Consider the following 57671-nt stretch of genomic DNA (forward strand, 5'->3'; position numbering starts at 1 on the left):
TCCCCACGATGTCACAGCCGGCTTCCGCCAGACCGATGGCCATACCCTGGCCCAGACCGGTGTCGCATCCGGTCACCACGGCGACTTTTCCCTTCAGTGAAAAATTATCCAGAATCATGATGTTTCCTTTTTCCATAAAACGGAGGCGAATGCGCTTTTCCGTCACACAAGAGTGAGTCGGGCAATGCCCGGCTACGAACTGATGGGGAGAAGTTTAGCGATAAAATTCGCGCAACTCAAGAAAATGAAACATCATTTCAATTTAGATGAACTTTGATGTCGTTTTTTGTTGGGTTGATCACGTCCTGATAGAATGCACAGTGCAAGGGCTCCGCCTGGAAAACGGAAATTATCCTACGTTAAGCGTTTTGAGCTTAACGGGTGAAACCGTTCCATTGAGCGCGCCCCGCTGACCGTAAGGGATGTAAGGAACGCTTTAACTGTCCGTTAAAGGTTTTGCTTACTTTCGTACAGGTTATCGGCATGGCGTACGCAATCGTTCGGTTTCGGACGCAGAAAGGACACAGCATCTTCAATTCAAGTAGTTGCTAAACACCGATGCTTAAAAAACAGCCCAAGCGTAGGATATTTTTTTCTTTTAAACGCGGCCCCCTGTAAAGTAGGTTCGCGAGGCAAGGGCTTCGAGGGCGTTAGAGGCGCCGTATGGATTATGGAGATATTTCAATGGATTTTTTGAAGATAGTACTGACTGCCGCTTTGTTTGTCGCAGCGCCCACATGGGCAGGAGATTTGACTGGGCCCCAAAATAATGCCGTTAGATCTGCGGAGCAGTATCTCAGTATGATGGGCTTCTCACGGAACGGACTTATTCATCAACTCTCATCGGATGCAGGGGATGGTTACGAGATTTCTGACGCTACGGTAGCAGTGGACAGCCTGAACATTGATTGGAACCAGGAGGCGGTGAAATCTGCGAAGCAGTATCTCAGTATGATGGGCTTCTCGTGCAAAGGCCTCATTAATCAACTTTCCTCAAGCGCCGGAGACAAATACACCGTTGACCAGGCAACCTACGGCGCAAAACAGGCAGGTGGCTGCTAAAAAACGATGTGGTTCAAACGATGGGAACTGGCTAATAAAAGGAATTAGCATGAGCAATTATGAGGGGATCGCCACACGCATTGCCGATATCACTATATCTCCTGACTCAGTATTAGGTTTTATTAACGGTGCGATTTCCGTACCTGTCGATCTGGGTTATATGGCGTATGGTGTATTTGACACTGATTCATATTACTCTCACAAAACTGAAACAGTCAGAATAATCCAGGCAATGAGAAATGGAATTCTTAATTACGACCGAATCCTAGATGCAATAGAGATTGTTTTATCCAAGTTTGATCAATATGTGTCAGTAAGCAAACAAAATTATGTTTGAACCGGCACTTAAACCCTTTGTGGATGCTCTGATCGTAAGACGACAACAGGGAATGCGCGCGTTTGACCACATACTGGAACGTGTTGAATCTAAAGTGAGTGGCGACTATGGGCATCATTAAGGGGACATTGGGTGCGCTGGTAGGCACCATTGCTGTCTGGTTGGGAATATATTTCTTTTTTCATTTCGAAACCTGGTCAATGAGACTGCTTTCTATTTTTACGCTTGCCGTCTGCGTCTATCTTCTGGGGAAATTATTAGATAAATTTTTCCCAATGTAGTTAATTGAAGTTACTCAATTTATAAGGATGCAAAATGTCTAATCCAGCATATTTATGGTAACTGATGAAAATGGATCACCTGTTACAGGCGGTTCTTTAGTTTCTGGTTGAGTCGGAGCCATAGAATTAAAGTCGTTGACTCATAATGTACAGGTCCCAACCGACTCAAATACGGGACGATTAACGGGAACGCGCGTACAGCTATGCTTACCTGGCTATTCAGGTGGGATACTAAAAAGCGGATAAACTTTACACTTATCCGCCCTGCTACTTTCACAATATTCGCTTAGCCAACAATCTGATCGCCTTGCACTTCAATATTGTTTGCCAGATTCCAGCGGTTTGGCGAGGTTGCGATCACTACCTGGTGAATACGCTCAAACTGTTCAACAGTACCATCGCCTTTCACGCTAATCGTGTAGTTAATTTTGTCATAACCCGGTTTCACTTCGCTATCAAGCCCCATAAAACCGCGCAAATCTAAATTACCCGTGGTTCTAATTTCCAGTTTTTCGAGTATTACGCCTTCTGCGGCGGCAGCGACGACATAGCCAACTGTCATACAGGCGTTCAGTGCGGCAAATAACAGTTCCTGCGGATTTGGAGCGCTTGCCACACCGCCAAGCGCGGAAGGTTCATCGGCCGCAATGATCATCGGTTTTTCCGCTATTGGCTGTGGCACACCTTGCATCGTCCATGGATTAACCGTTGCTTCGCTACGAGTGCCACCACACCAGGCGGTAGTGACATCAAAACCGACAATACCTTTCTCAGAATTTTCTGCGATATCATCACGTAATGCGCCAATAGCCTGGAGGTCGATACCGTTAATCAAGTTACTCATGATTATTCCTCAAATTTCTTTCACCGGCAGCCTGTTACCGCTACCCGCATCAATATTAGTTACGGCCAGCCATCACGCCGCCATCAATATCCCAAATCGCACCCGTCACCCAACTGGTTTTATCGGACAGCAGGAAAGCCACAGTTTCAGCAATATCACGCGGCGTGCCCACACGGTTAATTGGGTGGAAACTGTTGAAGCTGTCCATGACGCCGTGGACTTCTTCTTTCGGAATAAATCCTTCGTAAATCGGCGTCTGCACTACCGCTGGCGATACGGCATTCACGCGTATTCCGTTGCCGCCAAGCTCAATGGCCATGTTTTTGGTCAGTGCGTGCAGCCCGGCTTTCGCCATGGAATAAGCGGATGATGGTGTGGCACCAATTGCCTGTTGCGCCCACATTGAACCGATATTCACGATAGAACCTTTGATTCCCGAAGCCAGCATGTTTTTCACCACATCGCGGGTGATAAAAAACGTCGCGCGGTTGATGCTCATATACATGTCGTAATCCGCTTCTTCGTGCTCGGCAAAAGGTTTCGGGAAGAATACACCGGCAGCATTCACCAACAGGTCGATATCACGGTGTTCGGCATTGACGACGTCCATCACATGCTTCATACCATCGGTCGTCATCAAATCAGCGATGATGGTGGAAACCTGGCCCAGAGGTGCCAACGCTTCACGTGCTTCTTCCGCTTTCTCATGGCGATTACCTACCAACACCACGCTGCCACCTTGCTCCAGAACCACACGAGCTGTTTCCAGACCCATACCGCTTGTGCCGCCAACAACCAGAAGTTTTTTACCTGCGAATACGTTGCTCATGTTTATCTCCAGAATAAATTCTTTGTTAGTTGATACAGAGAAGAAGCTTGTCTCCCTGTCGATGAGCAAAGAATGCCAGTCCTGCTCGACTACCACGAACCATAAGAACTACACTTACGAGATAGAAAAACTATCTCGTTAACTTAAAGAGGCTCGATGCGTATCCTGAACAGACTGAAATGGTTGCAGGCTTTTGAGGCAACCTCCCGGCACGGCAGCTTTACGGGTGCTGCGAATGAACTTGGTGTGACGCCTGCGGCGGTAGGTCAACTCGTGCGGGCATTAGAGGAATGGGTTGGGCATCCACTTTTGACACGTATCCGCTCGGGCAATGAACGCCTGACGCTGATTACCGAAGCGCAGGATGCACTCGACGACATTACGGTTGGCCTGGATAAACTCGAAAGCGGGCTAAAAAAACTACGTGGTAGGAAAGCGCGATCGGTGTTGGTTGTCACTGCATCGCAAGTCTTGGTGATGAACTGGCTGATGCCGCGGCTTCATAGATTTTCAGAACATAATGAGTTAATAGACGTGCGCCTGGATGTGGCGGACCGGCTTATCGATCTCAGCCATGGCGAAGCCGATATTGGGATTCGCTGCGGAACGGGTCATTGGAAAGGCTTAGTGGCCGACTGGATGATGGATGAGGAAGTGGTGATGATTTGCAGCCCTTCCGCATTGCCCGCCAATGAACCTGCGAATGCGCAATGGTTATTTGAGCAAAAGCTGATTCAGGACGATACCCCACACCCCGGCGCTAACTTTCCGTCATGGGAAAGCGTGTTGCAAAAAGTGGGGCTCGAAAGCGAGCAGCAAACGCGTCTTCACATCAACTCCACCGCCACGGTGATTCAGGCAGCGCTAAGTGGTCGGGGAGTTGCGCTAGTGCGCAAAGCCCTGGTGCAGCAGGATCTGGATATTGGCCGCCTGGTGCAGTTGTTCCCGGAAAACCGCTGGCCCATAAGCTGGTCATATTATGTGGTGAGTTCGAGCTCGTCACTGAAGCGGCCGGAAGTGAAAGCGTTTCATGACTGGATGTTGAGTGATATACGAGTTAAATAGCTCTCCTTGCCCTCACACTATTCTGAACCTTCAACGAAATGGAGCATCATCACATCAGGTGTATAAAAACAGACTTCGCGTGGGATATTTTCCGTTTTCCAAGCGGACCCCTGCAAACGCATGGCCAGAAAACCGCGCAGGCTGGAAATTAAGCAGAAGAGTGTGCAAAGGCGTTTTAATGAAGGTGGAGCAAGGGGATAACGCAAAATCACTGCCCGGCGGGAGCCGGGCCAGCGGTACTGAAATCGGTAACGGGCGGCGAGCTTAGTGCATCGACCCCTGGCACTCGGTGGCCATTGTCAGACCGCGACGCCAGTCACCCGGAGTCTGTCCAAACTGACGTTTGAAACTGCGGGTAAAGGATTGCTGAGAATCAAAGCCCAGCGAGATCGCCACGCTGACGATAGGCTCACGGCTGCTTGCCAGCATATCGGCAGATTTCTTCAGCTTTTTCTCACGGATGAATTCACCCATCGGCAGGCCGGTATGTTCTTTAAACATGCGTTGCAGATACCAGCGCGAATACCCTGCCCGTTTTGCGACGGTCTTAATATCCAGTCGCTCTTCCAGATTGTGATCGATCCAGTCGATCAGGTCGTGAATGAAATCCTCGGTTCTCATGGGCTTTCTCCTGTCTCTTATTCAGTTTGTTGCCGCCCCCCGAGGGCGTCTTTTTCTAAACTGACGCACTTTGCGATTAAATGCAAGTTTTACTATTGCATTTAATGTGTCGGTACGGGATAGTCACGCTCCCTGAAGTAAACGTTCTGTAAAACAGCACAGAAAGTGTAACAGTATTTCTTGCACTTTAGTAGCAGCGTCCCTACAATCCCCTCGAATCAATTGTATCAGACATTGATACATAATTGTGCTGATGAACGGCACAAGTCCCAAAAAAGTCAGATCAGGCAAAGGACGTTACCCGGAGGACAGACCGGTTGTATTGCCTGACAGCACTTACTCACTGGAAATAAAAATAATGAAAAACCTGCAAAAACCGTTGGTTGTTGCACGCGACCGCTTGCGCGGTACGCCTTTGACTTTGCGCCTTTCAGGGGTTGCGTTCATGGTCGCCCTGCTCGCCGGGTGTGATAACAGCGTGGCACAAAACGCCGCGCCGCCAGCCCCGCAGGTCAGTGCGGCCGATGTGCTGATTAAACAAATCAGTCAGTGGGATGCATTTAACGGACGTGTGGAAGCGGTGCAAAGTGTTCAGCTTCGCCCGCGTGTGTCCGGCTATATCGATAAAGTGAATTATCAGGAAGGCCAGGAAGTGAAGAAAGGTCAGGTGCTGTTTACCATTGACGACCGCACCTACCGCGCGGCTCAGGAGCAGGCACAGGCTGAACTGGTGCGAGCCCGCAATCAGGCCAGTCTGACCCGCAGCGAGTCCTCCCGCACAGAAAAACTGATTGGCACGCAGGCCATTTCCACTGAAATCGCCGAGCAGCGTCGTTCGGCAGCATCTCAGGCACAGTCTGATGTGCTCGCCGCTCAGGCACAGCTGGACATGGCACAGCTGAATCTGGATTTCACCCGTGTGACCTCTCCGATTGATGGCCGCGCCAGCCGCGCGATGATCACCACCGGCAATCTGGTGACCGCAGGCGACACCGCCAGCGTACTGACCACGCTGGTGTCGCTGGACACGGTGTATGTCTATTTTGATGTCGACGAAGGTACTTTCCTGCGCTATCAGGCGATGGCGCGTGATGGCCAGCGCAATGACACCCCGCAGTCCCGTTTGCCGGTGCACGTCGGTCTGGTGGGTGAAGACGGCTATCCGCATCAGGGCGTGGTCGACTTTACGGATAATCAGCTCAACTCAGGTACCGGCACCATCCGTATGCGCGCCCTGCTGGATAACCGTGATCGTGCCTTTACGCCGGGCCTGTTCGCCCGCGTGCAGTTACCGGGCAGCGCGGAATTCAGCGCCGTGCTGGTGGACGATAAAGCCGTTCTGACCGATCAGGATCGTAAATTTGTTTACGTGGTTGATAAAGACGGTAAAGCACAGCGTCGCGATGTAGAAGTTGGCCGGATTTCCGGTGGTTTACGTATTGTGCAGAAAGGTCTGGAAGCGGGTGACCGCGTGATTATTGACGGCGTTCAGAAAGTCTTTATGCCGGGTATGCCCGTTAACGCCAAAACCGTCAGCATGGCGGCCAACAGCGTCACTCCTGCCGCCGCTAAATAAAAGAGAATTCTGACTCATGGACTTTTCCCGCTTTTTCATCGACCGGCCGATTTTCGCCGCCGTTTTGTCGATTCTGATTTTAGTCACCGGGGCGATTGCCATTCCCCTGCTGCCGGTCAGCGAATATCCGAACGTGGTCCCGCCGAGCGTACAGGTTCGTGCGGAATATCCGGGTGCCAACCCGAAAGTGATTGCAGAAACCGTGGCGACGCCGCTGGAAGAAGCCATCAACGGCGTTGAAAACATGGTGTACATGAAATCGGTCGCCGGTTCCGACGGCGTGCTGGTGACCACGGTGACGTTCCGTCCGGGTACCGATCCGGATCAGGCACAGGTTCAGGTGCAGAACCGCGTGGCGCAGGCCGAAGCGCGTCTGCCGGAAGATGTACGCCGTCAGGGGGTAACGACGCAGAAGCAATCACCGACCTTAACGCTGGTGGTGCATCTGGTGTCGCCTTCCGGTAAGTACGATTCGTTATATCTGAGCAACTACGCCACGCTGAAGGTGAAAGACGAACTGGCGCGTTTGCCGGGTGTCGGGCAGATTCAGATTTTTGGTGCAGGCGAATACGCAATGCGTGTCTGGCTCGATCCCAACAAAGTGGCGGCGCGTGGGCTGACAGCCAGTGACGTTGTCACGGCAATGCGTGAGCAAAACGTGCAGGTGTCTGCCGGTCAGCTCGGTGCAGAACCGCTGCCAAAAGACAGCGACTATCTGTTGTCGATCAACGCCCAGGGGCGGCTCAAGAACGAAGAAGAGTTCGGCAATATCATCCTGAAAAGCGGTGATAACGGCGAAATCGTTCGTTTGCGCGACGTTGCGCGTATTGAAATGGGCTCCGGAAGTTACGCCCTGCGCTCGCAGCTGAACAATAAAGATGCGGTCGGTATCGGTATCTTCCAGTCACCGGGCGCTAACGCGATTGATCTCTCTGATGCCGTTCGCGCCAAAATGGCCGAGCTGGCGACCCGCTTCCCGGAAGGCATGACCTGGCGGGCGCCGTATGACCCGACGGTGTTTGTGCGTGATTCGATCAGTGCTGTGGTGCATACGCTGCTGGAAGCCGTCGTGCTGGTTGTGCTGGTGGTGATCCTGTTCCTGCAAACCTGGCGCGCGTCGATCATCCCGTTACTGGCGGTACCGATTTCGGTTATCGGCACATTCAGCATTCTGTATTTGCTCGGTTTCTCGCTCAACACGCTCAGTCTTTTCGGGCTGGTGCTGGCGATAGGCATCGTGGTCGATGACGCCATTGTGGTGGTGGAAAACGTCGAGCGAAATATCGAGGAAGGTCTGGCACCAAGGGAGGCGGCGCATCAGGCAATGCGGGAAGTGTCCGGGCCAATCATTGCCATCGCGCTGGTGCTGTGTGCGGTCTTTGTGCCGATGGCGTTCCTTTCCGGCGTCACCGGTCAGTTCTACAAACAGTTTGCGGTCACCATTGCCATCTCCACCGTGATTTCGGCGATTAACTCCCTGACGCTCTCCCCTGCTCTGGCAGCCCTGTTGCTGAAGCCGCACGGCGCGCCAAAGGACATGCCATCAAGACTGATCGACCGTCTGTTCGGCTGGATTTTCCGTCCGTTTAACCGCTTCTTTAACGCCAGTTCACACGGTTATCAGAATGCGGTGTCAAAAACGCTCGGACGACGTGGTGCCGTCTTTGCGGTTTACGTTCTGCTGCTGTGCGGCGCTGCGCTGATGTTCAAAATGGTGCCGGGCGGCTTTATACCCACGCAGGATAAGTTGTACCTGATTGCCGGGGTGAAAATGCCGGAAGGGGCATCGCTGTCACGTACGGATGCCGTGATCCGCAAGATCAGTGCGCTGGGGCTCAGCACCGACGGCGTCAGTGATGCTGTGGCATTTCCGGGGCTGAACGCCTTGCAGTTCACCAATACGCCAAATACCGGCACGGTGTTCTTTGCGCTGAAACCGCTGGGCGAACGTACCCGTACGGCGGCGGAAATTAACGCCGAAATCAACGCCAAGATCTCGCAGATTCAGGAAGGTTTCGCCTTCTCTATTATGCCACCGCCAATTCTCGGATTAGGTCAGGGTTCCGGTTACTCGTTGTATATCCAGGATCGTGCAGGTCTGGGCTACGGCGCGTTGCAGACGGCGATCAACACGATGTCCGGCTCGATTATGCAAACGCCGGGGATGGGCTTCCCTATCTCCTCTTATCAGGCCAACGTGCCGCAGCTGGATGCGCATATTGACCGTGACAAAGCCAAGGCACAGGGCGTTTCTCTCGATGATTTGTTCAGTACCTTGCAGGTATATCTTGGTTCGTCATACATCAATGACTTCAACCGGTTCGGACGCACCTGGAAAGTGATGGCGCAGGCTGACGGCCAGTTCCGCGACAGCGTGGAAGATATCGCCAATCTGCGTACCCGAAATGACAAAGGTGAAATGGTGCCGATCGGCAGTATGCTGAACATCACCACCACTTACGGGCCTGATCCGGTTATCCGCTACAACGGTTATCCGGCGGCAGATTTGATTGGTGATGCTGATCCGCGCATTTTGTCTTCGACACAAGCCATGACCGAGTTGACAGAAATGTCGAAAAACCTCCTGCCAAATGGCATGAATATCGAATGGACAGATCTGAGCTATCAGCAATCTACACAGGGTAACGCCGCGCTGATTGTGTTCCCGATGTCGGTTCTGCTGGCGTTTCTGGTACTGGCTGCACTTTATGAGAGCTGGACGCTGCCGCTGGCGGTGATCCTGATTGTGCCGATGACCATGCTTTCAGCGCTGTTTGGCGTGTGGCTGACTGGGGGTGATAACAACGTCTTTGTTCAGGTCGGGCTGGTGGTGCTGATGGGGCTGGCATGTAAAAACGCCATCCTGATTGTCGAATTCGCCCGCGAGCTGGAGATGCAGGGCAAAGGGATTGTGGAATCGGCGCTCGAAGCCTGTCGCCTGCGTCTTCGCCCTATCGTCATGACGTCCATTGCCTTTATTGCCGGGACAATTCCGCTGATCCTCGGTCACGGAGCTGGTGCAGAAGTGCGCGGCGTCACGGGCATCACCGTTTTCTCCGGAATGCTGGGGGTGACGTTGTTCGGGTTGTTCCTGACGCCGGTATTTTATGTGGCACTGCGCAAGCTGGTGACGCGTAAGCATGCGGCGCAGGAGACGCAGACTGTCTGATTGGTAATGACAGAAAGCAAAAAGCCGGGAAATTATCCCGGCTTTTTTACGTCTGAATGTCGCGAAGTGAGTATCAGATGGCTGATGTTTATTTCGTGCAGAGCGACTTATCTGCGTATTCCGCAGCCAGGTCTTTGGTGCATTTGTACTTGCCGCCACGTTCAAACTCGGCCAGCGCATCGGCTACCGTATGACGACCCAGCACCTGCAACGACGCCTCTTCAGCCTCATTCACGATATTTTTAAAATAGGTACAGGCATTGGCGCTGACAACACAGCGGGCAGGCACATCGGGACGTGCGGCCCACAGGCGTTTGTCTTCAATCACGGCGCAGTAAATATCACGCAGCGTAATGTCTTCCGCCGGGCGACCAAGATGAATCGAGCCGGTACGGCCAAGCGTTGAGACGATAATGCCATGCTGAGTCAGTGGCACCATCAGTTTGCGGATGAAGCTGGAGTTGGCTTCCAGACCTGTAGCTAAGATCGCACTGGTGCAGCGCTGTTCAGCCTTTTGGGACTGAGCGATACAAAACACCATCTGCATGGCTGTCGGAAAGCGATAATCTAACATTTCATTGTCCTGAGAAACCAAGTCTTAGGTTAAGCACCGTATCACAGAGGAATAACCCTGTACGTGAGCTGGTCAATAATATAACAAAGACTGTTGCATTATTGAAGGCGGGGACGGCGTTAACGCACAGAAAGTCACGTTTTGGGCACAAAAAAACCCATCCGGAGATGGGTTTTCTTTAGGCTATTTCTAAGACTTTTGGTCAGAGAAATTAGAACTGATAGATCAAGCCAACGCCAACAACATCATCGGTAGAGATGCCGTTGTTTTCGTAGAAATCATCATCGTTGTCCAGCAGGTTGATTTTGTAATCAACGTAGGTGGACATATTTTTGTTGAAGTAATAGTTCGCACCAACAGAAACGTATTTAACCAGATCTTTGTCGTTGTCTTTTCCGCCATTGCCGTTGTTCAGGTCTTTACCTTTAGACTGCAGGTAAGAAACTTCCGGACGCAGACCGAAGTCGAATTGATATTGTGCAGTGACTTCAAAGTTCTGCGTTTTATTTGCAATGCCGTCATCACCGTACATGGTCATATTACGGGTTTCAGCATACATGGTTGCCAGGTAGACATTATTTGCGTCGTATTTCGCGCCAATTGTCCAGACGTCAGCTTTGTCACCACGGTTATCAGCAGTTTGATCATTAGTACGGTCAGAAGAGGCGTAAGCTGCACCTGCACTGATACCCATACCGAAATCATAGGTGGTGGACAAACCGTAGCCGTCACCGTTCTGATGACCGACATCGCGGTGATTGTTTGTGCCTTCAGTATCGTTGGTGCCATCGTTAGCACCCTGATATTGCAGTGCAAAGTTCAGGCCTTTCACTTCGCCGAAGAAGTCAGTGTTACGGTAAGTTGCAACGCCGTTGGTACGGCCAACCATGAAGTTATCGGTGGTAGTGTAGGTATCGCCACCGAACACTGGCAGCATATCGGTCCAGGCTTCAACGTCATACACCACGCCGTAGTTACGGCCATAATCGAAAGAACCGTAGTTATCGAATTTCAGACCTGCAAAGCCCAGACGGGTCGCATTGCCTGAATTGCTACCTTCAGTGTTGTTCGCCTGAACGTTGTATTCCCATTGGCCGTAACCGGTCAGTTGGTCAGAAATTTGGGTTTCACCTTTAAAGCCAACGCGGACGTAGGTTTCATCACCATCGTCACCCACGTTGTCAGAAAACTGATGACGGGCATCCACTTTACCGTACAGGTCAAGTTTGTTGCCGTCTTTATTATAAACTTCCGCGGAGTGTGCTGCGCCTGCAACTAATAAGGCTGGAACAATCAGGGCCAATGCTTTTAATTTCATGACGTCATTCCTTTATCATTTAATTGAATACTTAATTTTTTTATATATACTTTATTTATGAGTCAGAGCTCGCAGTAATACTAACCAACTAGTTCCCTTGTTATGTAGGGAAATTATCGCGTTTGTTTTTATTATTTATTGCTAAGTATTTCAATGCTATTGACATATATTCGGTGTGAATAAATTAAAATTAAACATATATAAATTGTATTTATTTTTAGCTTTTATCTTGTGGTAATTTACTTTCCGGATTGTGGCATCATCACTGCAATCCATTTTTACCCTTCCTTGGTTTTATTGTTTATATTTATCCGTCGCGATCCCCCTGTCCGCGACCGCAATGATTACCCCGCCTGACTGCGGGGTTTTTTTTTGCATAAAAAAACCCATAACCGGCGAAAGTTATGGGCTCTGCAAATGAGAGAGAACTAAGAAATACGACGAGGTCAGAGAAACGTTAAACGTCCACAACAACCTGCATATCTGATGCTGGGATTGCGCATCCGCAAGGCCAACACCCGCTATTCAGGCACAACGGCTACTCTCAGGAGAAGAGTTTGTTAAACGCACAGTTCGTTCCAGTAACTGATGCGCATTAAACGGGTATACCGGTCAGGAGCGGCGAAACCACGCCGGGTCACTGTTCCCCACATCAATGCCATAAAGACACCCGGTCGCCAGAAAACTTTCCAGCAAACGCGTTGTATCCTGCGTTTTATCTTCTGTGTGCGCGCTCACCTTGCGGCGAGTCAGGCGTTGCCAGAACGAGCGTGGCGCAGCAGCTGGTGCATTCGTTGACATACGGGCCTCCGGGTATTCACTGTAAGTTCATCACTGATCAGCGCAGACATTGTCTTTCGCTGGAATGACGTCAGTTAACCGTTTCTGCGCCCTGAACTGAACCAACCATTTTTGCTTTGCAAAGCGATAAATCGACTAAGCCGCGCCCGGCCAGATACCTTCACAGAATAATTTTGCACAGGCGACGCTGTGTTGGTGGCGTAACGCCGGATCGCCGCTGTTCTGTGCCAGCTGTACCAGCATGCCGGTAAAACACTGACCGAGCAGTGGCGCAGGGATATCGTCACGAAACAGACCGTGCTGCTGACTGTGTGCCAGATTTTCAGCGATAAGCTGTGACAGTAACGCCTGGGTCCCGGCGCTGTGCGGTGGCAGGAGAAAAGCGCGCTCCGTGAGGCTGGCATCTTCAGCCAGAAAATTAAGCAGTTTGCGAAAACTCAGTGCCATGCGATCCAATACCTGATTTTCAGCAACCTGCGGTGAAATTTGTAATGAGCGCGTCAGCGTGGTGAGACGCTCGTGAAACAGAGTGAGGCTGTTATCGGTCATGGTGTTGCCCTGTTTATTCCTGTTAATCCCCTATTCTACCCGAGTGCGGCCTTGTTTCGCGGCCAATCTGTACCTTCCTACTTATTCGAATCGATACAGTTAGTGACGGTGGTTAACAATTGCACATGCCGTCTCAGGGGCGTAAACCAGTAAGCAGCTCACGTAACGGTACGGAGACGGTATTTCCGTGCGTTGCGCGCAGCACCTGAAGAAGATACCGAATACATAGAGGATGGTTGTATGTCTAAAAATGGAAAAGTGGCTTTAGTGACAGGTGGCGGTCAGGGGATTGGCCGTGCCATTGCCCTGCGTCTTGCCAAAGATGGTTTTGCCGTGGCTGTTGTGGATTTTAATCATGAAACGGCGAAGAAAGTGGCTGAAGAAATCAATCATGCTGGCGGCAAGGCTATTGCCCAACTGGCCGATGTGTCAGACCGCGATCAGGTGTTTGCTGCGGTCGAAGCCGCCACCACGCAACTCGGTGGTTTTGATGTCATCGTCAATAACGCCGGTATTGCGCCAACCACGCTGATTGAAGACATCACCCCTGAGATTGTCGATAAAGTCTATAACATCAACGTAAAAGGCGTTATCTGGGGCATTCAGGCGGCGATCAAAGCTTTTAAATCGCAGGGACACGGCGGGAAAATTATTAATGCCTGTTCTCAGGCCGGGCATGTCGGTAACCCGGCGCTGGCGATTTACAGCTCGAGTAAATTCGCGGTCCGCGGCCTGACTCAGACGGCTGCACGCGATTTAGCGCCGCTGGGTATCACCGTGAACGCGTATTGCCCTGGGATTGTGAAAACACCTATGTGGGAAGAGATTGACCGACAGGTGTCTGCAGCAGCAGGCAAACCGGTTGGTTATGGTACCCAGGAGTTTGCGAAAAACATCACCCTGAAACGCCTCTCAGAACCGGAAGATGTCGCTGGCTGCGTCTCTTACCTTGCAGGCCCGGATTCTGATTATATGACCGGTCAGTCATTGTTAATCGACGGCGGCATGGTCTTTAACTGAGTGTGTGTGCGTCAATCAGGCCTCTCATCATGAGAGGCTTTTTTTATGCCTGACGGTTAACCGTCAGGCGTTCGCCAGCGGTATGTAATACTCGCAGGTCACCCCGTTAAGTGCAGATTCCCGTGAGTATTTCTCCAGATCGGGCTGCATGATAAATTCCAGGCCGAGGGTGGGCAAAAATACCGAGTACATGTAGAGAATGAAATCATTCAGGCGACTGAGATCGTAAGGGTAATTGATCTTCAGATAACGACTGGCAGGCACAAAAATGTCGTGACTGGCACCGATCCTGACTTCATGGGCAACGGTATATTCCATCTGTAACGCATTCGCCACTTCATCGTGAGTATCAGGGCGGCAATCAGACAGCCCCCACACCGGCGCGAGCAATGATTCCGGCGTGGCCAGATAACGCAGCAGTTCAGCCCGGTGAACGTGGTTTTTACTGTTGAAAAGTGCTTCGATCGGATAAGAATGCGTGGTGGTTTCGCCTTCAAACGCCATTTCCGGCAACTCAACAATTTCGTATTCCGGCTGTGGAAATTCGTCAACGGTCAATGGCGCGGTGATGCCATTCATGGTCCATGAGGCGTTGCGACGGTACATTCCCGGCGTTTCTGCAAAGTTCTTTTTGAATGAGCGGGTAAACGTCTGCTGCGAATCATAAGAATAATACAGTGAGATATCGAGGATCGGCATATTGGTCAGACGCAAAGCAATCGCCGCCATCGTCAAACGACGGTCACGGATGTATTTACCCAGCGCGTGGCCCGTTTTGCTTTTAAATAATCGCTGAAGATACCACGGAGAATAGCCGGTTTTTTTCGAGGCTTTTTCCATCGTCAGACGATCACTTAAGTTGACTTCGATCCAGTAGAGAAGCTCTTTGATCAAGTCGTCATGAAAATCAGGTTTTTGTTCGCTCTGCAAGATGGACTCCCGGTGCTGCTATAACGTCGCGCGCTTAGTGCGCAACAGATTTTGAAAACACGTTCACAACGATCACGCCGGCGATGATAAGTCCGAGGCCAATGACGGCGGGCGTATCCAGCTTTTGACCGTAACCAAACCACCCTATCGCTGAGACAAGAACGATACCGACACCGGACCAGATGGCGTATGCAATCCCGGTGGGTAGCGTTTTCAGCGTCAGCGACAGCAAAAATATCGCAATGGTGTAACCCAGCAACGTGACCACACTGGGCCATAAACGGGTAAACCCTTCCGAGCTCTTCAGGCTGCTGGTGGCAATGACTTCGGCCACAATGGCGAGTCCGAGGATCAGGTAGGTTTTAAACATCAGAAGTTTCCTTGCGGTAAAGCTCGTTTTGGATGGCGCGGTTAAGGTTGTATTCGGCGCACACGCTGGTCAGCCCGAGAGATTCAAGACGCGACATGGCATCCATGCTGCTGCTCAGGCCAATCAGGCGCCAGGCAATGTGCGCGGCGGACTCCCCTGAGATAAATTCGTGGGTATCCCTGCCGTATTCAATGGCCGATGAAACGAGCTGATGCCAGTCGGCAACAGACGCCGCAAAAGCGGATTTCATCAGCGGTTCCTGTTCAGTCAGCAGCATTGCCTCGTGCCACAACGGGATCGCCATCAGCGATTCCTGATCCTGCGGGCTTATCAGAAACAGTGTTAAGCGTTCACGTGCACTCAGGGACTGGGAATCATTATCCAGCTGTTCCTTGAGGATCTTCATTACCCGCGCATACGCCTGGGCACGTAATTCAGCTGCACTGGAAAAATGATGGTGAACCTGCCCGACCGCAACGCCGGCTACCTGAGCGACGCGCCGGACGGTGGTCGCCGCCAGACCCTCCTGACGTGCAATGCATGCGGCAGCTTCCAGAAGCGAGGCGCGACGTTCTTTTTTACACAGATAAGCCAACGAAGGATCCAAAATGAGGGACGGACAGCGGACGATAATGCCAAGACTTGAACGGATGTTCAAGTTTTTTGAGAACGTTCATTCACATAGGGATATATACAGTTAATAATACGAAAATAACTTGCAATCGAATTGAAAAAGGTACCCGCCAGACTTGACAGGCCGCTCGATTATTAAATCAAATTATTCACTTGCGCACACAAAACTGCTCGCCGCGTATGTGTCACCCTGACCTTTATACTTCGGAAACAACGGATAATCACAAAGCGGCATTTCTCGCCCGGCAGTGCCTTTATTGGTGTCGATCATGACTTGCTGACCGGGGTCAATTCCGTGATCTACCCATTTATCCAGCGTGCCCAGAGAATCCCAGCTGACACGAAACGCCCCGCTGCTGTGGGTGAATCCCGGCGCCAGATACAGGCGGGCAAACTGACGCACGGTTTTTTCACCAAACTGCGCCTGAAGTTTCTCGTAATACGCCACGGTATTTCCCGGCGGTACGGCCATATCAGCAGTGCCGTGCATCAGCAGGAGTTTGCCCCCGTGCTGCACAAACGCGCGGATATCCGCTTCATTGTTATCAACCTGCGAAGCCAGTTCCAGCAGACGCTGCTTATGGGCTGCCGGGTCGAAGGTCAGTGAATCGTATTGCGGCGAGCGCATCACTTCATAACGCACCGCCTGATCACCCATCATGTAGGGAAAGGAGATGATCAGATTTGAGGCTTCAGGTTTGGGTTTATCTGCACCAGAACCAAACACGCTGACAATGGACGGCGCATCAGCGCCCTGCAATATCGGCCACGGCGCAAAACTGTCGCCCGAAGGCAAACTGACCCCGAGTGACACCGGCTTACTCAGCCTATGTACCATCGCAATTTGGGTGTCGGACAGGCAACCCGCGCCCTCATCTTTACCGTCTTTGCAACGCAGATGCGCAAGTTTGAAGGTGGCATCGCAGGCTTTGATATTGGCAACCACGCCATCGGCCAGACCGTCAAGCTTGTCACACGCGCCATTGACCGCGTTGGCGATCAGGGCTGACTTCGCGGGAGATATCCACGCGCCCGGTGTGTTGTAAATGGCCTGACCAATGCGGATGCCCGCCATATGTAATTCGACCACGTTGTAAACCGGGTGGATGGCGATGGCACCATCGTAGTCAAGGGGAAAGCGCTGAATGGCGGCCAGCGCTTCATGACCGCCCTGCGAGTTGCCCTGAAAATACATCCGCGAAGGTTTACGTCCGTAAGCTTGCTGAATCAGCGCAACTGCCACATCGTGAGTTTTCTTTATTTGCGCACCGGCGAAGTTTTGCCAGGCTTCATCATTGAGAGTAAATGAGGCATCAGACACGCCGCCCTGATGTCCGGAATCACTTCCAAACGTTGCGTAGCCCTGCTTCAGCGCGCCGGGTGTGGCCGCCGGAGCCAGACGCGCTGTATCTGCGCCTTTTACAGAACCATCGAAACCGCCACCGCCAAGTTGCAATGCTTTACCATTCCACATGAGCGGTAAATACAGCTGAAATTCAATATCGGGGGATTTCAGATCTACAGGTTTAATCTGCCCTTCCAGCTTACAGTGCGGTTCATTCGGCTGCCCGGCCATCGCCACGGCGGTGATCACTGCACCGCGCGTAGGCAGCCCGATACTGGCAGCATCAATGCGGGCGGTTTTCAGGCCTACGCACTGTGCCTGAGTCAATTGCTTTTGCGGTGCTGCGAGTACAGCAGTGCTGATCACCAATAACAAACCCGTAAGGAGGGACGCTTTCATCAGGCTGTGTTCATTCCGTCAAATGAGTTGCCGCAGTGTGTCATTAAAAAGGGAACGAAAAAAGCGCTGCCTGACCGCTTTCGTGACCTTTTTGAATAAGTTTTGCTCGTTAATATATGTGTTTCCTATGTGTTTATAATTACCATATAAGTCATGAATATTTTAAAATGATATATATCTTAAATGATTTACTTAGTACAATTATTAATAAAAATAAAATTTAGAAATAATAACTTTTAATTTGTTTCCGTGCTGTATGTCAGAGTATATTGCTGCAGGCATTTGATAGCAGATGCCCATTAAGCTCTACTAACATGATATTTTAAAAGGATTTTTCATGAAAAACGTAATTAAATTTGTACTTCTTGGTGCGGTTATTTCCACCCTTTCAGGTTGCACCGGCAGCGTGTCTAACAAAGATAAAAACTGCAGCTATGATTATTTACTGACACCAAGCCTGTCTATTTCCAAATGGATTGGCGGTTGCGGCCCGACTGATAAATAAGTCAATAATCACGCCACTCGCGTGATTGTCCGGCATTCATCACACCGGATCTTTATACAGGGAGAGTGATCTCCCTTTTTAAAAAGCCATTTTTAGTTACAACATTCTAATGCTTTGACTCTAAAACCAACGGAGTAAAGCTTTGGCACTTGCGTCTTTTGAGTCTCTCAGGAAGGAAACGGGGTAAACTTTTTCTGCAGGTGACCAGATGTAAACAGAACGGGCATGTTTAACGCCTTCCATCTTAAAAGGCGCTGTAACATCTGTGTCAGGCATACGGGCCACCCGGACCGCATTGCCCGGAGAGTGGCTATCAGGATACTTTACAAAGTATTTTAGCCATCAGGTCCCTGAATGCGGGCACATCCCGGCTGAATGAGAAATCGGGATTGATTGCCTTGCGGGCTATCAGGCCGTCGATAAACGCAAACAATATGATGGTGACTTCTTCGGGATTAAGCTCACGCGGAAACTCGCCTGCCCCTATCCCCTTCTCAATAATCCCCGCGATACCTTCACGCATGATTTTGTCGCTGGAAACGAACGTTTTCTGCAAATGCGGGTTCCTGGCAGACTCGGCCATAATTTCAACCCAAAGACGATGTGTTACCGGGTAACCTACATCGCTGATACAGGAAGCCACCTGTATGCAAAGTCGATCGAAATGCGAACCGGTGTAGGGCTCATCATGCTTCATCAGGGCAGAATTCTGCTCTTCGAGAACAATAGCGCGTATGAGCTCATCCTTGCTTTTGAAATAGGTGTACATAGCCCCCTGACTAATACCGGCACACGTGGAGATTTCACGCACGCTGGTTGCGCTGAATCCTTTATTAGCAAAACAGGCGGCGGCAGCAGTAATGAGCTTATGGTAGGTTTCCGTATCCTTTAACATAGCGGCCTTCAATAGTGAGTTAAGAGCGGCACTTTAACGTGCTTTTATGCTACAGACCAGAGTCACTGCGGCTCAGGCCGCTATCCATGCCGATGGAAAAGTTTATTTCAAAAGGGGCAGCTCGCTAAGCAAATGCTTAAGGTTGACCATGTCCCAGGGCATGTGTTCCGCGATGGTGAGGCCGACAGCCTCTGCTTTTGAAGTGGCCTGATTAATTAATGTAATCACATCCTGAATGGTCAGTTTCCCTTCTGCAGCATCACCAAAATCATGCTCACCTCGGCCGGGTTTTGCGAACAGAACCGAGCGGAACAGCGCCGGATCCAGTACGTCAAGATCAAGGTGGATGGCCAGATATTCGATCTTCTCTTGTGCAATCCACTCCATAACCTCAGCAGCTCCGGTTTTGACCTGCTGCGGGCCGCAGGTTGCCACCTTACGGCTGGCAAGGTAATCACGCTCATAATCCAGCGGGTCATGAATGCCGGCAATCATAATTTTCGACGGGGACAATTTGTGCCGAACATGACTGACTAAATCTTTGTCTCCGGTGCCTGTCAATGCCCCCAAGACATGCGCATGCGCATTTGAATACTGTTCTGCCGTTTGCACGTCGGGATGAGCGTCAACCCAGAGCACGCCGAGTTTTTCACCGTATTTATTCAGCAAGTGCGCAAAAGGTGCGAGAGAAACCAGGCAGTCTCCGCCTAAAACGACAATGGCGTCAGGGTCATGCTTTTCAATCAGGGCCGCTGCATCGCCAAGCTGCCTGAGGAGCTGAGGTTTGGCAGTTATACCGTCCACCTCTTTCAGCGGTTCAGCACCCGGTAAAGCGACAGGAACTGTTTCGACCGGTCCTTTCGCTTCCGGCGAAAGAAAGGAAAGCAGAAGGGATCCGAGGTGATATGGGGGGTTGTTTCCGCCCTGCCACTGGGGGAAAGAGAGCCGTAAAGTCTTTTTCTTCATATCTCACCTGCTGTTAGTTTTCAGAAAATCTGCCGTTATAAAACGGTTCGGTCTTACTTACGAAAAGCACCCGTGCCATCGGCAAACTTCAAAATGAATGATCGTTCATTCATTTTGAATGACCTATGGCTCTGATGCAAGCGGAGAGTCTGATATGTCTGCCTGAAGGGACATAAGCGACTGGTAGAAAGTGCAGACGAAAAAAAACGGCCATCATGATAATGGCCGTTTGAAGAGTCAGTTCGCGATACGTTTAGCGTTTACGCCAAATCGTTAATTCTGCGACGGTATGCTGGAATTTTCGTGCGGTTTCGCGGATCACGAAGGGCACATCCTGCGGTCCCTGCACTTCCTCAAATTCACTGGCTAAAAGACGTCGCAATGCCTGATGCGTGGTCACTGCCTCACCGTTTTCGCGGAATCCACCCAACCAGTTTTGCTTCGGCGTGTATTCTTCCATCCAGGTGTAAGGTGATGACAGCATCAGTAACCCGCCGGAGCGGATCATCGGCGCAATATCTTTCAGGAAACTTGCCGGTTCACGCAGACGATCCAGAAGATTGGCGGCCAGCACCAAATCATACAATTCAGCCTGCGGTTTAAGATTACAGGCATCGCCCTGTACGAAACTCACCCGCTCCGTTTGTTCGGCACTGATTTCTGCCTCACTCAGTGCGGCCTGACAATAATCGACCAGTTCCCCCTCTTCCGGGATCACATACCGGCAGGCTTCTCCACGGGCCAGTGCCAAAGCCACATCGATAAAGCGCGCCGAATAATCCATCCCAACAACGGTATCGAAATGACGGGCCAGCTCGAAACTCGCACGTCCTGTCGCACAACCTATATCCAGCGCCCTGCTTCGCCCGGATACATGTTTTACGGCAATATCCACCAGTTGAGTGGCGTAATTTGGAACATCAAAATGACGCGGCCCGTACTGGAAATCCAGATATTGCGCGACCAGTCCGTCCGTCTCATACGGATTTACTGTCTGCACATCCTGATGACTGGACACCACATATCGGAAACCGGCATGCTGGAAAAAGTGACGGCGGAAGGCGTAACGTGCAGATTTCAGCGCTTCATTGCCCGTAGAAATCCAGCTGCCGCCTTTGATCATCGAATGCTTGCCATCAAAAGTTGGCGTCGAGAAATCATCATATAAAGGGTGCACGCGGAAACCGTTATAACCGCCGATTGGCGTGGATGACCATTGCCAGACATTGCCGATCACGTCGTAAAAATCACCCTGCGCGAAGTGATCCACCGGACAAGATGAGGCCCAGTATTCCAGATTGATATTACCCGGCGCCCTGTCCCAGTCGGGCTGATCGCCCTGCACCTGTTCACGTAAAATCATCCACTCGGCTTCGGTCGGCAACTGTACAGATTCACCGGTCTGCGCCGCCTTCCAGCGACAAAAAGCGGCCGCTTCAAGCTGGTTAACTTCCGCTGGCCAGTCCCACGGCATCGGAATTTCTTCTGTCATCAGGCGCAGTTTCAATTGTTCAGGTTCACGAGGCGAACCGACCCAAAACGTCGGCATTTCTGCCTGAGTAAAGTCACGCCAGCCGGCACCTTCGTCATCCCACCATTGGGTATCGCGATAACCACCGGCCAGCATAAAGGTATAAAACTCCGCGTTACTGACCAGCATCTTACTGGCGCTAAATGCCTGAATTTTATGCTCTGACGTGCCGTATTCATTATCCCAGCCGTAAGTATCATCTTGCTTACCCAGCGTGACAACGTCACCTTTGACGGCCACCATGTCATTTTCGGGGACGGTTTTACGATCCGTACGTGCTTCCTGACAGGAAGGCCAGTGTGGCTGTGGAGTCACCCATTCCACCGGTAACTGACGGATCAGCACGCTGGAGGTTTCAAGATGAATACGCTCATGCTCGATGCCCATCAGGATCACCCAGGCCGGGCTGTTCCAGTCCACAGGCAACGTCAGCGGCATTGTGTCGATGATGCCCAGCACTTCTTCACGTACGCGATGGCGGTATTCACGCAAGTTTGCGACGGAAGGCCAGTTGTAGTTTTGATCGTCGAGATCGTCCCAGCTCATCTCATCGACGCCGATTGCCAGCATCGATTCAATTTGCGAATCGATGCGCTGCGGGAGTTGCCCCGCCGCCATCAGCTTATTGATGAAAAACGTCGCGGTGTGACCGAAATAGAAAATCAGCGGATGACGCAGGGAAATCGCTTTGTTGTAATACGCTCGTTCATCCGACAGGCAGTCAAACAGGCTTTCATACAGTTCCCAGGTCTGAATAAAGTATTCACGAATTTCCTGACGTTTTTCCTCTGCAGTGCCCTGACTCAGCAGCAGAGTTTTTGTCGCTTCTGGCAGCCCGACAGCGCGCGAGTGTTGTGGATGCATCATTTATTCCTCAGTCTACTGGCATTGCCAAATCAATACACAAGTGTAGCAGCTCATTTCCGCTGCCTTTTCCCGACGCATCCCTGACGGGTTTATGGTTATAACCATCTGCAATAAATAAAAAACCTCAATGCGGCTAAAAGCGCTTAATTCTCCATATACAGCAGCGATATTTGCGGAATCTGCAAGAACTCGCCATCAAATTTGTGCCGCAATGATAAGTAATCCGGGGCATTAATAATGTCATGAATATTGTCAGAAAATGCGTCGAGCGCCTGCTTCATCTGGGGTAAATAATCATGCGTATCATAAACTCGGTCGATACCTTCCAGTGAGTGGTTCATGATTTTACGGGCGACGTCATTAGAAACATCCAGTGCCGATAATTTAGAACGTGCCGTTCGGCGCAAGTCTCGGGTGGTAAAAGGGGCAATTCCAAGCCCCCTTTCCGCACGCAGCATCCGGCGAATAACCTGTGTAATCGCGCCCCGCGACAGCGGTTTGCCTGGATCCTTCGGCGAAGGCACCAGCCACGGGCTGTTTTTCGGACTGGCGGCGATCAGCGCATTGATGCAAACAAGCATCAGTGGCGTCAGCGGCAGGCTGTGATCGCGTGCCGATTTATTACGCTTGCCCTGCCGCCAGACGCTGATGCGCAAATTGAATTCATCTTTGCGCGCCCGCACCACTTCATCCGGACGGCGCGCAGTCAGCAGACATAATCGCAACGCCCAGCGGCATTGTTCTGAAATATCCCACAAATCAAGGCCATGCCAGAATATCCAGATTTCCGCATCGGTCAGCGTGCGTTCGCGCGGCGGCGTATTACGCCCACCGACATCACGTCTTTTCATGGCGCCGAGCGGAGAATGGGGAAGATAACCCTGTGTTTCTGCCCAGCTGAAAAATTGCTTACACAACGCAAAAACCCTTTTCGCTTCCGAAATTTTTCCCTCGGCCAGCAATACGTTAAATAAACGGTTAAGGCGCAGGCGGGTAATCTTGTTCAACGGAACGTCGCCGATCACCGGCAAAACGTGTTTCATTATGGAGGAAACCGCAATTTCAGGCCGACGACGTGTCAGGATCAGTGAAAGCCGGATCCACACGTTGATCACCTGCCCGACCGTGGCATTCCCCTCCTCATCAAAATCGTCCAGTTTTGCCAGCGGCGTTGCTTTTATCTGTTGCAGATAGACCAGCACGTGACGCCCTACATTTTCAGCAGCAAAGTCGGTTTCGGTTTCAGTTATCTGCTCAGTCATCAGCTAAATTTCACAACAAAGATCGCGGGCGGCAGTTATAACAAGCCTGAAGATCATAGGCAAAAGGTTTGTGACTCCAGACCTATTAAGTCTGGAGTCACAATGGCAGCGAAGTGTGAAAAATAAGAGACTTAGCTGAGGACTTATGAAGTGCTGATCTTACGCGTTTATGAACAAACAGGGACGTGCAGGGACATTTATTTGAACATCCGAAAGTGATCCCTAAAGAAAATTTTTTTCATGCCGACATACTAAGTGTTAAGGAACTTAATCTAAATTCAACCGCAGCCTGACCAGGGAATATGTCACTATGCGCAATAACCAGCCTGTCACTCAGCAGGAATATCAGTACCCGGACGACGCCACCTTGATGTCCACGACCGATGTAAACAGTCACATTACCTACGCTAACGATGCTTTTATCGAAGTGAGCGGTTTTGCCAGCGAAGAAATTATCGGCCAGCCGCACAATATTGTTCGCCATCCCGATATGCCTCCTCAGGCCTTTAAAGATATGTGGGCCACACTGCAGCAAGGTTTCCCCTGGACAGCGCTGGTCAAAAACCGCCGACGCAACGGCGATCACTATTGGGTTCGCGCTAACGTGGTACCGATCATTCGCGGCGGCAAAACGCGGGGTTATCTTTCCGTACGAACGAAACCGTCCGCGGCAGAAATCACTGAGACGCAGTTGCTGTACGATAAAATCAATCGCGGCGAACTGAACAACCGGCGTCTTCACAAAGGCTTGCTGATCCGAACGGGTCTTACCCGCGGACTCTCTTTGTTGAAAACTCTTTCCGTCCGCTGGCGGATCCGTAGCGGATTATTCGCTGTGTTGCTGGCGGGTACCCTGCTTATGTCAACGCTCTTTGCCTTACCTTCAGTGCAAATGATTTCCGCGCTGGTGGGGAACGCCGTGCTGATCTTTTTCCTTGGCCTTTGGCTTGAGTGGCAGATCACCCGTCCGCTCGAACAGTTGTGCAAACAGACATTACAGGTGGCGAGCGGCGCCAGCCACACCATCACGCCGATGGCGCGGACGGATGAAATTGGTATGACGCTGCGCTCGGTCGGGCAGCTCGGATTGATCTGCCGCTGGATGGTCGATGATGTACACAGCCAGGCGCAGAAAGTAAAACAGGCCAGCGAATCACTGGCACAGGGCAACGATTTACTTAGCCGTCGAACAGAACAGACGGCAGCCAATGTGGGGGAAACCGCTGCGGCCATGAATGAAATGAACGCGACGGTTGAAAGCAACACTCAGACGGCGGCCGAGGCAGACACGTTATCTCTTAGCGCCAGCCAGGCGGCAGAGAAAGGCAGCCATGCCATGCAAGGTGTTGTCGGCACAATGCAGCAAATTACCGACAGTTCAAAGCAGATCGCCACTATTACATCGGTGATTGATGGCATCGCATTCCAGACCAATATTCTCGCGCTGAACGCTGCCGTTGAAGCGGCACGCGCCGGGGAACAAGGCAAAGGGTTCGCCGTGGTGGCCGGGGAAGTTCGTAGTCTTGCACAACGCAGCGCGTCAGCCGCCAGTGAAATTAAGCGGTTGATCGATGCCAGCGCCGATACAGTGATTTCGGGATCAAAACAGGTCGCTCAGGCAGGCAAGACGATGGATGATATTGTCACCCAGGTGCAAAACGTTTCTGCGTTGATTGCGCAGATCAGAACAGCAACCGGCGAGCAAAATCTTGGTCTGGTGGATGTCGCCAAAGCCATCGAAGAACTGGATCGCATCACCCATCAGAATTCCGTTCAGGTGCAGGAAGGCGCAATGGCCTCATCAGGTTTAAAGAAACAGGCGGAAAGGTTAGTGGATGCCGTGGGTGTCTTCCGCTAAACCGTTAAATACAAGGCCAGTGAAACAGACACTGGCCGGGATCATCTACTGTGCACGGCGCCGTTCAGCAATCCAATCCTGCACTTCGATGGCAAAAGTGTCCGGCGCCTTGCGAAATGTTTTTCTCGCCAGATCTAAAATGCTGTGGCGGGCTAACTCTTCTTCCATACGTTGTTGCGCGCTGTCCATCACCGCGCGGATCCCGCAAGGCCCTTCGCACGCCCAGGCCGGCGGACTTTCTTCAAAAACAGCCAGCCGTTGTCTGATCTCTTTGCATTCAAAAATCCCTTTCTCCCCGTCGATGGCCTGAACCACATCCAGCATGGTGATCAGTGCCGCGGAGCGTGCCAGCCGGAAACCGCCGCCCTTCCCCTCACTGCTCACCACCAGCCCCCCGCGCGAAAGACGGGTGAAGATTTTCGCCAGATAATCATAGGGAACGCCCTGCAACTCTGCCATTTCGCGGACATTCATTTCACGATCGTCGCCTCTGATATCGACCATGCACACCAGACTATGAATGCCATATTCCACGCCAGAACTGTAAAACGCCATGATGAACTCCGTTAAACTTTATCTGAGTCATTATACAGAGATTGTCCGCACCTGAAAGACGCGCTTTTTGAGCCTGTAATTCCCTTTGACGATTTCACAATTAATCAATCAGTTGAATATCCTCTTTTATCCTTACTCTTTTAACTCCGAAAACTATTGTCGCAGTTAACTACGACAAGTATAGTGGCAGTCAGATTATTAACGCGTTCTGAACATTTAAGGGTTGAACACATGAAAAAGCATATTATGATCCTCGGTAGCGGTTTTGCAGGTATGTGGGCCGCAGTGAGTGCAGCACGGCTGGCGTACATAAATGGCGGCGATGACATCAACATCAGCGTTCTGGCTCCTCATCCTGAACTGCGTGTGCGCCCGAGATTTTATGAGAATAATGTTGCCTCTCTGGTTTCTCCGCTGGCACCGCTGTTCACAGCCCTGAACATTCACTTCATTCAGGGAAACGCAAAACGCATTGATAATAAAACAAAAAACGTATGGTATTCCGATGCGGAAGGTCAACTGGCATCGGCGAGTTATGACCGGCTGGTGCTGGCCACAGGCAGCAATGCAAGACAGGTCACTGTTCCCGGTGCCGATCAATACACGTTCAATATCGATCAGCTGGAATCGGCACACGTATTTGAAAAACATCTGACCGGGCTGGCAAACCAAACGCCAACCCCGGCACGCAACACGGTGGTAGTGTGTGGCGGAGGTTTTACCGGAATCGAACTGGCGACTGAATTACCTTCCCGCCTGCGCGAGCTCTTCGGTACAGAAACCAAGACTAGAGTTATCGTAGTTGAGCGTGGTGACGTTATCGGCGGGCGTTACAGTGAAGCGCTGCGCGACGTCATTGAACAAGCCTCCAGGGAAATCGGCATCGAGTGGCGTTTACAGGCAGACATCACCGCCATTGACGCAACCGGTGTGACATTGAGTGATGGAAGCCACATTGCTTCCTCAACCGTGGTATGGACCGCCGGCGTGCAGGCCAATGCGCTGACTGAACAGTTTGCAGCGGAGCGTGACAGTGTCGGGCGTTTGTATGTCGATGAAAATCTGCAAATTCGTGGGGTTTCTGATGTCTTCGCCACCGGGGATGTTGCTCATGCCGCCACCGATGATGTGGGCAATACGGCGCTGATGTCCTGTCAGCATGCAATTCAGTTAGGTAAATTTGCCGGAAATAATGTCGCGGCAAGCATCCTGGGCCTGCCGCCTATTCCATATCGTCAGGTGAATTACGTCACCTGCCTCGATCTGGGCAGTTGGGGGGCAGTGTTTACGGAAGGCTGGGATCAAAAAGTACAATCGGTACGTGAGGAGGCGAAAAAAATCAAAATCGCCATTACAAATGAGCTGATTTACCCGCCTCGGGCGGAGCGTGAGATTGCCTTTGCGGCAGCGGATCCTCTGGCTAAATTCGTCTGATAAAAACCCAAAACAGCGCTCCCGGCACTTTCGTCGCCGGGAGTTGGGTCTTATTTTATACCGCTGCTAACCTGAACGCCGAAACCGAATGCGTCAGATGATGCACCTGCTCTTCCAGCGAAGCGGCCGCCGCCGCCGACTCCTGAACCAGCGCCGCATTTTGTTGCGTCACTCCGTCAATTTCCGTCACCGCCTGTTCAATCTGGCTGATGCCACGACTTTGTTCATCCGACGCCGTCGATATATGCTCCATCAGGACATCCACCTGAGTCACCGATGTAATGATCGCACTAATGGAATCGCCGGTGCGGGAAACCTGATCTGACCCTTCTTTAATATTGGCGACAGATTCTGAAATCAGGCTTTCGATCTCCTTCGCTGCCACAGCGCTGCGCTGCGCCAGATTACGTACTTCGCTCGCCACCACGGCAAATCCACGCCCCTGCTCGCCTGCTCGTGCCGCTTCAACCGCAGCATTCAGCGCCAGAATGTTGGTCTGGAAAGCGATGCTGTTAATCACACCGGTGATGTCTTCGATTTTTTTAGAGCTGCTGTTGATGCGCCCCATGGTCTGGATCACTTCCTGCGCCACTTTCTCACCGGCACGGGCATTTTTCACGGCTTCGCGGGTCAGGCTGCTGGCGCGCACGACATTTTCAGTATTCTGTTTTACCGTCGCCCCCAGTTCTTCCATGCTGGCCGCCGTTTCTGTCAGCGCTGCGGCCTGTTGTTCAGTGCGCGAGGCAAGATCGATATTCCCGGCAGTAATTTCTTGTGAAGCATGCGCTACCGTGTGGCTGGTATCGCGCACCTGACAGATAATCTGCGTCAGTGCCAGTCGCATATGTTCCATCGACTGCATCAGTTGTTCGATTTCGCTGCGCGAATTCATCTTCACTGGCACCGGCGTATCCAGATATCCTTCGGCGATCTGACGGCAGTGGTCACGGGAACTCAGCAACGGGTTCAGCACGTAACGTTTCATGAAGATGAGCACCGCAAGGATCACCACCACGAACAATATGCAGAACGCGATGGTCAGCCCGATGCCAAAACTGAAGTTGTTTTGCGCTTCGCTGTTGAGGTTTTTGGCGTATTTCTCATGCAACGCCAGCACCTGATCCAGCACAATTTCATACTGGCGATCCAGTTTTATCACTGCCGGAATACGTGCTTTAAACTGCTGTTGATCGCCTGCACGGGCAGCGTCAACCAGCGGCTGAATACCATTCTGACGGTAATCAAGATAGGTGGCGCGATAGGCCTCGGCCAGGGCAGCTTCGCCCGGCAGCTTGGGTGCACTCAGATAGGCCTGGAATGCTGCGTCCGCTTTACTGGTGGCTTCATCCACACCTTCGAGTGCCGGTTTCAACTGGCTGTTATCCCCGCTCTCGATCTGTTTCATCAGTTCCATCACCCGTACGCGAGAAGTACGGCTGTGGTTAATCGGGTCAATAATGGAAAGCACCACGCGGATTTCTTTATTCACATCATCCAGTGAATGATTACTGCGTGTCAGCAACCAGACGTTAGACATCATACTGGCGAAAAAGAGAGCAAAAAGAACAATTAAAACAAGCAGAGAAGACTTTTTTAGGGACATGTGCGGCTCTTATACATCGGATCAGGAGTCTATTTATCGGCATATCCCTGCGAATGTTTAGCCTTACACCCGTACTATCACAAATTTTTGGCAGGATGATCGATCTGCCTACCGTGGCTCAAGGGCATTAGCGCCTGAATGTCGCCAGTGCTCATTTTTCTTACGCGGGATAAATCTCATGCTTTAACTTTTTTTTCACGTTAACGTGAAGTGACTCGCAATAAGTATTATAACTTTCATTATCAGAACGAGATACTCACCCGACTTATTCCGGCCCAGTTTAAAATGTCTCTAAGATATTTCCCTCATAAAATGCAATCAAATAAAATTCTCAAATCATTTGTCATGTGAATATTCCTAATAATTACCGAGGAAAAATCTTATGAATTAAAGCTGCCTGCTTAACGACCATGATTTATTTTTTCATTAATTAATGAGAATATTCCCTAACTCAAATCCCTCTTGATACGAAAACTCTTAGTTATTTTTACGCCGGGTAGAAAGGTACAATTCAGCGCAAGCCCTTGCGCTATGGCACTTAAAGAGACTCATAAAGAAAAATCTTACTTATCAATGAAATATTCTTTCATGTATATAAGCTTAACCAGTAACATTCAGTAACACATTTTAGTTTTCAATATAAACATCAATGTTTCTAAAATACCGGCCACAGGTACTTATGTGGAATTTTTTTCACATAAACTCAAAACACACTGCGGAATGTTTCTCAAAATATTTTGTCTTGATTGTGACCCTGATTTATCTCACCCCACCAGGTGCAGAAATGGATATCGTTTTATGGCAGGGTTGCCTACCTTTCATTTATTTATGGATTCATTGGCAGCGTTTATCACTCATCAATAAGGGATAGGCATGTCTAATAGCTTTCAGGAAGAAATACCCAAAGCTCGCGTCAATATTAAACTCGATTTACATACAGGCGGCGCGCAGAAAAAAGTCGAATTACCTTTAAAATTAATGGTAATGGGTGACTACAGCAATGGTAAAGAAACGCGTCCTTTGTCAGAGCGTGAAAAAGTCAATATTAATAAAAACAACTTTAACAGTGTACTCGCTGATTTTAGCCCGTCGCTGAACCTGACCGTTGAAAACACACTGTCAGGCGATCGCAGCGAAGAAAGCATCAAGCTTAACTTCAAAGAAATGAAGGATTTCGAGCCAGAACAAGTGGCACGTCAGATCCCACAGCTTCGCGCGATGCTCGCGATGCGTAATCTTTTACGCGATCTCAAATCCAATCTGCTCGACAACGCGACCTTCCGCAAAGAGCTCGAAACCATTCTTAAAGATCCGTCTCTGAGCAATGAACTGCGCAGCGAACTGAATGCCCTGGCACCAAAGGCCTGATTGCCTCCACTTAACGGATTAATGCGAGATAATGCTTATGTCAGTCAATAACGAAAACGCCTCTTCTTCAAACGGTCAGACGACCGTGCTCGAGAACCCGGAAGCCAGCCCTATTTATGCCTCCCTGTTCGACAAAATTAATCTTACACCGGTTTCCTCACTCGGCGACCTGAACGATTTCCAGGATACTTCAGCGCTGGCTGATGTCACTGCCGACCAGCGTGTCACTGCGGCCGTTCAGGTTTTCCTGGAACGCCTGAAGCTGTCGGGTCAGACTGTTGAACGTCTGGATAAAACGCTGCTCGATCACCACATCGCCGAACTCGACAGCCAGATTAGCCGTCAGTTGGACGAAGTCATGCATCACCCTGAATTCCAGCGCGTGGAATCCGGCTGGCGTGGCCTGAAGTTTCTGGTTGACCGCACTGATTTCCGCCAGAACGTGAAAATCGAACTGCTGGACGTGTCTAAAGATGACCTGCGTCAGGACTTCGAAGATTGTCCCGAGATCATTCAGAGCGGCCTGTACCGTCATACCTACATTCAGGAATATGACACACCAGGCGGCGAGCCAATTGGTTCCGTCATTTCTAACTACGAGTTTGACGCGTCTGCGCAAGACGTCGCGCTGCTGCGTAACATCTCTAAAGTCTCTGCTGCCGCTCACATGCCGTTCGTCGGTGCCGTCGGTCCGAAATTCTTCCTGAAAGATTCCATGGAAGAAGTTGCCGCGATTAAAGACATCGGTAACTACTTCGATCGCGCGGAATACATCAAATGGAAATCCTTCCGCGATTCCGACGATTCCCGCTATATCGGTCTGACCATGCCGCGCGTGCTGGGTCGTCTGCCGTATGGCCCGGATACCGTGCCGGTTCGCAGTTTCAACTACGTTGAAGAAGTGAAAGGTCCGGATCACGAGAAATACCTGTGGACCAACGCCGCGTTCGCCTTTGCTGCCAACATGGTGAAAAGCTTCATCAAAAACGGCTGGTGCGTACAAATCCGTGGTCCGCAGGCAGGCGGCGCAGTGACTGATCTGCCGATCCACCTGTACGACCTGGGTACCGGTAATCAGGTGAAAATTCCGTCTGAGGTGATGATCCCGGAAACCCGCGAGTTTGAGTTTGCCAACCTGGGCTTCATCCCGTTGTCTTACTACAAAAACCGCGATTACTCCTGCTTCTTCTCTGCCAACTCTGCGCAGAAACCGGCGCTCTACGACACCGCGGATGCCACTGCTAACAGCCGCATCAATGCGCGTTTGCCTTACATCTTCCTGCTGTCTCGCATCGCGCATTACCTGAAGCTTATCCAGCGTGAAAACATCGGTACCACCAAAGACCGCCGTCTGCTGGAACTGGAACTGAACACCTGGGTACGCACGCTGGTCACCGAAATGACCGATCCTGGCGACGATCTGCAGGCTTCTCACCCGCTGCGTGATGCCAAAGTGACCGTGGAAGATATCGAAGACAACCCTGGCTTCTTCCGCGTGAAACTCTACGCCGTACCGCACTTCCAGGTAGAAGGCATGGACGTGAATCTGTCATTGGTTTCTCAGATGCCTAAAGCGAAAGCGTAAGAGGCCGGAGTGGTAATGAAAATTTATCGACCACTATGGAGTGAGGGGGCATTGCTGTCCCCTCAGCAGTTCCAGCAGCAGGCTTTCTGGGAAGCACATAGTAATCAATGTGTTGCCCACCTGTCCGTTGTTAATCCCTGGGGCGTAGCCACAGCTGAATTTGATGAAGGCTTGCTAAGTGTCAGACGCCTGCAAGCACTACAGCTAACCGTGCGTCTGCCTGACGGTTCTCTGATAGATACCGGGAGCAGCGATCTTCTCCCCCCTGCCCGGGATTTATCTCAGGATATTCCGGCACAAATCAATGAGCTTACGGTGATGCTGGCGATGCCGTTATTGCAGGCAAATAGCAGCAACGTACAACTCACTGACAATGCGGGGGATCGCCCGCTCCGTTATCGTCAGGAATGGGTAAATGTTCAGGATGCATTCGGTCAGGAAGAAGAGTCCATGGCTGTGGCCCGTTATGCTTTGTCTCTGCGTTTTGACACAGAACAAAACGAAGAGTACCTGATCTGTCCTGTATTACGTCTGGTTCGCGACGGTCAAGGCGGCTGGAGAAATGACAGTACATTTATTCCTCCGTTGCTGGCAATGTCCGCTCATCACGGACTGGTCCTGGACATGGAGCAAATTCTCACACAATTGCAGGCTAAACGCCGCCGCCTGATGGGGATGCGTCGTGAGAGCAATCAGCGTATGGCCGATTTTGCCGTCGCAGATGTGTCATTGTTCTGGCTGCTTAATGCCCTCAATACGCATGTTTCAGCATTATCTGAACTGGTTAAAAATCCGGCGCGACACCCTGAACAAGTCTGGTTTGAATTATCGAAACTGGCGGGGAGTCTCCTGACGTTTTCCCTGGAACATGATATCGAAGCGATACCGGCTTACGACCATGCGTCCCCAGAGACCGTTTTCCCGCCTTTACTTGACCTGATCGGGGAGCTACTGGAAGCCAGCCTTCCTTCACGCGTTATCTCGCTGGAAATGCACAAGATCAATGGCCAGCAGTGGAAAGCGCCTCTTAATGACAGTCGCCTGCGTGAAGACGCGGACTTCTACCTGTCAGTACGCTCAACACTGCCCGCTTATCAGCTGATTTCCCAGTTCCCTGCCTTGTGTAAAGTCGGGGCACCGGACGATGTCAATAATATCGTCAATATCGCACTTAATGGCGTGCCGCTGATCGCTTTAAGCCATGTCCCCGCAGCAATCCCTCTTCGGCTGGAAAATCAATATTTCGCCCTGGATCTCAAACATCCCTCTGCGCAGGCCATGCTGGATTCGGGTACGTGCATGTTCTATGTACCGGAACTTCTCGGCGAACTGCAACTGGAACTCTATGCGGTGCTTCGGTCATGAGAAATGAAATAGATATTGATGAGTTGCTGGCCGATACCTGGCTATCCGTTGTGCAGCTACGTAATGGAGTGGTTGCAGAAGAAGGCGAGGCTTTATACGAGCGCTGCCGCGCTCAGGTAGAGCGAGTTCAGGACCAATTACAGCTGGCCGGTTACGATAGCGAAAGCGTTGAACATATCACTTATGCCCAATGTGCATTGCTGGATGAAACCGCACTCGGTCGACAGGGTGGGGACAAGGCGCCTGATAACGGACATATTGCCTGGCAGCGGGCACCGTTACAGGCGCGTTTCTTTGGCTCTCTTCAGGCAGGTGAAGCGTTATATGAACGGATCCGCTCCGTGCTGCGTCAACCGGCTCCCGATATCACCGTGCTGACCTGTTTTCATCGGGTCTTATTGCTGGGTTTTCAGGGGCAATATAGCGCTCAAACCATCAACCCTCATCAACGTGAGCAAACCCTCGCCGCACTTGCCGGGCGGGTCACTCCCTTCAACGTGGTGCTCCCGGGTGCATTGCTGAGTAAATCAGGACGGGTACGTGGCGGGGCAATATTACGCTCACTCTGGTTCTGGGTTCTGGTTGCTATTGTGGTCGTGTCCGGTGTCTGGTGGGGCGGGCATGTCTGGCTGCAACATCTGATTAATCAGCAATTACCGGGGCAGTTCTGATATGCGCATCGGTTCTCGTTTATCAGTTTACTGCCTGACAGGGATGACGGGGTGTCTGGCACTTCTGTTGTGCTGGGGATTCAGCCCATTTGGCGCCTCCACAAAATCAGTCATTACCCTCATCACAGTGATCTTAATGGCTGGACTGATGCTGTGGGGAAGGCACCATGATGTGTTCATCGATGAGACGACACGACTGGAAAACCTGCCGGAGATATCGTTTTCGCAGCCGGTCGTTCTTGTTTGCGGGGACAAGCTGGATGCGCTGTTTGGTGAAACTACGGTACGGATTACCCCACTTGCCTGTTATGTCAAAACAGACATCGCAAAACCGTTATCCATTTTCGTTGATGCGGTGCTATCACAACGTCCCGGCTGGATCCGCCAGATGGCTGTACTGTACAGCGTTTCGCCGGAAATTCATGCCGATGAAGCTGTCTGCCGTGCCGCGATTAAAAGCTGGCGTCAGCAGTTTTATCGTTTGCAAAAGCGCATCGGATGCCGCATTCCTGTGCTGGTCAGTTGCTGGCTGAACGGAACTGCGTCGCCCTGGTTTGTGGGCGATGCCGAGGGAAAAATGATCGTCAGGGACGACGATGAAGGCGCAACACTGCTGAGTGACTGGTTGAGTTCGTCAGACATCAACATGCAGCCCGCTCGCCAGTCTCAGGCTATCTGTCTTGAGGCAGCCTGTTCATGGCTTCGGGACGTTGTGTTTGATGAAATGCAGCATCCTGAAACCCTGAGCTCGCCGGTGCGTCCCGTGGCCGTGGGTGTCAGGTTTGACGCCGTGTCGGGTGTGCCCGATAACCTTTGGTCTGCAGCATTAACGCGGCGTACCACACTGAATGCGCTGATGCCACTGCAATCAGAGAGCGTGGTAACTCTGCCTTTTCCCGATCCCTTGTTACCGCTGCTTTCCGGTACTACCCGCCATATCAGGGCCGGACTGGCACCGGTAATCGCCGTCATTCTCATGATGTGTTTTGCGGTAACGGCCATTGGTTTTGTTGTTAACAACAACCACCGGCTCATTTCGCGTATCGGTATGGATCTGAAGCGCTATCTGATCATTCCTATGAGCAATTACGTTCCGAAAGCACAAGCCGTTGCCGTATTGAAACTGGATGCTCAGTTGCTTGAGCGTTATCACCGCCAGGGCGAGCCTTTACGTCTGGGTTTGGGACTTTATCAGGGTGAACGACTCTGGCTGGCTCTGCAGCAGGAAATTGATCGTTACATTCCTCCACCGCCGCCACCGGCCGAAAAAATATCGCCTAAAACGGTGCGTCTTGATTCCTTGTCACTATTTGACACGGGCCATTACGTGCTTAAACCGGGCTCACTCAAAATGCTGGTGAGTGCGCTGGTGGATATCAAGGCCAAACCAGGTTGGCTGATTGTGGTCGCCGGGCACTCGGATATTACCGGTGATGCGAAAGCTAACCAGACACTGTCTCTAAAACGTGCTGAATCCCTGCGCGACTGGATGCTTTCTACCAGCGACGTTTCCCCGACCTGCTTTGCAGTTCAGGGCTTCGGAGCCACGCGCCCTATAGCAACAAACGACACCCCGGAAGGCCGCGCGGCCAACCGTCGTGTCGAAATCAGTCTGGTGCCGCAGGCAGATGCCTGCCAGGCAGCAGCAACCCCACATTCATCAAATGATTGATGGATGCTTAACTTAGAAATGGAGAACTACCCATGGCAATTCCTGTTTATCTGTGGCTGAAAGACGACGGCGGTGCGGACATTAAAGGTTCCGTAGACGTAAAAGATCGCGAAGGCAGCATCGAAGTCGTTGCGCAGGAACACAACCTGTACATCCCGACCGATAACAACACCGGCAAATTGACGGGTACCCGTATTCACACCCCGTTCCTGTTTACCAAGGAAATCGACTCCTCCAGCCCGTACCTGTACAAAGCGGTGACCACCGGTCAGACCCTGAAATCCGCTGAGTTCAAATGGTATCGCATCAATGACGCGGGCCAGGAAGTGGAGTATTTCAATACCAAACTGGAAAACGTCAAGCTGGTGAAAGTCGCGCCTAAAATGCACGACATCAAAGATCCGGCCAAAGAAAAACATAACCACCTTGAAGCAATCGAGCTGCGTTACGAAAAAATCACCTGGACCTACAAAGACGGCAACATCATTCATTCCGATTCCTGGAACGAACGTACCACCGCGTAAGACCTCACAGCAGACGGTTCGCCGTCTGCTGTTTTTGTTTTCTGAGCCGCCGGTCTGGCGGTTGAGCAAACAAAAACAGAACCGGACATCGACCTTATGGGCCTGGGTTTCCTGCAAAGGAAAAGGCTATGGGCGGTAGCGTACCTCAAAAAAGGAATTCAGCATGGAACAGCAGTCAGCCGTCTTACTTCGTCGCTTAAACCCGTACTGCGCGAAAGCGCTCGAAGCCGCCGCGACCCTGTGTCAGACGCGGGCACATGCGGAAATCACGGTCGAACACTGGCTGCTTAAGCTGCTTGAACTGGGCGAAGGCGACATCACCGTGCTGGCCCGTCGCTACGAGTGGGACATGGACGCGTTGTGGCAAAATCTGCTCGCGCATCTCGATGCCCTGCCGCGTTCCGTGCATGCCCGTCCGCAACTTTCCGATGATTTACAGGCGCTGATAAAAGCGGGATGGCTGGCCGCATCCCTGCAGGACGACAATGAAAATATCCGCAGCGTACATCTGCTGGAAGCCCTGCTTGCTAAGCCGCGCCTGCTGCGCTGCGAGGGCTTGTGGCCGCTGTTCAGCCTGAGCGAAGAGCATATCCGCCGCCTGAAACCGGTACTGGACGCGCTGTCTGAAGAGCGCCCCGAACTGCAACAGCAGGAAAGCCTGAACCGGACGCCGTCCGATCTTGCCGGTGACGCCGCCAGCCCAAAACATGACATCGCCGCTGGCGTTCAGTCACTGAGCGAAGCCCTGCAGGCTGCGCTGGATAAGTTCACGCTGGACGTCACTGCTAAAGCCAAAGCCGGGCACATCGACCCGGTGTTCGGTCGCGATAACGAAATTCGTCAGATGGTGGACATCCTGTCTCGTCGTCGTAAAAACAACTCGATTTTAGTCGGCGAGCCGGGCGTGGGGAAAACCGCGCTGGTCGAAGGTCTGGCGTTACGCATTGCAGAAGGCAACGTGCCGGACAGCCTGAAAACCGTCAGCCTGCGCACTCTGGATTTAGGCCTGCTGCAGGCCGGTGCCGGGGTCAAAGGTGAGTTTGAACAGCGCCTGAAAAACGTCATCGACGCCGTGCAAAAATCACCGACGCCGGTGCTGCTGTTTATAGACGAAGCGCACACCATTATTGGCGCAGGGAATCAGGCCGGTGGCGCGGACGCCGCCAACCTCCTCAAACCCGCCCTCGCCCGCGGTGAGCTGCGAACTATCGCCGCCACCACCTGGTCCGAGTACAAACAGTATTTTGAACGCGACGCCGCACTCGAGCGCCGCTTCCAGATTGTCAAAGTCGATGAGCCGGACGACGAGATGGCCTGTCTGATGCTACGCGGCCTGAAGTCCCGCTACGCGCAGCATCACGGCGTTCACATCACCGACGAAGCGGTCAAAGCCGCCGTCAGTCTCTCCCGCCGATACATTACCGGCCGCCAGTTGCCGGACAAAGCCGTCGATCTGCTCGATACAGCCTCCGCCCGCGTGCGCATGAGCCTTGATACGCTGCCGGAAGATCTGACCCGCCTGAAGGCGCAGATCACCGCGCTTGAGATGGAAGAACAGGCGTTGCTGGAAGACATTTCGCTGGGTAGCCAGACCCACGGCGAGCGCCTGACTCAGATTGAACATCAGACCAATGCGCTGACTGATCAGCTCACCGCGCTGGACACTCAGTATCACGCTGAGAAAGCGCTCACTCAGCAACTGCTCGATGTGCGTCAGGACATCAGCCGGCAGGAAGAGATCGCCAGCCTGCAACAGCAACTCAGTGATTTACAGGGGCACACCCCGCTGCTTTCACTGGACGTTGATATACGTACCGTCGCCACCGTGATTGCAGACTGGACCGGCGTGCCGCTGACCAGCCTGCTGAAAGACGAACAGACTGACCTGTTACAACTGGAAAACCAGCTGAATAAACGCGTCGTCGGCCAGGACCCTGCTTTGACCGCCATGGCGCAGCGCCTGCGCGCCGCCAAAACTGGTCTGACCTCTGAGAATGGCCCGCTGGGCGTATTCCTGCTGGTCGGCCCGAGCGGTGTAGGTAAAACCGAGACGGCACTTTCCCTCGCCGACTGCCTGTTCGGCGGCGAAAAATCACTGATCACCATCAATCTCAGCGAGTATCAGGAAGCGCATACCGTTTCCCAGCTGAAGGGTTCACCTCCGGGCTACGTTGGTTACGGCCAGGGCGGTATTCTGACCGAGGCTGTGCGTAAACGCCCTTACAGCGTTGTCCTGCTTGATGAAGTTGAAAAAGCGCACCGCGACGTGATCAACCTGTTCTATCAGGTGTTTGACCGCGGCTTTATGCGCGACGGCGAAGGCCGCGAGATCGACTTCCGTAACACAGTGATCCTGATGACCGCCAATCTGGGCAGCGACCACATCATGCAGCTGCTGGATGAACAACCGGAAGCCACCGACGGCGACCTACAGGAAATGCTGCGCCCGATCCTGCGCGATCATTTCCAGCCGGCCCTGCTCGCCCGTTTCCAGACGCTGATTTATCGTCCGCTGAATGCCGTTGCCCTGCGCACTATTGTTGAGATGAAACTGGTACAGGTCGCCAAACGCCTGAGCAAACATTATGGCCTGCGCTGCACCATCGAAGAAAGCCTGTACGACACGCTGGTCGCCGCCTGCCTGCTGCCGGACACCGGTGCGCGCAACATAGACAGCCTGCTCAATCAGCAGATCCTGCCGGTGCTGAGCCAGCAACTGCTACAACGCATGGCCGGACAACAGCGCACCACCGCACTGGCGCTGGGCTGGGATGAAGAGGAAGGGATCACGCTGGAATTTGACGGAGAACAGAAATGAGCACCTCCGATGTTATCAACAGATTGCTAAACCAGTCCCGCTATCGTCTGGACGTTTTGCAAAGTCCGGCCTTTCTCGACGTGTTGCGCTTCGAAGGGGAAGAGCAACTTAGCAAACCCTTTGAATATATTATTCATGTCACCAGCACGGCCACCGATTTAACCGCTGAGCAACTGGTTCTCAAACCGGCTACGTTTACCATGCAAGCTCCCGTGTTTGATATTGCTGGCGTTGCGGAGCCGGTCCGGGCTGTACACGGTGTGATTCAACATTTTTCACGTATCTCTACCTCTGCGGATCAGACGATTTACCGGCTGGTTTTGGTTCCGCGCGTAGCCTTACTGGACCACTCTGCAAAGTGCGCACTTTATCTAAATCAGTCAGTGCAGGAAGTGGTTGAAAAGGTTCTTCGGGCACACGGTCTGGAAGGCCCGGACTTCGAATTCCAGCTCTCCAGATCATACCCGGCACGTGAGCTTATCACCCAGTGGCGGGAAACAGATTTAGCTTTCATCCAGCGTTTACTGGCTGAGGTCGGGATCTACTGGCATCTCGAGATGGACACCCGCCTTGAGCATGACGTCATCATATTTGCCGACAGCCAGCAACAATATAAATTTGGAGTCCGTTTACCCTTACGCAACCAGGCGGGCATGAGCGACAGCGGTACCGAAAGCGTCTGGGGGCTGAGCACGCAGCATCAGGTCGTCACGCAACAGGTTTCCACCCGCGATTACAACTACCGGGAAGCGTTAAGTCCGATGGACACTACTGCCAGTGCGGCAGGAAGTGATGAAACCACCACTGGCGAAGTCTATCAGTATGCAGAGCCTTTCCTGGAATCCGGATCAGAAGACGGGGTAGAAACCGGTGCATTTTATGCCCGCCTGCGTCATGAGCGCATCTTGAATGCTCAGAAGACCGTCACCGGCCACAGCAGTTGCCCTCATCTGGCACCGGGTCAGGTGCTGGAAGTCGATGGCACACTTCCTTCTGTGTTAAATGAAGGCATCTTGCTGACGGGGATAAAAACCTACGGTTCGCGCAAGAGTCGTTTCACCGCGCAATTGACCGGTCAGCCTTACAGCGAAACCCTCTGCTTCCGCCCTGTTCTGCCAGAACGCCCGGTAATCGCCGGTACCCTTCCAGCCCGGGTGGAAAGCACCACCAAAGGCGATATCTATTCCTGGCTGGATAATCAGGGCCGATACCGCGTGAAGCTCGATTTTGACCGCGACGAACAGGAACAGGGCTACGCCTATCTCTGGCTGCGTATGGCAAAACCTTACGCCGGTGATACCTACGGCTGGCACGCGCCTTTACTCGATGGTACTGAAGTCGCCATCGCTTTCGATTCAGGCGACTGTGACCGACCTTATATCGCGTATGCCCTGCATGATTCAGCACACAGTGACCATGTCACCGACGACAACCATACGCGCAACGTCCTGCGTACTCCGTCTTTCAACAAGTTGCGGATGGAAGACAAACGCTCAGAGGAACACATCAAACTCGCCACCGAGTTTGGTAAAACGCAGCTGAACATGGGGCATCTGGTGGATGCGGAACGCGCACAGCGCGGTGCCGGCTTTGAAATCAGGACAGATGAACACGGCGTGATACGCGCGGGCAAAGGGATATTTGTCAGTGCAGAAGAACAACTCAAGGCACAGGGAAAAGTGCTGGATATGGATCCGGCCCTCGGTCAAATCCATCAGGCCAACAATGAGATGCAGGCTCTGAGTGACGCCGCCACGCAGGCTACCGCGCTGGCATCAGATATTCAAAAGCAGCTCAGCTTTGTCGATAACCGCCTGACGCAGTTACAGTCCGCCGCCATTTTAGCCAGCGCCCCGATGGGCGTGGCTCTTACCAGCGGTGAGCATTTACAGCTGGCAGCCCGACAAAATCTGATGGTGAACGCCGGTAACAATGCCGACGTTGGCGTCATGAAAAACCTGTTCATCGGCGCAGGTGAAGCGTTAAGCATGTTTGTACATAAGCAGGATGCCACGCTGATTGCCAATCAGGGACAGGTCACTATCCAGGCACAAAACAACGCCATCTCCCTGACCGCAAGACAAACCCTGACCATCACAAGTTCGGACGATGAAATCATCATTACCACTCCGAAAAAACTGACCCTCAACGGCGGCGGCTCTTATCTGACGTTGGAAGCCAGCAAAATCGAGCACGGGTCTTCCGGGGATATGACGATTAAATGCACGAACTACCTGGTGCCAATGGTGGGGGCTTCAAAACCAAGCGATACACCTAAATTTCCTATTGTCACGATGGAAAACTTGACTGAAGAGGATGGGAAGGATTTTTCTGGATAAGGCTAAGCTGCTCGATAGATGTCAGTATTTGACTTGCTGTGTAAAAAGAATGGGTAAAAGCATGTTGACTCGAAGTAACATGCAAATAAGTTGAACATACTTCGTGAGGTATCAATGAAAAACAAAATCCTTTGGAAATCATTCTTATATTTATCAATGTTAACCCTCTTACTATTCGGCGTTAATGCATCTGCTAATATAAAAGAAAATCCCGTGAAAATGACACAATCATTTTACACGCAATATATGCAGTTGTATTTCAAAATTGTCCCACCTGAAGCCCCTGCATTTAAAAAATTAATGCAAAATAATATAACACCAGGCTTTTTGAAAAAAATAAAAAATGCAAAAATTTGCCAGGAAGGAAAAGACCCCGTTTGCACAATCGAAGAGGTTAGGCCAAAAGATGGGTATGTTTATATTATAAGGGCTCAAGATGCCTACGATGACTGGACACATGTCATTGTAGAACCAATAAAAATCAGTTCAGGCTTATCGGTTGTAAAGGTTTCACTAGGGGGACTCCATGAGAAGGCCCATGTCCTGACGGTCTCGCTTAAAAAAATCAATACGCACTGGAAAATAGACTCTGTATCCGATCTTAGTCCTGCTAAATATCGCTTTCAATAACTGAGTAATATCTACTATGTTGAATGTAGAATCAGCACTAGCCCATCTAAATAGTAATGCATCCGAAAAAAGTCATGGTAACTGTGCCAAATTTGTGAGGCTTGCAATTAAGGCTGGGGGAGTTGATATTATTTCTCCACCACTTCGTCCAAACTATGACTATCCTGCAGCGGCAGATTATGGTGCCTCATTGTTAGCTAAAGGATTCACCATCGTATTTACCCATAATACTGGCGGGTCAGAACTGACAGATACAACCACCATACCTGGCCAGCAAGCTGGCGATGTTGTCGTAGTTCAAGATATTCCGGGTCATCGGTATGGTCATATGGCCATGTTTAATGGAGCTCAATGGGTCTCTGATTTTAGACAACCAATGGGGTTCTACCCGGCAAGGGCTTATAGTTCTTTAAAATCCGGGTTCAAGATGTATCGCTATGGAGAAACGGAAAAAAATAGGCCATCCGACCAAAGCAAAGCTGACAACAAAGACCTCCACATCTGCTATCCCATTACGAAAAACCCAAAGGGTAATGAATTCGGCAACGCTGAAGAGATCCTTGTAAATCTCGGCCGAGAACCCGCAGGGTTTTATCTGGTTGGGCGCAACGGCATGTGGCATGGCGGCATTCACATCAGTTCTGTCACCACCCCATGGAGCGCATTAAGCGGTAAAGGTACTTCTGAGTCTGTCGATTTTCCTGTTCCCTACAAAGGTGAGCAGCCTCTGCGCTGTATGGCAGATGGCGAAGTTGTTGCTTATCGGGTATGTAAAGATTATCTCGAGGCTCCCTGGACTTCTGGAATACTAAGTTACTCAGGTTCATTCGTCCTGATACGACATTATCTGCAACCCGGGGATGACAAAAAAAGCAGCCTTACCTTTTATACTCTTTATATGCATCTTGCTCCCTGGTCAGCTTATCAGGCTGGTAAAGGCGAGAAAACATGGAAAGTAAACGAAAGAAAAGGCCTGTCTGCTTACGAGGATGCCGACCGGACTGTACGTAAAGGTACACTTCCTAATGGGACAAAAGTGCGCTGGGATGAGACGGATGAAGGATTTAAGACTCAGACAGACAAAGGACGAATATATGGCAATGTTACCCTTGTGGAGGATGTGATCGTCAAGGCGCGAGGAAATACCCCTGAGAAAAAACTGTTTAGTCAGGGCGATCAGGTGTGGATAGTTGCTGACAGAGCTAATCTGAAAACAACGGAGCCCGTCGTTATTCCTCCAGCCTGGTGGGCACACTTCCAGCCACCGACTGAAGAGAAACTCGTATTCGAACAGGTCACCTGCCCTGTCCCATTCCGCATAAACGCAAAAGATCCCGTCGGGCATCTTGGCTATTACCAGAACCCGGTTGCAATGGGCTACGTACCGCGTTATCAGTCGCATATTGAATGTTTTAGCATAGATGATAATCTCCCCACGTTCCTGACTAACCCGGAAAAGCTTGAACAAGAGGATCGGCCATTATTTTTGAAATATATACCGGGTCTGCCGCGATATAATAAAAACTTATCTACCGGTAAGTTTGTAAAGGAGGCTGAGGCGACCCGTTCTACAGGTATTGCCACCTTAAAGAAAGTGAAGTCAGTAAATGAGCAAGCTGCAGGTGATAAATCAGCGGAAACGTATTTTCAGATCTATCCTGAGACAGCCTGGTTGGCAAAAAAAGATGTTAAGTTGTTATCGCGATATGATCTTGCTGAACTTGGTTTTACGCTTACAGATGATTCGCCGGGTAATTTTGATAAGCTCGATGGCAAAACACCACCTGAAACACTGATCAGGAAAATACTGGATATCTTACATAACGCGGCGAAACAGGAAACTCGGGTCGATTACGCACTGATACCCCAAAATTATCAGCGTCTGATTGACATGATTGGCACAAACCCAGACGGCCATTACTCACCGGATGAATACCGGCAGGCAATCCATAATCCAGTTCTAAGGGATACACTATTTAGAATTATTGCAAAGCACCCCAGTGAATGGTATTACAAACCAACCGACTCATTATGGAAATCGTATCTGGACAACCTTACACAAGATGCACCAGAGTGGAAAAAATATAATGAATCGGTGATTGAGAAATTAGTGTGGATGCAGGATATGGATAATAGTAAGGTTTTACTGGGCTCAGCATTATATCATATGCATCCAATTGTCTTTTTAGATAACTTCAAAAACACTGATTGTGCTAGGTTAATTTGGGGTGAAATTGTTGACCAAGTACATGGACAAGAAAAAGGCTGCGAATTTCGTAAAAAAGTCGTCAAAATATGTTGTGAATTGTGGGGGGAACTTCAAAAAAATGAATATGCTGATGTTCTAATGGCCTCTATTGCGGTCGAAACCAGCCGAAAATTTATGTCAACCGTAGCAACCTTCAGAAAAGTTTTAGATTCAAAGGGAGATGTTGTTTATGTTCAAGGTAAAAATGGCCCTCGTCCTAAAATCGAACAGCATGTATACACAAAAGATGAAATTTCTGCAGATCCTACAATAACAGAGAAAAATGCTGTTGGACTTATTCAATTTACCGCTCCAGCCGTCAGGCAGATTAATAAAATAAATGGGCTACAATTAACAAAACAGCAACTTGCCTTAATGGATGAGTTAGAGCAACTAGATTATGTAAAACTATATTTCTCTTCCAATGATTCCATCCTTAAAAAGGTGAAGGAACCAAAAGACATATATTTATTTATATTTTGTCCTGAAGGTGTGGGTCAAAATGATGACTATGTTCTTTATAGCAGGCAAAAAGATGAGAATGAAGGGGTTAATTATTACTTAGCAAACAGCAGTCTTGATTCCGACCAAAATGGAAATATCGGGAATAATGATTTAAAAATACAAAGAAGAGAGTTGCTATGGCGTTTAAATAAGCTGATAGAGGAGGGGGGCGGGTATAGAAATATTTGTATATGTCAAGGGGATATAAACACTACCCTTGACATTGCTCTGGAACCAAGTGGTAGGCAGTGGGTAAATAGATATCCTACAAGTGTTAGTCTGACTGATCTGGAAGTGCCGTTCAGAGACTCGGTAAATAATTTTGTTTTAGCGATCAAAGCAGGTGGCGGCGGAGTATCAGTATCCGCTACTTATCGCCCTGTCGAAAGAGCATATTTGATGCATTATAGCTGGATGATTGCACGTGAATCATTAGCCCCTGGACAAGTACCTTCGATGAATGGAGTCAATATTGATTGGCAACATAAAGGTGACAACTCGACTGCAGTTGCAGCAGCGGAGGAAATGGTTGCAGGCTATCAAATAGTTTATCGACCAGTTTTAAGCTCCCGTCACACTCAAAGGAGGGCTATAGATATGACTATTACAGGTGTTATTGGTAAGACAATCGTAACGAAACTAAATATCGAAACTCCTATTAAAAATAATTCTGATCTTTATAGTGTAGGTGCCAGTTATGGAGTTATAAAGTTAATCAGCGATCCTCCTCATTGGTCTGACGATGGCCGATAAATAGATAGGTGTATAATGCTCACTAAAATAGTTATGATTTTTACATTTTTCTTGGCTGCATGTTGTTATGCTGAAGAAAGCCTCCCGTTAGTCAAAGCTGGGATCATGATATTAAATACTGATAAAACATACATGTTACTCACGACTGAAAAAATTTCGGCAACGGATATTGTTTATATAAACCCCGCAATACCGGATGACATTAAATGTTGCGAGAAAATAACAGGAAGCAACTTTAGGTTTGTTGGTGTTACACAAAAAGCTACAGACGAACTTGAGGGTAAAGAGATAATGTCATATCTTCTAACTGTAACTTATCCCTCTCGACAGTTGAATAAACCAACCATGGCATTAATCGTTAAAAGAAATAGCTTAATAAAAATAGCACCAAAAATAGAATCAAACGCAAATGAAATAAGCTTTAATATAATGAGTGTGAATTACAAATTCTCCATTTGCAATAGTCAAGAAGGCCTTCATGTTTATTCTAAAGGCACTAATTCAAAAGAGCATTTGTACCTTCCTCTTGGTTATGAGGTGCAGCCTAATTGTCCAGAAGAAGCCTATTATTAATAAAGGAGCTAAGAAGTGCCTATCTACATTAAGAAATTATGCCTGCCTTTTTTTCTTGTCAGTTTATACTGTGTAAATTGTTATGCATTGGTTTCCCCAACCCCGGAAGGAAGTTATGTTTTTAGTCAACAAGGTGAGCAGCTAATTGATGGAAGCAATGCCTCAATTACTTGGAGATTTATTTTTAATCAAGATAAACATACAGCAGAAGTAAAAATATCTTCCTGGCATGCCCCGTATACATGCCAGGGTGAATACTTTTATGAAAAGAAAGGTAATGAATTAAATCTAATCTGGAATGCAAATAAAAGTCCTGAGGAGGAATGTGAAACTCCTGCGCCTCAGTTTATCATAAAGCATGACGATAAAGATCGCCTTCTGATTAAAAGCAAGCTATTCCCCTGGCCAGTCAAAGACTGGGAACAATTAAAAGAAATCAATCATGGGAATAGCATACATCGTTAGTATTAACCAACGGCTAAAAATAATCCATATGAAAACCAAAGCCTCAATAGTGAAACAGATTTAACTTGCACGGATATTACTCATTTCTGTACCTGGATTTTCTTCAGTTCAGAGTCAGGCTTCAACTACTTTCCCCAAAGGAAAGGATTACCCTGCGGCCCCTTTGTACACGGGGAAATCAGCCGCTCAGGTTGATCGAACTGATGAGTTCACTAATATGTTCAGAACCCGTTTCACGGAAGCCATGCAAGGACTGAAGTGGAGTACTAAATCTGGCCACCTGAATAGAGGTGATATCATCGCCTCATAGTCAAAACAGGTGACATTATGACCGGACGTAACAGACGCAATTTTAGCCCCGAGTTTCGCCTCGAAGCTGCCCAGCTTGTACTCGATCAGCACTACACCGTTGCCCCCGCTGCAACAGCAATAAATGTCGGTAAATCCACGATGGATAAATGGGTTCGCCAGCTTAAAGAAGAACGCGCAGGGAAATCCCCAAAGGCCTCTCCGATGTCGCCTGAGCAACTTCGCATTAGTGAATTAGAAAAACGACTACAACTTGTTGAAATGAAAACGATATATTAAAAAAGGCTACCGCGCTCTTGATGTCAGACTCCCTGAACAATTCTCGTTAGTTGAGAAACTCAGGACGCGGTTTCCTGTTGCCTTTATTTGCAATGTGTTCGGGATCCATCGCAGTAGCTATCGGTACTGGCTAAGCCGACCGCAGAAACCTGATGCAAAACACATCGTTATACTTAGCCTGGTTCGTGAAGTTCATCATGCCAGTAATGGCTCTGCGGGGGCCCGGAGCATTGCCGATATGGTCAGCGCAAAAGGTGTTCCGTTGAGTCGCTGGCGGGCCAGTAAGATAATGAAAGAGCTGAATATTATTAGTTGCCAGCAACCGGAGCATCGCTACAAAAAAGCCACAATAGAGCATGTGAATATCACTAATCATCTGGATCGCCAGTTTGCAGTAACGGAACCTAATCAGACCTGGTGCGGCGACGTGACCTACATCTGGACGGGCAAACGCTGGGCTTATCTGGCGGTTGTTCTGGATTTTTTTCCCGCAAGCCAATAGGCTGAGCGATGTCGTTTTCTCCGGACTTAGCTCTGACAGGAAAAGCATTAACGATGGCCTGGGAAACCAGGGGAAAACCGGCTGACGTTATGTATCATTCTGACCATGGAAGCCAGACGGTTATTATGGCGTTATCGTATAAAGCAAAGCATGAGTCGACGAGGGAACTGCTGGGACAACAGCCCAATGGAACGATTTTTCCGCAGCCTGAAATCAGAATGTGTCCCGAACTGTGGATACGCTAATTTTAGCGAAGCAAATAGATCAATAACGAACTACATCATTGGTTATTACAGCCAGCTCAGACCCCACCAATATAACGGTGGCTTAACACCCAATGAATCAGAGCGATTGTTCTGGAAAAACTCTAAAACTGTGGCCAGTTTTTGTTGACCACTTCAATGTGACATTATCTGATTCAAATAGAGAGAAGCTTACAAACCTACCCCATAGCGTACTATCTGCGTTTTGGTTCTTTAATATATACAAATCTTTAGGAAATCCTGCAAGCAATGAAGATTTTAATAACATCACATCTGAAATCAATGGTGGATTTAACGGATATAATGAACGACTAAGTTATTTTATAACATGTGTCATAACACTTGGAACAAATCACCTGAACCATTTAATTCTTGATAATAAATTTAATTTTGAAGATAGCGCTATATAATAGTAAAATATACTAATTTGGATGGGGATTATGGCATGACCCTGAAAAAAGTAAGCAGGAGTGGCACAGATAAGAATACGGAAGAGTCCTTGAAAGGATATAAAAGAGCTAGGGATTTGTTGCTTACCACTCCTTTCCCTGCAAGTATGAATAATAAAAAATTTACGAAATTGAATATGGAAATCTGTCTTCTTATATTAGAGCAGGAATACACGCAATCGAGTCAAGGCGATGAATAAATATATAATTATTTTAATCATCTTATTTTCCTTTAGCGCTTCATCAGCGCCTGAAAAACAAACAGGCTGTTTTAGTTCAGATAGTAAACTTATAAATGTAAAATTTATAGATATTTATGATGATGGCGCTCATCTTGGCTACGTGAAATATAAAAACTCTAAGGAGCCTATCCCTCTTGTATTTTCAGATGAGAAATCAGAAAGCGTCGACGAAGATCGACCTATCGAAAACACTACCAATTGGTTAGAGTTTATTCATGGGAAATATAATGGCCAATATATTGTTATGTCACAGGGCGCCAGATACTACCAATTTATCTATAAAAGCATTAGTGGAAGAACTATCAGTTTGAATGAAAATTTAGAGGCATATAATAACGATAGATCAGATTGTATTTGGTAGCATAAGCCCCCACCAAAGGCGGCGTTAAGTTCTATCTCGCAAAAGAAGATGTTGCCTCAAACACGGTGGCCGGAAAATTTTCCGCCGGGAACGTCGTGACACTGTGTGATGAAACAATGGTCAGGAACAGTGATAACCATCAGTTCAGCCAGGTCAAAATGCAGGATGGCAGGCTGGTATGGACCGTTTCCGACGGCGTTTTTCTGAAAATGGCCGAAAGTAACGGAGCAAGTCCTCCACCCTGGTGGAGCCAGTGTTCACCAGCTTATAACGTGACGCCTCCCGCGGCGGCGGTATACAAAAACATAACAGCCCTGAATTACTACCGCTGCAGTGAAGATGTGACGTTCGAAACCGTCGTCAGCGGACAGAACAAAAAATGGGGAAAACCGGCCGGGAAGCTGTTGCCTGTCAACACGCAGATGACCATGGAAACCGATAATGCCGCGCAGACAGTGACCCGCCCGGATAACCGGGTATTCACACTGATGACCATGACCGCTGACGTCGCAGGTACGCCGCTCAAACGCGGTGAACGCGTCTGGGTCGTTGCCGACGGCGGGAACCTCGAGGCCGTTGCCGCGCAGACGGGCTCATCACCAAAATTTGACGAGGTGATAACTGACCAGACAATCCCGGTTCAAGCCGGCGCGGCGCTCGGTCACCTGGGGTTCTTTCAGATACCCACCGAGACCGGCTTCCGCTCGCGCTATATGGGTTAAGCCCGTCGATCTGGGTTCGGGTGGAATGAAGCTAAATTGGAGTGATTTTTCAAAAAAATTAAAAATAGCCACATTGAAATTGCATGAGCAAAGTGCGAATTTTGAATGGTATGGTTTTTATGATGAAATAAAAAAAGTACATTCTTGGGTTAATGACCCAGATATTATAATAAATAATGAGATTGTTGGTGGAGGTGTTATTTTTTATAGATGCATAAAATAATGGCAAGGCATCGGCTAAAGATGGGGATGAAAATAACTCCCAACATTAAATTCGCATTTAAATTCTGCTCAGTTTTGGAGTTTGTTTGCCCAACCATCCCTGGGGAAAAGGGACGTTTTATCTCTCTGGCTCTTTTGTCCTAGTGCGCCATTATGTTCAGCCGGGCACCACAGCAGCCAGCGGTCTGACGTTTTATACACTGTATATGCATCTTGCCCCCTACTCTGCCTATGCGTCGCAGACCGACCCGCGGCAGCGCACCACCAAAGGCGGCGTTAAGTTCTATCCTACAAAAGAAGATGTTGCCTCAAACACAATGGCCGGAAAATTTTCCGCCGGGAACATCGTGACACTGTGTGATGAAACGATGGTCAGGAACAGTGATAACCATCAGTTCAGCCAGGTCAAAATGCAGGATGGCAGGCTGGTATGGACCGTTTCCGACGGCGGTTTTCTGAAAATGGCCGAAAGTAACGGAGCAAGTCCTCCACCCTGGTGGAGCCAGTGTTCACCGGCTTATAACGTGACGCCTCCCGCGGCGGCGGTATACAAAAACAAAACAGCCCTGAATTACTACCGCTGCAGTGAAGATGTGACGTTCGAAACCGTCGTCAGCGGACAGAACAAAAAATGGGGAAAACCGGCCGGGAAGTTGCTGCCTGTCAACACGCAGATGACTATGGAAACCGATAATGCGGCGCAGACAGTGACCCGACCGGATAACCGGGTATTCAAACTGATGACCATGACCGCTGACGTCGCAGGTACGCCGCTCAAACGCGGTGAGCGCGTCTGGGTCGTTGCCGACGGCGGGAACCTCGAGGCCGTTGACGCGCAGACGGGCTCATCACCAAAATTTGACGAGGTGATAACTGACCAGACAATCCCGGTACAGGCCGGCGCGGCGCTTGGTCACCTGGGGTTCTTTCAGATACCCACCGAGACCGGTTTCCGCTCGCATGTCTTGCTCTTGGGGTAAGTTCCAAGTCATGGGTGAGTATTACAGCCATCTTTATACCTCTACGCAAGAATTAGTTGACGCGCAAAATTACTGTGCATTACAACAGCTTCAATATTTTAAAGTATTTTTAGTTAAGGAAAAAAGGATGTTCCAACCTATGAAAGATAAGGATTGGCTGACAATTGCAAAAAAACACAATGGTGTAAGGCAAGAAGGATATGATAAGAAAATTAAAGATGCATATGATCTACTAAAAGGACAATGGTAATGAAGTCAGGAAATATTTACACATGCATTACATTGTTCATGTGTTTCTTAAGCGCCCCTGCTGTTTACGCTACAGACATCCCCGCCCGAGAAATAAAAACACACGGTAGAACGAATTGGAGTATTTATCAAAACAATGAAGGATATAACATAAAATATATCAACGAAAAAAATGTAATATTCGAAAATAGAAAAATTATTACAAAAGACATGTCAGCGGAGGATTTTGAATTAGAATCAAAAGGAAACGACAAGATATCCTTGGTTCTAAATTACCCAAGAGATGTGTATGTTTTTGACTTTTTATCAGAAGACATCCCTTATCTAAAAAAAGCATGCAAGGAAATATCACTACAGCCAGCGAGCGAAAATCAGGTTGTAACGACTCTAACTTTATGCGTTAAGGATAAATATGTTTATAAGATGTCATTACCAAACGTAGATGCAGATAGCTTATTATCCCCAGAAAAATTACACCTTGACCATGCATTACCTGCAGTCATTAGTAGCAACAAAGCATTTCTCTATAATGAAAATAAAAAGCAACATATTAAAAAATCATACCTAATTAAAGGCGACATTATAGAGGTGTTAGATTATGACAATTCTTTGATAAAAATAAAATATTCATCACAGAAAAGAAATATCATCACATGGATAAAACTGACCGATATCTTGTAACTTTTAGATAATCACAAAAATCACAGAAAAGGTCATCCAAGTCAAAGTAGGCGGGGAATTACGCGAAGGTCACGAAAACCTATTACTAATTTTTTCTGAATAGTATCTTTTAGAGACCCATTGAGACTGGCTTCCGGGCGCGAGAGTCTCGCCTTCCTGAAATATCCGGCAAACGCGAAGCTTTTCAGTAAGGATGCAAAAGGTGCCATGGGGGATAACTCACGTAAGACATCTTCTCCGTCTGTCATACCGCCGACGGATGTGACGGCAGCCCCCCAAGGGAACACCAACACATTACCTGTTGCCTGCACCAGAAAATGGCTATGTCGCCGCATCCTCCGTCGAAGTGCTGTCACAATTTGACCTCGGCAAACTGGGGTTTTCTATCATCAAAGATGAACCTGACAGTTTTCAGTTGCTGGATGCGGAGAACCAGCCGCAGAACGTGGTGAAAAGAATTTTTGAAAAGCTCCATGTTGCAGCTGAGAATGACCCGGTGTTCAGCAACACAAAATGAAAGCCTCAACATTATTAAAAAAAGCTCCCAACAATTCGCAGTAGTTATTCAACGTCAGACTCTCTGTAATCGATATAAAACATTTTTTCTAAAAGGACTTAATCATGCTTCCTATTATTCGTATCGGCGATAAAACAACGCACGGCGGCGCAGTAGTGACCGGTTCCGGTACCATGAGTTTTGGTAATATTCCCGTTGCCCGTAAAGGGGATAAAGTCTCTTGCCCTGTTCCTTTTCACGGTCCGACATTCATTACCGAAGGTAATCCCAATTATCTGGACAATGGTATTCCTGTCGCCTTTCACGGACATAAATGTGCCTGCGGCTGCACGCTGATTAGTTCTCTTGCAACGGCACAAGTAGGATAATTATGCCGGTGAATCTTGATGTTATTCCCGACAAAGCGCCCGGCATTGTTCGCCCCCGTACCCGCCGCTGGCTTCTTTTCTTGCCCTTTATGCTGCTGGCGGGGGCGACGTCCACGCTTTGGTTTTGGAAAAATGAGCATACGGGGATTGCATTCTGGTTTACCGCCATTGGTTTACCCGCAGCAACCTGGGGCATCCTTTTCAGCCTGCGACGTATCGGCTACAAATGCGATCAAATCTGGGCTACGTCATGGAACAGAGAACGCGAACAGTTAATAGAAGAGGAAACTCAACGTGGGCAGCGCTATCTCTGTTGGCACGGTGGCGTTTCCTTTACCACGGTTGGCAAAAGTACAGAAAAACTCCTCAGCGCTGTTTTGAAAAACACTCCGCTAATGTCATCTGTTATTCCCAGAACCGGTGGCTTCGCCGTCCGACATACACGTCTTGGCAGTACAACAAATACGATACCCGGTGTGCTGCAGGAGTGGCATGGCCACCTTAAACAGCGAATATCAGCTTTACTCGATACCCTCCCCGCCGGCATGCCCTGTTACGTTCTGCTGGATGTTCACATTGATCAGGATCCGCAAGTTAACGCAAAGCATGCACAGGAAGTCATGGCGATGTTTTCCCGTCCGCTGCGGCAAATTAATGGAATGGGGTTTGCGGCGTTAGACCAATGGATTGATATGACCTGGGGTATCCCTTCTGCCTTGCTGGTGATCGGTACTCAGATAAATAATCGGCCTGAGGTCAACAGCGGTGAAGCTGCAACAGCCATGCTGTTAACCAATTGTCGGATGCCTGATGAGCGTAAAACAGTACGTATCCATCGCCCCGAGTGCGGAACAGACGCCGCGCTCACCAAAACACTTTCACGCGCGCTGCTATGGACTAACCTCCAGCCAGCGTCCGTTGGACAAGCGTGGCTCACCGGCGGTGCACTGCTCACTGACAGCGAATGGAGCACGGCCTGTGAGAAAAACGCACTCGGGCTGGATATTCAAAAGCAGTGCAGTGTCATCGATAACATCACGGGTTTTACAGGATGCACAGCACCGTGGCTGGCATTACTCATAGCGGCCACACAATGCTGTGAAGATGGCATCACACAGGCTGTCGCGGTCCAAACCGCCACGGACAAGATTTGGGTAGGTTGCGTCTCTGCACCTGCCTCAGACATTAAGGACAATCAGGACACTTCACTGTGACAATCAGATCCCTAATAGGCAGCGCCTTTCTGTTTTTGATTTTTATCGTCATCGTTGTGGGAGGCACTCTCGCCTTCTATCCACAATGGGTAGCTTCCACCTTTGGCATCGGCCCGTTATCACCTTCCGGTATCTGGACTCTTTGTCTGAGTATTGCCGCCGGGCTGGGCGCGATTTTCTGGCTGATCGAGCGTATGTTCGATCGCCTCGGGAAGGCAGGCGTTCGTATCCAATGGCGTAAACGAAAAAATCAGCAGACAGAGGCACCCGCGAACTCAGATACCGTGAGTCCATCACCTTCGTTTTTCACCGGTCTGGATGAGCAGATGCGTTTTCGCTATGGCCGGTTTTGGCGCAGGAAAGTGCAGATCCTCTGGCTGACCGGAGAAACTGAACTGGTTGAAAAGATTGTGCCGGGGCTTACAGAGCAAAACTGGCAGGAAGGTGACGATACCTTGCTTTTGTGGGGAGGCTTACCGGATGTGCCCGTTGATTCTAAACGTGCGATGGCCGCAAGACTATTGCGTCCGCGCCGTCCCTTAGACGGAATTGTTCATGTACTGGAGGGTAATCAGTTACCAGGCACCCTCTCACTGGATGAAACCCTGCGTCAGCGCCAAAAAACCGATGCACTGCTTGGCTGGCAGGCGCCGGTGTATTTTTGGGTGCTCGACACGTGTAAATGGTCGCAGGAAGGCCGGGAAACCCAACCAGTCGGGTGCTTGTTATCAGGAAAAACTTCAACAGAATCTGTAATTACCGCAATGGATGCGCTCATTCCTGCGCTACGTGAGCAAGGGATGTCCCAGCTTGCCCAGGACACCCGTTACGACTTTTTATTGCGTCTGACTGAAAGACTGCGCGAAGAATGGCGTGCTGGCCTGAGTAATGTGCTGACCACGGTTTCCCGGGGTTCCTCTCCGATGATGTTGCGCGGGCTGATGTTCAGTCTGCCATCCGGCGCAGAGATGGGGTCTTCACATAGCTGGGAGGCTCTGCCTGAGTGGCAGGGGATTCTTCAGGATTGCCGGAATGCGCAAGGGAAACGAACAGGATGGCCTTGGGAAAAAATATTGCAATGCACCCTTCTGACCCTGGCTGTAGTTTGGGGAGCGGGTGTATTGCTTTCGCTTTTTATCAATCAGCATCAGATTGCTGACTCTCATGAACAGGCCACTATCGCAGCCGATACGACTCAGCCCTTGGCCTCACGCCTGAATAATCAGCTGGCACTTCAACAGGAAATTGCAAAATTACAGTACCGGGAAACAGCTGGTTCTCCCTGGTATACGCGCTTTGGCCTGAATCAAAATGCCTCGCAGCTGGCGGCACTTTGGCCGTTGTATCAGGCCAACAATAACGTGTTAATCCGGGATGCTTCTGCCACGAAAATTAAGGCAAAATTAACAGACTTTATCCGGTTGCCACCGGGCAGCCCGCAGCGTGATGCCCTGACACAACAAACCTATGCTGAGCTTAAAGCCTACCTGATGATGTCACGTCCGGATAAAGCCGATGCAACGTTTTTAAGCCAGACACTGATGACCCTCTGGCCAAAACGCACCGGGGTTCCGGACGGGCAATGGCAACATGTCGGACCCAAACTGATAGCCTTCTGGGGGCAGAACCTGCCCGCGCATCCGGAATGGAAAATAGCGCAGGATAAAAACCTCGTCACCGCAGTCAGGCAGATCCTGCTAAAGCAAATTGGCCAGCGCAATGCGGAAGCATCGCTGTATCAGACCATGCTAAAGAAAGTGGCAAATAACTATCCGGATATGACCCTGACAGACATGGTGGGTGATACCGACGCTTCTTATCTGTTCAACACAGACGAGGTCGTGCCGGGAATGTTCACTCGTCAGGCGTGGGAAGAGCAGGTTCAGGATGCTATCGATCAGGTCGTTACTACCCGACGCAATGAAATTGACTGGGTTCTGACCAGTAAATCCCAACCCGCTTCTGAAGAAATTTCCCCGGAGGCGCTAAAGGCACGACTCACCGAACGTTATTTCACTGATTTTAGCAATGCCTGGCTGAATGTGGTTAACAGCCTGCGCTGGCAGGAGCCCGGTTCTCTTTCGGGGGCTATTTCCCAGCTCACGCTGATGGCAGATGTACGCCAGTCTCCAATGGTGGCATTGATGAATACGCTGGCCTGGCAGGGGAAAACGGGGCAGAAAAACGAAGCTCTGGCCGATACGCTGGTGAATTCAGCGAAAGTTCTGGTGGGTAAAAAACAGCAACCTGTTATTAAGCAAACAGGCGGACCACAAGGCCCGCTCGACGCTGCCTTCGGCCCCTTGTTGACCATCATGGATGGCAAAAGTAATGGTGTAAATAATGGCAATCTCAGCCTCCAGGCCTATTTAACCCGTGTGACACAGGTTCGCCTGAAGCTTCAGCAGGTCACTACCGCACCGGATCCGCAGGCGATGACTCAGATGCTGGCTCAAACGGTCTTTCAGGGTAAAGCCGTCGATTTAACCGACACCCGTGATTACGGCAGTCTGGTTGCAGCCAGTCTGGGTCAGGAATGGAGTGGCTTCGGGAAAGCGATGTTTGTGGAGCCTATGGAGCTTGCCTGGCGTCAGGTATTGCAACCCGCCGCCGGCAGTCTGAATGCGCAATGGCAAGGTACCGTGGTCAACCAGTGGGATACTTCATTTGCCGGACGGTATCCGTTCGCCAGCACCGGCAGCGATGCATCCTTACCTGTCGTCGCGCAATATCTCCGTTCCGACTCCGGACGTATCTCACAATTCCTGAAAACTCAACTCGGTGGCATTTTACACCAGGAAGGTAACCGCTGGGTGCCGGATGCCATTACCAGTCAGGGACTGACCTTTAATCCGGCATTCCTTGATGCCATCAACCAGCTGGGCCAGTTATCTGACATCGTATTTGCTGAGGGTGATGCAGGATTACGTTTTGAATTAATGGCCCGCCCGTCAAAAAATGTCGTCCGCACGCAACTCGCTGTCGACGGGCAAAATCTGGATTATTTCAACCAGATGGAAAGCTGGCAGAGCTTTAAATGGCCGGGAAATTCCTATTATCCCGGCGTACAGCTCAGCTGGCGCAGTGTCAGTTCCGGTATGCAACTGTTTGGCGACTTTTCAGGAAACTGGGGATTAATACGCCTGCTGGAAAAAGCCCAGGTTACCCAACTCGACAGCAGCCGTTACCAGCTGGTCTGGAAAACCCCTGACGGCCTGCCATTGAAATACATACTGAGAACAGAAATGGGCAATGGTCCGCTGGCCTTGCTGGCTTTACGTAACTTCTCTCTGCCCAAAAAAGTATTTTTAGATGATGCGCCTGTCTCTTCTGTCGTTGCCGCCGAACCGGGACCCGTACTGACAGACGATCAGGATATCCCCGCAGGAACGGGCTCTGCCGGAGATGAGTAATACCCTCCCCTTGTGGTGTCAGTGTGTGAACACAGGCATCACGCTTTCGTTATTTTTTTATTTTCAACACCACTGAAATTTTCAGTCAGGAATCTGTTTATGGATGATTTGACCCTGCGCTATTACGAAGCTGAGATGCGTTACCTGCGCGAGGCCGGGCGCGAATTTGCCCATGCCCATCCCGAC

50 protein-coding genes and 2 pseudogenes (1 of these 52 cut by a window edge) are annotated in these 57671 nt (G+C 50.1%); 35 read left to right on the forward strand and 17 right to left on the reverse strand.

Annotated features, from left to right (window positions below; genetic code table 11):
• Nucleotides 1–663 precede the first annotated feature (663 nt).
• The 3 genes and pseudogenes from ED901_RS17590 to ED901_RS25455 form a co-directional block, all read left to right on the forward strand.
• Complete coding sequence (locus ED901_RS17590) at nt 664–1062, forward strand: Ltp family lipoprotein (protein ID WP_205965120.1); 399 nt, start codon at nt 664–666, stop codon at nt 1060–1062.
• Between the two features lie 49 nt (nt 1063–1111).
• Nucleotides 1112–1399 (forward strand): hypothetical protein, encoded by a 288-nt coding sequence (locus tag ED901_RS17595; RefSeq protein ID WP_240993961.1) that lies wholly within the window; start codon nt 1112–1114, stop codon nt 1397–1399.
• 315 nt (nt 1400–1714) lie between these two features.
• Nucleotides 1715–1878: pseudogene (locus ED901_RS25455) on the forward strand (type VI secretion system tube protein Hcp); the annotation flags it as partial.
• An 88-nt stretch (nt 1879–1966) separates the two neighbouring features.
• Here ED901_RS25455 and ED901_RS17605 read toward each other — a convergent pair.
• Together ED901_RS17605 and ED901_RS17610 are read right to left on the reverse strand one after the other, a co-directional pair.
• Nucleotides 1967–2524: an OsmC family protein gene (locus ED901_RS17605; protein ID WP_122096696.1), complete on the reverse strand. Its 558-nt coding sequence runs from the start codon at nt 2522–2524 to the stop codon at nt 1967–1969.
• Between the two features lie 55 nt (nt 2525–2579).
• Nucleotides 2580–3353 (reverse strand): SDR family NAD(P)-dependent oxidoreductase, encoded by a 774-nt coding sequence (locus ED901_RS17610; RefSeq protein ID WP_122096697.1) that lies wholly within the window; start codon nt 3351–3353, stop codon nt 2580–2582.
• Between the two features lie 156 nt (nt 3354–3509).
• Here ED901_RS17610 and ED901_RS17615 point away from each other — a divergent pair, with 156 nt between their 5' ends.
• Nucleotides 3510–4418 carry a LysR substrate-binding domain-containing protein gene (locus tag ED901_RS17615; protein WP_122096698.1) on the forward strand — a complete coding sequence of 303 codons (909 nt, stop codon included), beginning with the start codon at nt 3510–3512 and terminating at the stop codon, nt 4416–4418.
• Nucleotides 4419–4682: 264 nt separating this feature from the next.
• Here ED901_RS17615 and ED901_RS17620 read toward each other — a convergent pair whose 3' ends face one another.
• On the reverse strand, nt 4683–5039 hold the full coding sequence (locus ED901_RS17620) for a helix-turn-helix domain-containing protein (RefSeq protein WP_056773842.1): 357 nt from the start codon (nt 5037–5039) through the stop codon (nt 4683–4685).
• A 445-nt stretch (nt 5040–5484) separates the two neighbouring features.
• Between ED901_RS17620 and ED901_RS17625 the strand changes: the two genes are divergently transcribed.
• Both ED901_RS17625 and oqxB read left to right on the forward strand, forming a co-directional pair.
• Nucleotides 5485–6615, forward strand: a complete 1131-nt coding sequence (locus tag ED901_RS17625; protein ID WP_240993979.1) for an efflux RND transporter periplasmic adaptor subunit — start codon at nt 5485–5487, stop codon at nt 6613–6615.
• A gap of 16 nt (nt 6616–6631) precedes the next feature.
• Complete coding sequence (gene oqxB / locus ED901_RS17630; RefSeq protein ID WP_122096699.1) at nt 6632–9784, forward strand: multidrug efflux RND transporter permease subunit OqxB; 3153 nt, start codon at nt 6632–6634, stop codon at nt 9782–9784.
• Nucleotides 9785–9872: 88 nt separating this feature from the next.
• Here the strand turns inward: oqxB and ED901_RS17635 are convergent, their stop codons facing one another.
• The 4 genes from ED901_RS17635 to ED901_RS17650 form a co-directional block, all read right to left on the reverse strand.
• Nucleotides 9873–10358, reverse strand: coding sequence for an Rrf2 family transcriptional regulator (locus ED901_RS17635; protein WP_056773831.1), 486 nt, complete (start codon nt 10356–10358; stop codon nt 9873–9875).
• Nucleotides 10359–10569: 211 nt separating this feature from the next.
• Nucleotides 10570–11676, reverse strand: a complete 1107-nt coding sequence (gene ompC / locus ED901_RS17640; RefSeq protein ID WP_122096700.1) for a porin OmpC — start codon at nt 11674–11676, stop codon at nt 10570–10572.
• 612 nt (nt 11677–12288) lie between these two features.
• The gene (locus ED901_RS17645; protein ID WP_056773823.1) at nt 12289–12477 is read right to left on the reverse strand and encodes a hypothetical protein; all 189 of its coding nucleotides are present in this window, start codon (nt 12475–12477) and stop codon (nt 12289–12291) included.
• 135 nt (nt 12478–12612) lie between these two features.
• Complete coding sequence (locus tag ED901_RS17650; protein WP_122096701.1) at nt 12613–13026, reverse strand: hypothetical protein; 414 nt, start codon at nt 13024–13026, stop codon at nt 12613–12615.
• Between the two features lie 240 nt (nt 13027–13266).
• On the opposite strand from ED901_RS17650, the gene ED901_RS17655 reads away from it, so the two are divergent.
• Complete coding sequence (locus ED901_RS17655; RefSeq protein ID WP_122096702.1) at nt 13267–14046, forward strand: (S)-acetoin forming diacetyl reductase; 780 nt, start codon at nt 13267–13269, stop codon at nt 14044–14046.
• A gap of 63 nt (nt 14047–14109) precedes the next feature.
• Here ED901_RS17655 and ED901_RS17660 read toward each other — a convergent pair whose 3' ends face one another.
• From ED901_RS17660 to ED901_RS17675, 4 genes are all read right to left on the reverse strand, one after another.
• Nucleotides 14110–14976 carry a helix-turn-helix domain-containing protein gene (locus tag ED901_RS17660; protein ID WP_056773814.1) on the reverse strand — a complete coding sequence of 289 codons (867 nt, stop codon included), beginning with the start codon at nt 14974–14976 and terminating at the stop codon, nt 14110–14112.
• A gap of 34 nt (nt 14977–15010) precedes the next feature.
• Nucleotides 15011–15346, reverse strand: a complete 336-nt coding sequence (locus ED901_RS17665) for an SMR family transporter (protein ID WP_056773809.1) — start codon at nt 15344–15346, stop codon at nt 15011–15013.
• Nucleotides 15339–15941 (reverse strand): TetR family transcriptional regulator, encoded by a 603-nt coding sequence (locus ED901_RS17670; RefSeq protein WP_122096703.1) that lies wholly within the window; start codon nt 15939–15941, stop codon nt 15339–15341. The genes ED901_RS17665 and ED901_RS17670 overlap by 8 nt, the downstream gene beginning before the upstream one ends.
• A gap of 183 nt (nt 15942–16124) precedes the next feature.
• Nucleotides 16125–17723: a tannase/feruloyl esterase family alpha/beta hydrolase gene (locus ED901_RS17675; RefSeq protein ID WP_240993962.1), complete on the reverse strand. Its 1599-nt coding sequence runs from the start codon at nt 17721–17723 to the stop codon at nt 16125–16127.
• Nucleotides 17724–18060: 337 nt separating this feature from the next.
• Here ED901_RS17675 and ED901_RS17680 point away from each other — a divergent pair, with 337 nt between their 5' ends.
• Nucleotides 18061–18228 carry a YhfL family protein gene (locus tag ED901_RS17680; RefSeq protein WP_122096704.1) on the forward strand — a complete coding sequence of 56 codons (168 nt, stop codon included), beginning with the start codon at nt 18061–18063 and terminating at the stop codon, nt 18226–18228.
• A 313-nt stretch (nt 18229–18541) separates the two neighbouring features.
• Here the strand turns inward: ED901_RS17680 and ED901_RS17685 are convergent, their stop codons facing one another.
• The 4 genes from ED901_RS17685 to ED901_RS17700 all read right to left on the reverse strand — a co-directional run bounded on the left by ED901_RS17685 (nt 18542) and on the right by ED901_RS17700 (nt 23749).
• Entirely contained in the window at nt 18542–19123 is a 582-nt protein-coding gene (locus ED901_RS17685; RefSeq protein WP_122096705.1) for a TetR/AcrR family transcriptional regulator, read from the reverse strand.
• Nucleotides 19124–19225: 102 nt separating this feature from the next.
• The gene (locus ED901_RS17690) at nt 19226–20089 is read right to left on the reverse strand and encodes an arginase family protein (RefSeq protein WP_122096706.1); all 864 of its coding nucleotides are present in this window, start codon (nt 20087–20089) and stop codon (nt 19226–19228) included.
• Between the two features lie 253 nt (nt 20090–20342).
• Nucleotides 20343–22484 (reverse strand): 5-histidylcysteine sulfoxide synthase, encoded by a 2142-nt coding sequence (gene ovoA / locus ED901_RS17695; protein WP_122096707.1) that lies wholly within the window; start codon nt 22482–22484, stop codon nt 20343–20345.
• A 146-nt stretch (nt 22485–22630) separates the two neighbouring features.
• A complete protein-coding gene (locus ED901_RS17700; protein ID WP_122096708.1) occupies nt 22631–23749 on the reverse strand; it encodes a site-specific integrase in 1119 nt (372 codons plus the stop codon).
• Between the two features lie 310 nt (nt 23750–24059).
• On the opposite strand from ED901_RS17700, the gene ED901_RS17705 reads away from it, so the two are divergent.
• Entirely contained in the window at nt 24060–25607 is a 1548-nt protein-coding gene (locus ED901_RS17705; RefSeq protein WP_122096709.1) for a methyl-accepting chemotaxis protein, read from the forward strand.
• A gap of 45 nt (nt 25608–25652) precedes the next feature.
• Here ED901_RS17705 and ED901_RS17710 read toward each other — a convergent pair whose 3' ends face one another.
• Nucleotides 25653–26162: an Rrf2 family transcriptional regulator gene (locus ED901_RS17710; protein WP_122096710.1), complete on the reverse strand. Its 510-nt coding sequence runs from the start codon at nt 26160–26162 to the stop codon at nt 25653–25655.
• Nucleotides 26163–26393: 231 nt separating this feature from the next.
• Between ED901_RS17710 and ED901_RS17715 the strand changes: the two genes are divergently transcribed.
• Nucleotides 26394–27596: an NAD(P)/FAD-dependent oxidoreductase gene (locus tag ED901_RS17715; RefSeq protein WP_122096711.1), complete on the forward strand. Its 1203-nt coding sequence runs from the start codon at nt 26394–26396 to the stop codon at nt 27594–27596.
• A 55-nt stretch (nt 27597–27651) separates the two neighbouring features.
• Here ED901_RS17715 and ED901_RS17720 read toward each other — a convergent pair whose 3' ends face one another.
• Complete coding sequence (locus ED901_RS17720) at nt 27652–29199, reverse strand: methyl-accepting chemotaxis protein (RefSeq protein ID WP_122096712.1); 1548 nt, start codon at nt 29197–29199, stop codon at nt 27652–27654.
• An 873-nt stretch (nt 29200–30072) separates the two neighbouring features.
• Here ED901_RS17720 and tssB point away from each other — a divergent pair.
• The 25 genes and pseudogenes from tssB to tssF form a co-directional block, all read left to right on the forward strand.
• Entirely contained in the window at nt 30073–30567 is a 495-nt protein-coding gene (tssB, locus tag ED901_RS17725) for a type VI secretion system contractile sheath small subunit (protein WP_056773775.1), read from the forward strand.
• Nucleotides 30568–30598: 31 nt separating this feature from the next.
• A complete protein-coding gene (tssC, locus tag ED901_RS17730; RefSeq protein WP_122096713.1) occupies nt 30599–32152 on the forward strand; it encodes a type VI secretion system contractile sheath large subunit in 1554 nt (517 codons plus the stop codon).
• 15 nt (nt 32153–32167) lie between these two features.
• Nucleotides 32168–33517, forward strand: coding sequence for a type VI secretion system baseplate subunit TssK (gene tssK, locus ED901_RS17735; protein WP_122096714.1), 1350 nt, complete (start codon nt 32168–32170; stop codon nt 33515–33517).
• Complete coding sequence (gene tssL, locus ED901_RS17740) at nt 33514–34188, forward strand: type VI secretion system protein TssL, short form (RefSeq protein ID WP_056773763.1); 675 nt, start codon at nt 33514–33516, stop codon at nt 34186–34188. Before tssK ends, tssL begins: the two co-directional genes overlap by 4 nt.
• 136 nt (nt 34189–34324) lie before the next feature.
• Nucleotides 34325–35860, forward strand: a complete 1536-nt coding sequence (locus ED901_RS17745; protein ID WP_240993963.1) for an OmpA family protein — start codon at nt 34325–34327, stop codon at nt 35858–35860.
• Nucleotides 35861–35892: 32 nt separating this feature from the next.
• Nucleotides 35893–36384 (forward strand): type VI secretion system effector Hcp, encoded by a 492-nt coding sequence (hcp, locus tag ED901_RS17750; RefSeq protein WP_101079103.1) that lies wholly within the window; start codon nt 35893–35895, stop codon nt 36382–36384.
• Between the two features lie 163 nt (nt 36385–36547).
• Entirely contained in the window at nt 36548–39202 is a 2655-nt protein-coding gene (tssH, locus tag ED901_RS17755) for a type VI secretion system ATPase TssH (RefSeq protein ID WP_122096716.1), read from the forward strand.
• Nucleotides 39199–41541: a type VI secretion system Vgr family protein gene (locus ED901_RS17760; RefSeq protein ID WP_122096717.1), complete on the forward strand. Its 2343-nt coding sequence runs from the start codon at nt 39199–39201 to the stop codon at nt 41539–41541. Before tssH ends, ED901_RS17760 begins: the two co-directional genes overlap by 4 nt.
• A 114-nt stretch (nt 41542–41655) precedes the next feature.
• Nucleotides 41656–42171, forward strand: coding sequence for a YbjP/YqhG family protein (locus tag ED901_RS17765; protein ID WP_122096718.1), 516 nt, complete (start codon nt 41656–41658; stop codon nt 42169–42171).
• Between the two features lie 16 nt (nt 42172–42187).
• Nucleotides 42188–45676 (forward strand): hypothetical protein, encoded by a 3489-nt coding sequence (locus ED901_RS17770; protein ID WP_122096719.1) that lies wholly within the window; start codon nt 42188–42190, stop codon nt 45674–45676.
• A 15-nt stretch (nt 45677–45691) separates the two neighbouring features.
• Nucleotides 45692–46249 carry a hypothetical protein gene (locus ED901_RS17775; RefSeq protein WP_122096720.1) on the forward strand — a complete coding sequence of 186 codons (558 nt, stop codon included), beginning with the start codon at nt 45692–45694 and terminating at the stop codon, nt 46247–46249.
• Nucleotides 46250–46264: 15 nt separating this feature from the next.
• Complete coding sequence (locus ED901_RS17780) at nt 46265–46714, forward strand: hypothetical protein (protein ID WP_122096721.1); 450 nt, start codon at nt 46265–46267, stop codon at nt 46712–46714.
• A gap of 327 nt (nt 46715–47041) precedes the next feature.
• A pseudogene (locus ED901_RS17790) lies at nt 47042–48197 on the forward strand (IS3 family transposase).
• A gap of 315 nt (nt 48198–48512) precedes the next feature.
• Complete coding sequence (locus ED901_RS17795) at nt 48513–48716, forward strand: hypothetical protein (RefSeq protein WP_122096722.1); 204 nt, start codon at nt 48513–48515, stop codon at nt 48714–48716.
• Nucleotides 48709–49119 (forward strand): hypothetical protein, encoded by a 411-nt coding sequence (locus tag ED901_RS17800; protein WP_122096723.1) that lies wholly within the window; start codon nt 48709–48711, stop codon nt 49117–49119. Before ED901_RS17795 ends, ED901_RS17800 begins: the two co-directional genes overlap by 8 nt.
• A gap of 116 nt (nt 49120–49235) precedes the next feature.
• Nucleotides 49236–49841 carry a hypothetical protein gene (locus ED901_RS25460; RefSeq protein ID WP_240993964.1) on the forward strand — a complete coding sequence of 202 codons (606 nt, stop codon included), beginning with the start codon at nt 49236–49238 and terminating at the stop codon, nt 49839–49841.
• A gap of 25 nt (nt 49842–49866) precedes the next feature.
• Nucleotides 49867–50064 (forward strand): hypothetical protein, encoded by a 198-nt coding sequence (locus tag ED901_RS17810; RefSeq protein ID WP_205965121.1) that lies wholly within the window; start codon nt 49867–49869, stop codon nt 50062–50064.
• Between the two features lie 142 nt (nt 50065–50206).
• Nucleotides 50207–51043, forward strand: coding sequence for a hypothetical protein (locus tag ED901_RS25465; protein WP_240993965.1), 837 nt, complete (start codon nt 50207–50209; stop codon nt 51041–51043).
• A 10-nt stretch (nt 51044–51053) separates the two neighbouring features.
• Complete coding sequence (locus tag ED901_RS17820) at nt 51054–51293, forward strand: N-acetylmuramidase domain-containing protein (protein ID WP_162997895.1); 240 nt, start codon at nt 51054–51056, stop codon at nt 51291–51293.
• Nucleotides 51293–51973 (forward strand): hypothetical protein, encoded by a 681-nt coding sequence (locus ED901_RS17825; protein ID WP_122096725.1) that lies wholly within the window; start codon nt 51293–51295, stop codon nt 51971–51973. Before ED901_RS17820 ends, ED901_RS17825 begins: the two co-directional genes overlap by 1 nt.
• Nucleotides 51974–52274: 301 nt before the next feature.
• Complete coding sequence (locus ED901_RS25470) at nt 52275–52490, forward strand: hypothetical protein (RefSeq protein ID WP_240993966.1); 216 nt, start codon at nt 52275–52277, stop codon at nt 52488–52490.
• 104 nt (nt 52491–52594) lie between these two features.
• On the forward strand, nt 52595–52858 hold the full coding sequence (locus ED901_RS17835; protein WP_013577838.1) for a PAAR domain-containing protein: 264 nt from the start codon (nt 52595–52597) through the stop codon (nt 52856–52858).
• 2 nt (nt 52859–52860) lie between these two features.
• A complete protein-coding gene (locus ED901_RS17840) occupies nt 52861–54072 on the forward strand; it encodes a hypothetical protein (protein ID WP_122096726.1) in 1212 nt (403 codons plus the stop codon).
• Nucleotides 54069–57485, forward strand: a complete 3417-nt coding sequence (locus tag ED901_RS17845) for an ImcF-related family protein (RefSeq protein WP_122096727.1) — start codon at nt 54069–54071, stop codon at nt 57483–57485. The genes ED901_RS17840 and ED901_RS17845 overlap by 4 nt, the downstream gene beginning before the upstream one ends.
• Before the next feature lie 99 nt (nt 57486–57584).
• On the forward strand, nt 57585–57671 hold the start of the coding sequence (gene tssF / locus ED901_RS17850; RefSeq protein WP_122096728.1) for a type VI secretion system baseplate subunit TssF. 1683 nt of this gene lie beyond the right edge of the window; the window shows 87 of its 1770 coding nt (coding positions 1–87); it begins with the start codon at nt 57585–57587; its stop codon lies off the right edge, out of view.

The sequence above is a fragment of the Rahnella sp. Larv3_ips genome (genome assembly GCF_003697865.1).
Lineage (GTDB): Bacteria > Pseudomonadota > Gammaproteobacteria > Enterobacterales > Enterobacteriaceae > Rahnella > Rahnella rivi.

What these genes read in the sequence shown, in the direction of transcription:
- ED901_RS17590 (WP_205965120.1), top strand. Translation starts at nt 664, where the DNA reads ATGGATTATGGAGATATTTCAATGGATTTTTTGAAGATAGTACTGACT.
- ED901_RS17595 (WP_240993961.1), top strand. Translation starts at nt 1,112, where the DNA reads ATGAGCAATTATGAGGGGATCGCCACACGCATTGCCGATATCACTATA.
- ED901_RS17605 (WP_122096696.1), bottom strand. Translation starts at nt 2,524, where the DNA reads ATGAGTAACTTGATTAACGGTATCGACCTCCAGGCTATTGGCGCATTA.
- ED901_RS17610 (WP_122096697.1), bottom strand. Translation starts at nt 3,353, where the DNA reads ATGAGCAACGTATTCGCAGGTAAAAAACTTCTGGTTGTTGGCGGCACA.
- ED901_RS17615 (WP_122096698.1), top strand. Translation starts at nt 3,510, where the DNA reads ATGCGTATCCTGAACAGACTGAAATGGTTGCAGGCTTTTGAGGCAACC.
- ED901_RS17620 (WP_056773842.1), bottom strand. Translation starts at nt 5,039, where the DNA reads ATGAGAACCGAGGATTTCATTCACGACCTGATCGACTGGATCGATCAC.
- ED901_RS17625 (WP_240993979.1), top strand. Translation starts at nt 5,485, where the DNA reads ATGGTCGCCCTGCTCGCCGGGTGTGATAACAGCGTGGCACAAAACGCC.
- oqxB (WP_122096699.1), top strand. Translation starts at nt 6,632, where the DNA reads ATGGACTTTTCCCGCTTTTTCATCGACCGGCCGATTTTCGCCGCCGTT.
- ED901_RS17635 (WP_056773831.1), bottom strand. Translation starts at nt 10,358, where the DNA reads ATGTTAGATTATCGCTTTCCGACAGCCATGCAGATGGTGTTTTGTATC.
- ompC (WP_122096700.1), bottom strand. Translation starts at nt 11,676, where the DNA reads ATGAAATTAAAAGCATTGGCCCTGATTGTTCCAGCCTTATTAGTTGCA.
- ED901_RS17645 (WP_056773823.1), bottom strand. Translation starts at nt 12,477, where the DNA reads ATGTCAACGAATGCACCAGCTGCTGCGCCACGCTCGTTCTGGCAACGC.
- ED901_RS17650 (WP_122096701.1), bottom strand. Translation starts at nt 13,026, where the DNA reads ATGACCGATAACAGCCTCACTCTGTTTCACGAGCGTCTCACCACGCTG.
- ED901_RS17655 (WP_122096702.1), top strand. Translation starts at nt 13,267, where the DNA reads ATGTCTAAAAATGGAAAAGTGGCTTTAGTGACAGGTGGCGGTCAGGGG.
- ED901_RS17665 (WP_056773809.1), bottom strand. Translation starts at nt 15,346, where the DNA reads ATGTTTAAAACCTACCTGATCCTCGGACTCGCCATTGTGGCCGAAGTC.
- ED901_RS17675 (WP_240993962.1), bottom strand. Translation starts at nt 17,723, where the DNA reads ATGAAAGCGTCCCTCCTTACGGGTTTGTTATTGGTGATCAGCACTGCT.
- ED901_RS17680 (WP_122096704.1), top strand. Translation starts at nt 18,061, where the DNA reads ATGAAAAACGTAATTAAATTTGTACTTCTTGGTGCGGTTATTTCCACC.
- ED901_RS17685 (WP_122096705.1), bottom strand. Translation starts at nt 19,123, where the DNA reads ATGTTAAAGGATACGGAAACCTACCATAAGCTCATTACTGCTGCCGCC.
- ED901_RS17690 (WP_122096706.1), bottom strand. Translation starts at nt 20,089, where the DNA reads ATGAAGAAAAAGACTTTACGGCTCTCTTTCCCCCAGTGGCAGGGCGGA.
- ovoA (WP_122096707.1), bottom strand. Translation starts at nt 22,484, where the DNA reads ATGCATCCACAACACTCGCGCGCTGTCGGGCTGCCAGAAGCGACAAAA.
- ED901_RS17700 (WP_122096708.1), bottom strand. Translation starts at nt 23,749, where the DNA reads ATGACTGAGCAGATAACTGAAACCGAAACCGACTTTGCTGCTGAAAAT.
- ED901_RS17705 (WP_122096709.1), top strand. Translation starts at nt 24,060, where the DNA reads ATGCGCAATAACCAGCCTGTCACTCAGCAGGAATATCAGTACCCGGAC.
- ED901_RS17710 (WP_122096710.1), bottom strand. Translation starts at nt 26,162, where the DNA reads ATGGCGTTTTACAGTTCTGGCGTGGAATATGGCATTCATAGTCTGGTG.
- ED901_RS17715 (WP_122096711.1), top strand. Translation starts at nt 26,394, where the DNA reads ATGAAAAAGCATATTATGATCCTCGGTAGCGGTTTTGCAGGTATGTGG.
- ED901_RS17720 (WP_122096712.1), bottom strand. Translation starts at nt 29,199, where the DNA reads ATGTCCCTAAAAAAGTCTTCTCTGCTTGTTTTAATTGTTCTTTTTGCT.
- tssB (WP_056773775.1), top strand. Translation starts at nt 30,073, where the DNA reads ATGTCTAATAGCTTTCAGGAAGAAATACCCAAAGCTCGCGTCAATATT.
- tssC (WP_122096713.1), top strand. Translation starts at nt 30,599, where the DNA reads ATGCTTATGTCAGTCAATAACGAAAACGCCTCTTCTTCAAACGGTCAG.
- tssK (WP_122096714.1), top strand. Translation starts at nt 32,168, where the DNA reads ATGAAAATTTATCGACCACTATGGAGTGAGGGGGCATTGCTGTCCCCT.
- tssL (WP_056773763.1), top strand. Translation starts at nt 33,514, where the DNA reads ATGAGAAATGAAATAGATATTGATGAGTTGCTGGCCGATACCTGGCTA.
- ED901_RS17745 (WP_240993963.1), top strand. Translation starts at nt 34,325, where the DNA reads ATGGCTGGACTGATGCTGTGGGGAAGGCACCATGATGTGTTCATCGAT.
- hcp (WP_101079103.1), top strand. Translation starts at nt 35,893, where the DNA reads ATGGCAATTCCTGTTTATCTGTGGCTGAAAGACGACGGCGGTGCGGAC.
- tssH (WP_122096716.1), top strand. Translation starts at nt 36,548, where the DNA reads ATGGAACAGCAGTCAGCCGTCTTACTTCGTCGCTTAAACCCGTACTGC.
- ED901_RS17760 (WP_122096717.1), top strand. Translation starts at nt 39,199, where the DNA reads ATGAGCACCTCCGATGTTATCAACAGATTGCTAAACCAGTCCCGCTAT.
- ED901_RS17765 (WP_122096718.1), top strand. Translation starts at nt 41,656, where the DNA reads ATGAAAAACAAAATCCTTTGGAAATCATTCTTATATTTATCAATGTTA.
- ED901_RS17770 (WP_122096719.1), top strand. Translation starts at nt 42,188, where the DNA reads ATGTTGAATGTAGAATCAGCACTAGCCCATCTAAATAGTAATGCATCC.
- ED901_RS17775 (WP_122096720.1), top strand. Translation starts at nt 45,692, where the DNA reads ATGCTCACTAAAATAGTTATGATTTTTACATTTTTCTTGGCTGCATGT.
- ED901_RS17795 (WP_122096722.1), top strand. Translation starts at nt 48,513, where the DNA reads ATGACCCTGAAAAAAGTAAGCAGGAGTGGCACAGATAAGAATACGGAA.
- ED901_RS17800 (WP_122096723.1), top strand. Translation starts at nt 48,709, where the DNA reads ATGAATAAATATATAATTATTTTAATCATCTTATTTTCCTTTAGCGCT.
- ED901_RS25460 (WP_240993964.1), top strand. Translation starts at nt 49,236, where the DNA reads ATGGTCAGGAACAGTGATAACCATCAGTTCAGCCAGGTCAAAATGCAG.
- ED901_RS17810 (WP_205965121.1), top strand. Translation starts at nt 49,867, where the DNA reads ATGAAGCTAAATTGGAGTGATTTTTCAAAAAAATTAAAAATAGCCACA.
- ED901_RS17820 (WP_162997895.1), top strand. Translation starts at nt 51,054, where the DNA reads ATGGGTGAGTATTACAGCCATCTTTATACCTCTACGCAAGAATTAGTT.
- ED901_RS17825 (WP_122096725.1), top strand. Translation starts at nt 51,293, where the DNA reads ATGAAGTCAGGAAATATTTACACATGCATTACATTGTTCATGTGTTTC.
- ED901_RS17835 (WP_013577838.1), top strand. Translation starts at nt 52,595, where the DNA reads ATGCTTCCTATTATTCGTATCGGCGATAAAACAACGCACGGCGGCGCA.
- ED901_RS17840 (WP_122096726.1), top strand. Translation starts at nt 52,861, where the DNA reads ATGCCGGTGAATCTTGATGTTATTCCCGACAAAGCGCCCGGCATTGTT.